Source organism: Rhizobium sp. ERR 942, assembly GCF_007828395.1.
Lineage (GTDB): Bacteria > Pseudomonadota > Alphaproteobacteria > Rhizobiales > Rhizobiaceae > Rhizobium > Rhizobium dioscoreae.
The window spans coordinates 54816-110406 of the sequence record NZ_VIUA01000003.1 but is presented as its reverse complement, the minus strand read 5'-3'; the positions used below and the strand labels follow the sequence as shown (position 1 = coordinate 110406).

Here is a 55591-nt window from a genome sequence, read left to right as displayed (position 1 = left end):
TGCGGTGACGCTCCCAGGAAATGGCGGACTTCGGCTTCTACGGCCTCATCCAGTGCCTCCTCCGCCACGACCCGTGACAGGAGCCCCGTGGCATGCGCCTGCCAGGCATCGATGATTTTGCCGGAGAGAAACAACGGGCGCGCATTCGCTTCGCCGATGCGCGCGACGACATAGGGACTGATCGTGGCCGGAATGATGCCGAGGCGCACCTCCGTCAGGCCGAAACGGGCCGTCGATGCCGATATCACCATGTCGCAGACGCTGAGGATGCCGATACCGCCGCCGAAAGCATTGCCCTGGACGCGGGCGATCAGCGGCTTCGGCAATTCGTTCAACGCCTTGAACAGCATGGCAAGTCGCCGCGCCTCGGCCATACGCCCATCCCGCGTAGCATCGAACTGGGCACGCATCCAACCGAGATCGCCGCCGGCACAGAAACTGGCGCCCTCGCCGGTCAGCACGACGACCCGGACTGCGCTGTCGTGAGCAAGGTCGTCCGTTGCCGCTGTCAAGTCATCGATCATCTCCGCCGAAAGGGCATTGTGCTTTTCCGGGCGCGCCAGCGTCACATGGGCAACACCGCGCTCGTCGGTGGCGATGCGGATCGTCTGCGATATCATGAGGCACTCCTGAGGCTGCGGGCAAAGGCGGCGGCGCGGGCAAGCTTGTCCTCGTCGAGACCGGTCTCGAAGCCCCGCGCCGATAGATAATCTTGAACAGAAACGGTATCGACATTGCCCTTGGCGCCGGGAGCGAAGGGACAACCGCCAAGGCCGCCGGCTGACGCATCGAATACCCGCAGGCCGCGCTCCAACGCGACGCCGATATTGTCGAGCGCACGGCCGGACGTGTCATGAAAATGGCCGGCAAGGACTGCCGCGGGGAGTTCTCCGAGCACTGCGCCAAGCATCCGGTCGACGGCCTCGGGCGTGCCTTTGCCGATCGTGTCGCCAAGGCTGATCTCATAGCAACCAAGCGCACGCAACTGCCACGCGACGCTGACAACATTTTGCGGCGGCACCGCGCCCTCATAAGGGCACTCGACGACGCAGCTGACATAGCCGCGCAACGGAACGCCGCGATCCCGACTGGCGGCCGCTACCGGCCGAAAGCGCTCGATGCTCTCGGCGATCGAGCAGTTGATGTTGCGCATGGAGAAGGTTTCCGAGGCGGACGCGAAGATCGCCACTTCATCGACGCCAGCCGCAAGGGCCGCCTCGAAGCCCTGCATGTTGGGCGCCAGCGCTGTGTAACGAACGCCTGGACGCCGCTCTATGCCGGCCATGACCGAAGCGGCATCCCCAAGCTGCGGCACCCATTTCGGGCTGACGAAGCTGGTGACTTCAATTCGCTCGAAACCGCAATCCGAAAGCAGATTGACCAGCTCGATCTTGTGTTCGGTATCAACCTGCCGCTTCTCGTTCTGCAGCCCGTCACGCGGTGCCATCTCGACGATGGTGACGTGGTTGGAAGGCTTGTCGCTCATGCCGCATCCTCCGGGCGAAGTGACAGAAGCACGGCGCTTTCGCTGGTCTGATCCCCCTCGCCGACATACAGATCTTCGACGATGCCGTCGCGTGCCGCCGTCAGCGTCAGCTCCATCTTCATGGCCTCCATGACGATCAGCGCCTGGCCCCTCGCCACCGCGTCGCCCTCGCGCACACGTACGATCTTGACGAGGCCCGGCATCGGCGCGATGACGCGATCGCCGCCGCCGGCCGCTTCTTCTCCACCGTCGAGCAGATCGAGTCGATGGAAATGATGCGTCTGTCCATCGAGGAATAAAGTCACGCCTGACGATGTCTCGAAGATATCGACATGGGACTGCCGGCCGTCGATCTCGACGTGGCGGGAAAAGCCTTCACCTGCGAGCAAGCGAATGAGACGGATGCGATCGTCAAAGGTGACGCTGAACAGCGACCGACCCTTTGCAGCCACGCGGCAATTCTGATGACCGCCGGCAAAATGCAGCGTGACGGGACGGCTTGCCTCGCCCCAGAGCTGCCAAGGACCGAGCGACAGCCAAGGATCATTTCCAGTGGCTTCTGCGAACCCACCTGCCTCCACAATGGCAGCAATGGCGAGGGCAGCATCGTCTGGCGGTTGCGCCGAGGTCAGCGCCTCCACGTCACGGTCGATCAATCCCGTATCCGGATGGCCGGCGGCGAAATCCGGCTGGCGGCTCAACCGGATAAGGAAATCGAGGTTGGTGGTGGTTCCGGCAACCTGTGTCTGCTCGAGACCGTGCGTGAGCTTGGCAAGCGCCGCCGCCCGATCGGGCGCATGCACGGTCAGCTTGGCGATCAGCGGGTCGTAATGCGGGGTGATGCTGTCGCCCTCGCGCACGCCGGCATCGATGCGGACATCGCCTTCGGGAAAGCGCAGGTGGGAAAGCGTGCCGGTTGCCGGCAGGAAGCCGCGCGATGGGTCTTCGGCATAGATGCGGGCTTCGAAGGCCCAGCCGTTTATGGTGAGCTCAGCTTGCGTTTTCGGCAGCGGCTCGCCGCTCGCAACGCGCAATTGCCATTCGACAAGATCGACGCCGGCGATTGCCTCTGTGACGGGATGCTCGACCTGCAGGCGGGTGTTCATCTCCATGAAGAAGAAGCGATCCGGCGACAGGCCGTCGGAGACATCGGCGATGAACTCAACGGTGCCGGCGCCGCGATAATCGATGGCGCGGGCGGCGCGAACCGCCGCTTCGCCCATGGCGCTGCGCATCTCCTCCGTCATGCCGGGCGCCGGTGCCTCCTCGATCACCTTCTGGTGCCGGCGCTGCAGGGAGCAATCGCGCTCGAAGAGGTGCACGGCATTGCCCTGGCTGTCACCGAACACCTGAATCTCGATATGGCGCGGCTTGACGAGATATTTTTCGATGAGCACGGCATCGTCGCCGAAAGCGGATTTCGCCTCGCGCTTCGCCGCCTCCAGCGAAGCCTCGAAATCCTCCGGACGGTCGACGCGGCGCATGCCCTTGCCGCCGCCGCCGGCCCTCGCCTTGATAAGAACGGGAAAGCCGATGCCGTCGGCCTGCTCGGCAAGAAAGCCGGGCTCTTGCCTATCGCCATGATAGCCGGGAACAACGGGCACGCCGGCCCGCTCCATCAGCGCCTTGGCCGCATCCTTGAGGCCCATGGCCCGGATGGAGGCTGGCGACGGGCCGATAAAGATCAGACCGGCAGCTTCGACGGCTTCGGCAAAATCTGCATTTTCCGAGAGAAAGCCGTACCCCGGATGAATGGCCTCAGCTTGGGTACGCTGAGCCGCAGCAATGATCTTTTCCTTCGAAAGATAACTCTCGCTCGCCGCCGCCGGGCCGATGTGAACGGCTTCATCGGCCAGCACCACATGCAGCGCATCCCGATCGGCGTCGGAATAGACGGCGACTGTGCGGATGCCCAGGCTCCTCGCCGTGCGGATGATGCGGCAGGCGATTTCGCCGCGATTGGCGATCAGTATCTTCGAAAACATCGGCAGACCCTATTGCGCGGCAATGACTTCGACTTCGAGCAGCCAGGCCGTATCGAAAATACCGGCGATCACGACAGTCATGGCCGGCGTAAGCGAGCCCAGATATTCGCTGCGGATCTCGCGGTTCTCGATCGTATGATGTCGATCGGCGAGAAAGGTGGTGACCTTGACGATATCGTCCTTCGTCATGCCGGCCGCCTTCAGCTGCGCATCGATGTTGTGCCAGACCTGGCGAGCCTGCGCCTTAAAACCCTCCGGCAAGGCATCGTCGACGTCGGTCGGTATCTGTCCGCTGATAAAAAGCAATCGTTCGAAATTCTCGAGCTTTACGGCTTGAGCATAACCACCGCGGGGCTGCGGCGCATTCTTGGCATTGATGGCATCGCGTTTCATCTCCGTCTCCTCACATCCTGAACAGACCGAAGCGTGTGTCTTCGATCGGTGCGTTGAGTGCTGCTGAAAGCGACAGAGCCAGCACGTCGCGGCTCTTGCGCGGATCGATGATGCCATCGTCCCATAGGCGGGCCGAGGCGTAGAGTGGGTGGCTCTGGGTTTCGAACATCTTGAGCGTCGGCGCCTTGAAGGCGGCCTCTTCTTCCGGCGTCCAAGGCTTGCCGGCACGCGCCAGCGCCTCGCCGCGTACGGTGGCGAGCACGCCTGCCGCCTGCTCTCCGCCCATGACGGATATGCGGCTGTTGGGCCAGGTCCAGAGAAAACGCGGCGAATAGGCCCGGCCGGCCATGCCATAATTGCCGGCACCAAAGGAGCCGCCGATCAGCATGGTGATCTTCGGGACTTTGGTCGTCGCCACAGCCGTCACCAGCTTGGCGCCATTCTTGGCGATGCCCTCCGTCTCGTATTTGCGGCCGACCATGAAGCCGGTGATATTCTGCAGGAAAACGAGCGGGATCTTGCGTTGCGAACAAAGCTCGACGAAATGCGCGCCCTTCAGCGCCGACTCCGAGAAGAGAACGCCGTTGTTGGCGATGATGCCGACTGGGATGCCGTGGATGTGGGCAAAGCCGCAGACCAGCGTCGTGCCGTAGCGCGCCTTGAACTCATCCAGCCGGGAGCCGTCTACCATGCGGGCGATGACCTCGCGCACGTCATAGGGCGTGCGCAGATCCGAGGGGACGATGCCGAGAATATCCTCGGGATCGTAGAGCGGCGCCTCGGGCGTGCGACGCTCGACACTCTCGGGCTTGCGGCGATTGAGATTGGCGACCGCTTGCCGGGCGAGTGCGAGCGCATGGGCATCGTCGCGCGCCAGATGATCGGCAACACCGGAAAGGCGCGTATGGACATCGCCGCCGCCTAGATCTTCGGCAGAGACAACCTCCCCCGTCGCCGCCTTGACGAGCGGCGGACCGGCGAGAAAGATCGTTCCCTGTTTCTCGACGATGATGGTTTCGTCCGACATGGCCGGCACATAGGCGCCGCCCGCCGTGCAGGAACCCATGACGACGGCGATCTGCGGAATGCCGGCCGCCGACATATTGGCTTGATTGTAGAAGATGCGCCCGAAATGATCGCGGTCGGGAAATACCTCGTCCTGGTTCGGCAAGTTGGCACCACCGGAATCGACGAGATAGATGCAGGGGAGATTGTTTTCCGCCGCAATCTCCTGCGCGCGCAGATGCTTCTTCACCGTGATCGGATAATAAGTGCCACCTTTGACGGTGGCATCATTGCAGACGATCATGCAATCGCGGCCGGAAACGCGGCCGATGCCGGCGATCAACCCGGCGCCCGGTGCCTCGCCGCCATAGAGACCGTGGGCTGCCGTCGTCCCGATCTCCAGAAACGGCGTGGCGGGATCGATCAGCCCGGCGACACGATCGCGCGGCAGCATCTTGCCGCGGCCGACATGGCGCTCACGCGCCTGCGCGCCGCCGCCTTCCGCCGCCTGCGACGCCGCAGCCTCAGCGACGCCGATCGCCTCCAGCATGGCGGCGCGATTGTCGCGGAAGCGATCCGTGTGCGTCGATATCTCTGATTTCAGGACGGTCATGCGCTTCACCGGTTGATGGGAATGGAATTTCGCAGTCAGGCCGTTTCGCCAAACAACTCGCGGCCGATCAGCATGCGCCGGATTTCGGATGTGCCGGCACCGATCTCATAGAGCTTGGCGTCGCGCAGCAGCCGTCCAGCGGGATAATCATTGGTATAGCCGTTACCGCCGAGCGCCTGGATGCATTCGAGCGCCAGCGCCGTCGCCTTTTCTGCGGAGTAGAGAATGCAGCCGGCGGCATCCTTGCGCGTCGTCTCGCCGCGATCGCAGGCGGCGGCCACGGCATAGACATAGGCGCGGCAGGCATTCATGGTGACATACATATCGGCCAGCTTGCCCTGCATCAGCTGGAACTCGCCGATCGACTGGCCGAACTGCTTGCGCTCATGCATGTAAGGCAGCACCACATCCATGCAGGCCGCCATGATGCCGACGGGGCCGCCGGAAAGGACGACGCGCTCGTAATCGAGACCCGACATCAGCACGCGCACGCCGCCATCGATGTGACCGAGAACATTCTCCTCCGGAACCTCGCAATCGAGGAAGATCAGCTCCGAGGTGTTCGAGCCGCGCATACCGAGCTTGTCGAGCTTCTGACCGACGGAGAAGCCGGGAAAGCCTTTTTCGACGAGGAAGGCGGTAATCCCGCGCGGACCGGCATCCGGAGAGGTTTTGGCGTAGACGACGAGGACATCGGCATCCGGGCCATTGGTGATCCACATCTTGCTGCCGTTCAGCACATAGCGGTGGCCGCGCTTTTCGGCATGCAGCTTCATGGAGACGACATCGGAGCCTGCACTCGGCTCCGACATGGCGAGAGCCCCCACATGCTCGCCGGATATCAACTTCGGCAGGTAGCGCTCCTTCTGTGCCGCCGTGCCGTTGCGGTAGATCTGGTTGACGCAGAGGTTGGAATGAGCGCCGTAGCTCAGACCCACGGAAGCCGAAGCACGGCTGATCTCTTCCATGGCAACCGTGTGGGCGAGATAGCCGAGGCCGGCGCCGCCATAGGCTTCGTCAACCGTGATCCCGAGTACGCCGAGATCGCCCATCTCCCGCCACAGATGCATCGGGAAGCTGTTGTTGCGATCGATCTCGTCTGCAAAGGGTGCAATGCGATTGCTGGCAAAGCGGCGTACCTGCTCGCGCAGCGCATCGATGTCCTCGCCCAGCGCGAAGTTCAATCCCCCAGAAAACATGCGGCTTCTCCTCCCGACCTTCCCGAACGTCCAATCTCTTTGAACGTATGTCTCGTTATGCCTGCTTCAAGCCGCCGGCCTCATGCCGCATCTGCGGGTACATGCTGCGCCTCCCGCGGCATCTCATAGGCTTTCAGTCTGTCCGCTATCCTCACCATGATCTTCCGGCGAGCCTCCTCCTTGACCGGGCCGAAGCCTCTTATCTCATCAAACAGCGAGAGAATGGCAAGGGCTTCTGCCTCGTTGTCGTGGCGCAGACTGGAAAGCACACGCCCGGCGATCTCTTCGTATTCGCCAATCAGGCGGCGTTCCATTTGCCGTTCCGCCATATAGCCGAAGGGATCGAAAGCGGTGCCTCGCAGCCGTTTCATTGGTGCAAGCATCCGCAGCAGCGGCAGGATCCAGGCGCCGAACTCGCGCTTCCTTGGCCGACCGTTCGGATCCTTGCCGCCGAGGATGGGTGGAGCAAGATTGAGGGCCAGCTTGAAATCTCCCTCCATCTCCTCACGCAATTGCGCTTCGAAAGCAGGATCGGTGAGCAGCCGGGCAACCTCATATTCATCCTTGTAGGCCAGGACCCGCGCATAAGTGACGGCGACGGCAAAGGGCAGCTTGTCCGAAAGCCGCTCTTTCGTCGCCAGAGCATTGGCGTGGGCGACGAAAGCACCATAGCGCTCGGCAAGGGCCGCATCCTGATAGGCGGTCAGATGCGCCTTGCGATGCCTGATGAGATCATCGAGACTCATGTCAGCCAGCGTCTTGCCCGCATCGGGTGCCGCCATTAGGGCATGCACGGCCTGCGGATCATGGGCGAGAAGCCGGCCCCAATGAAACGCGGAGAGGCTCGCCTTGACGGCGACGCCGTTGAGCTCGATCGCCTTTTCGATCGCCTCCAACGATAACGGCAGCAGACCGCGCTGCCAGGCAAAGCCGGTCAGCAGGATATTGGTCGAGATCGCATCGCCGGTGACCTCGGTCGCGACCTGACCGAAATCGAGGAAGACGGACTTATCGCTGACGGTCTTTGCAATCGTATTCTGGATCGAACCGGTCCTGAAGTCGAAATCGCGGTTGCGAACGAAATCGGCGACCGGCATGAGCCCGGTGTTGACGATGGCGGTCGTACGCGTCGTTGAGCAGAGCGTGACCGCATCCTTGGAGGCCCCGACCACTTCGTCCGCCGACAACAGCAAGTCCGCGCCGCCATTGACGATACGCGAGGACGTGACGTCTGCCTGGTTGAGACCGATACGCAGATGGCTCATGACGGCGCCGCCCTTCTGGGCGAGGCCTGCCATGTCAAGGATCATCGGCACCTTGCCATCCAGATGCGCGGCCATGCCAAGGATGGCCCCGATGGTCAGGATGCCCGTGCCGCCGACGCCGGCAATCGCGATGTTCCAGGGACGATCGGCGATGGCAGGAATTTCCGGCATCGGCACGTCGATGTCGGCGTGGCCCAGTGCCTTCCGCTTGCGGCGCTTGCCGCCATGAACCGTGACGAAGGACGGACAAAAGCCTTTGACGCAGGAGAAATCCTTGTTGCAGCTCGACTGGTTGATCTGGCGCTTGCGGCCGAATTCCGTTTCCAGCGGCTCGACGGAGATGCAGTTCGACTGTACCGAACAATCACCGCACCCCTCGCAGACAGCCTTGTTGATGAAGACGCGCTTGGCGGGATCTTCCATCAGGCCGCGGCTGCGGCGACGGCGCTTCTCGGCGGCGCAGGTCTGGACGTAGACGATCGCCGAGCAACCTGCCGTCTCGCGCAGCGCCAGCATCACCTGATCGATATGGTCGCGATGCAGGACCTTGACGCCGGGCGCCAGCTCCGAAGCGCGATAGGCATCGGGATTGTCCGACAGCAGATAGATCGGCCGGACACCCTCGTCATGCAACTGCTTGGTCACCAGTTGCGGCGTCAGATGGCCGTCGATCTGCTGCCCGCCGGTCATCGCTACGGCATCGTTGTAGAGCAGCTTGTAGGTGACGTTGACCTTGGCGGCGACGGACTGGCGGACGGCAAGAATGCCGGAGTGGAAATAGGTGCCGTCACCGAGATTGACGAACATATGCTTTTCGTCGGTGTAACGCGCAATCGCCGTCCACGGCACGCCTTCACCGCCCATCTGGGTGAAGGTCTCGGTGTTGCGGTCCATCCAGGTGGCCATGTAATGGCAGCCGATGCCGGCGATGGCGCGGCTGCCTTCGGGAACGCGGGTGGACGTATTGTGCGGACAGCCCGAGCAGAAGAAAGGCGTACGGTTCAGCGGCGCCACATGGCTGCGGCTGATCTGGCCGCGCTCGGCAAGATAGGCAAGCTTGGCGGCAATGCGATCATGCAGGCCCTGATCGAGATCGAGCTTGACGATGCGCCCGGCGATGGCTCTCGCAACCGCGCCGACGGTCAGCGCCGAAGACAGGCTGAGATAGGGTTTGTCATGCTCGTCGAACTTGCCGACGATGCGCGGGCGCACATCGGCGCGCCAGTTGAAGAGCTGCTGCTTGATCTGGTTTTCGATGATTTCGCGACGCTCCTCGACGACAAGAACTTCGTCCAGCCCTTCCGAGAAATGGCGCACGGCCTCCGGCTCCAACGGCCAGGGCATGCGCACCTTCAAGATACGCAGGCCGATATCGGCCATTTCCCGCGGGCCGATCTCCAGCTCGCGCAGCGCCTGCAGCACATCCTCATAGGCCTTGCCGGAGGAGATGATGCCGAAGCGGGCATTGGGAACATCATGCGTGATTTCGTCGACGCGATTGGCGCGGGCGAAAGCGATGGCCGCATAGGCCTTGTAATTCTGCAGGCGATCGTCCTGCACCAGCGGCGGATCGGGCCAGCGCAAGTTGAGGCCGCCGGGAGGCAGCTCGAAATCCGTCGGCAAGACGAACTGCCGCTTTTCTCCCGATAGATCGACGGCCGCCGTCGTCTCGACCGTATCGGCAATGAATTTCATGCCGACCCAGCAGCCGGAATAACGCGACATGGCGATGCCGAGCAGGCCGTATTCGAGGAATTCGTGGATCGAAGAAGGATAGATGACCGGCATGACCGCCGACATGAATTCATGGTCGGTCTGGTGCGGAATGGTCGAGGATTTGGCGGAATGATCGTCGCCGGCAAAACAGAGGACCCCACCATGCCTGGAGGTACCGGCAGCATTGCCATGCTTCAGCACGTCACCGGAGCGGTCAACGCCGGGGCCTTTGCCGTACCAGATGCCGAGCACGCCGTCCTTGCGGGCGCCGGGAGAAAGGCCGACCTGCTGCGAGCCCCAGACCGCCGTGGCTGCAAGGTCTTCATTGATTCCGGGCTGGAAGGTGACGTCATGCGCGTCGAGGTAAGTCCGGGCCTTCAGAAGCTGCTGGTCGTAGCCGCCGAGGGGCGAGCCGCGATAGCCTGAAATGAACGTTGCCGTATTGAGTCCTGCGGCGCGATCACGCCGCATCTGCGTCATGGGCAGCCGCACCAGCGCCTGCAGGCCGGTCATGAAAACGCGGCCATCCTCAGCGGTATATTTGTCGTCTAGCGAAACGCCGGTCGCAAGCATCTGCTCTCCTCCCGAGATCGCAGTTACCGATTGCCCATGTACCTTTCACCGGATGCCTCCTACCGCGTCCGACGAAAGCGACAACCGAACGGTAACATGCAGCGACGCTAATTTCTGAACGAAGGCTAGGCCTCGGCAGCATGATTTGCAAAGATTTAGACGGGCTGGCGGATATTTTCGTGCTTGCTCGGCGCTGGCCATCCGCCATCCATCATGAGCTTTCATCGCAGATATCAGCGGCAGGGTCTTTTACTCGCCCAAGCTGCCCAATAAGGTCGCGCCGACTCGAATCTGGGAGACCCATATGCTGACGATCTACGGTGTCTATCGCTCGCGCGCCTCGCGCAATTACTGGATGGCGGAGGAGCTCGGCATCGAGTTCAAATCCGTGCCTGTCATCCAGGCCAGCCGGCTTGCCAATCCGCTCGCTGCCGACGCGCCAATCAACACGATGTCGCCGGAGTTTCTGGCGGTCAATCCGATGGGCATGATCCCCTGCATCAAGGATGGCGATCTCGCGATGCATGAGTCGCTCGCCATCAACCTCTATCTCGCGCGCAAATATGGCGGCCCGCTGGCCGGCAAGACGGTAGAGGAAGAAGGACTGATGTCTATGTGGACGATGTGGGCGGCGACGGAAGTCGAACCCTATAGCGTCGCGCTCGTGCGCATCTATGACAATGCGCAGGAAAATAGCGATGCAGGCAAGGCCGGGATCGCAGTCGCCTGCCGCTCGCTGAAGAAACCGCTCGACGTGCTCGAAAAGCACCTGCAAAACCAGGACTATCTCGTCGGCAATCGCTTTACCGCCGCCGACCTCAACCTGGCCGAAGTGCTGCGCTATGCCCAAACCGAGCAGGACTTGTTCGACGCTCGCCCGAGGATGAAGGCCTGGATCGAGCGCTGCCAGGCGCGCGATGCCTACAAGGCCATGCAGGCGACCCGCGGCAAGGAGCCGGTCTGACATTATTGGAAGAGACGCATGCTCTCTTCCATTTCCTCACGGATCCAGGCCTTGAAGGCGGTGACCTTCTTCGGCTCCCGCACGCCTTCGGCGGTGACGAAATAATGGCCGAAACCGGTTTTGGCGCGGATGCCGAAGGGATCGACGAGGCATTTCTGCTGGAGGGCATAGGCCGCCAGCGTCTGCCAGGCGAGCATCACCCCTTGTCCCGCTATAGCCGCATCCAGACAGAGCGACGCATCGTTGAAGATGTGACGCTCTTCCATGCAATGGCCCGGGAGCCCGGCCTCGCGCAGCCACACCTCCCAGCCGAACATCGCATGTCCGTCGATGACGGCGGGGACTTTCAGTATATCGGCAGGCTCCCGAAGCGTTGCGGCAATCTGCGGCGTAACGACCGGGAACACCTCCTGGGCCAGCAGCAGCTCGGCCTTGACGCCGGGCCATTGCCCATTGCCGACCCGAATGCCGATATCGACATCGGACGTCGCCGGATTGATCAGCCGTGTCGTGGCATCGATGCGCAGGCGGATATCCGGATGGCGGCCGGCGAAGCGGTCCAGCCGATAGACTAGCCAGCGGGCCGCAAAAACCGGTGCCACCGAAATGGTGAGGATATTCTCATCCTTGTGCTGCGCAAGCGCAATTGCCGCCGAAAGCGCCTGAAATCCCTCACCCAGCCTTGCCAGCACCGCCAGTCCCGATGCCGTCACCGTCATCCCCTTAGGCGTCCGCTCGAACAGCGGCCGACCGAGTTGCGCCTCGGCCTTGATGACCTGCTGGCTGACCGCACCGACCGTCACGCCGAGTTCATCGGCCGCTGCCTGCAGCGAACCGAGGCGCCCGACCGCCTCCAGCGCGCGCAAGCCATTCAAATGAACGTTGTTGAGGTTTCTCATTATAGAATATCTATATCAGCATCCCCGCATTCTCAATTGCATCGAGCGCATATTCGCGCGATTATTGCACCATGAAATTGAAGACCGTCGCCGCTCGCTCGGCTGATGCCCTCATAGTTGCATCGATGCGAGCATCCAAGGAGGCATGCCATGTCGATCTTGAAGCTTTTCTTCAGTCATCTTCTCGAAGAGGATCGCAAATCGGACAGCGATCCGTTGCAGCATCCCATGCTTGCGGCCATGTCGCTGGAAGAATTGGCCGATCTGCCGCTGATGCCGGAAAACCTGGGGCGGCCTATGGACAAGCGAACCATTCAGCCGGAAGAATGCGCATAAGAGAGTTAATCATGGCACTCAAACGCGCATGACATCGAACCTAGGCATGGACGCCATAGCAGAACGATTGCAGCGGCTGGTGGCGCAAGCCAGGCTGCTCGAGGTCGAGCCTGGCCTTCATTATGGACTGCCGGCCTTCAAAGTCGGCGGCAAGGCGTTCGTGACCGTCAAGAACAACGAGACCATCGTGCTGTCGCTGCCGGTCGACCGCAAGGAACAACTGATGGAAATGGCGCCGGAGATCTATTTCCAGACGGATCACTATGTCGGCTGGCCATCACTACCGCTGCGCATCGCCGCGATCGGCGACGAGGAACTGGAGCTGCGCTTAGTCGAGGCGTGGCGATACCGCGCCCCGAAAAAACTTCTGGCAATGTTCGGCTGATCGATCAGCCCTGTTCGACGGCAAGCGCCTTCTGAACGGCCGGGCGCTCGAGCATACGCTGATAATGCGCGCTGACCTTGGGGAACTGCTTGATATCGACATTGTCTCCCGGCAGCCACTTCTCCATGGTGAAGAGATAGCCGTCTGCGACGGTATATTGCTCGCCCATCACCCAGGGACCCTTCAGCATCTTATCCTCGATCAAGGCGAAGCTTTCGGTCATGGTCTGCGGCACCTTGGCCTTCATTGTCTCGATGGCGGCGGCATCGTCGGTCCAGCGGTAGCCGCGTCCCTTGTGCGAATGGTTCACATGAACGGTGGAGACGATGTAACTGTTGAAGGACTGCATCTGCGCGAATTCGAAGGGGTCGTCGAGCGGTGCCAGCTTCGCGGCCGGCGCGATCTGGGCGAGATAGGCCATGATCGCGATATTCTCGGTGAGGACGCCACGCTCAGTCACCAGGGCCGGAACGCGACCTTTCGGATTGATGGCCAGATAATCCGGCTGGCGCTGATCGCCGTTGGCGAGGTTGAGGCGTCGGGGCTCGTAGGCAAGGCCGGATTCTTCCAGGGCGATGAGACTGGCGAGCGCGCAGCTTCCGGGCGCATAATAGAATGTCAGCATGTTCCGTTCCTCAATTGAATTCTGCAAGGAAGCTAAAGCGAACCCGGCCGATACGGAAGTGGCTGATGCTGATGGCGCCACAAAAGGTTTTGATCGATCAAGCCGATATCCCCATCCCCATTGGCTGGCTCAATGGGGATGGGCGGTTGATCTCAGGCGCAGCCCGGCACGTCTTCCAGCCTGTACCAGACGGGAATGCCGCGCTCGCGGGCAATGCGGACATCATTATCGGCGCCCTTGGAATCACCCGGCAACCTGAGAACACCCTCGCAAAGCTGCAGCAGGCGGCCGGCTGTCGGGTGGAAGATCTCTTCATAGAGATCGTCGCCGATGCTCTTGCCGCCGGCGGCATGCCAGACCGGCAGGGCGACCCATTCGCCGATCATGGGGAGATGACCTGCCTTGAACAGGGCATAGGACGGCTCCTCAAGGCGCTTGAGGTTTTCGGCCATCTTCTTCGGATCATCGCCGGTGCCGGAGCGATAAGGCCCCGCAATCAGGATCAACATGTCATGCCTCCATTCTGAATACCTGCTTCCTCAGGAATTTGCACGAATATGCGCATATTTTCTTGAATGTCGAATCGATTCTGATAAATTCATCACTATTCGTGATATATCGTGCAGAGATCAACATGCTGACCAGCCAGCGCAAAGCCCTCATCCTCGACAGATTGCGCCGGGACGGCCAAGTGATCGCCAAGGTTCTGGCCGACGAACTCGATCTGTCCGAAGACACGATCCGCCGGGATCTGCGGGAGATGGCAACGGAGAAGCTGCTGAAGCGCGTGCATGGCGGCGCATTGCCGCTGTCACCGGAGCTGCCCGATTTCACCGCGCGGCAGGCAGTCTCCTCCGACGAGAAACGCCGGCTTGGTGCCTATGCAGCCAAGATGATCCAACCGGGCCAGACCGTATTTCTGGACGGCGGCACGACCAATGCCGAGATCGCCCGGCAACTTCCGAAAGACCTTCCCGTCACCATCGTTACCCACAGCCCGACGATTGCTGGTGAGCTGGAGCATCATGCCCTGGTGGAGGTGATCCTGATCGGCGGCAAGCTCTACAAGCATTCGATGGTGGCGACGGGTGCTGCCGCCATGGCGGCCATCGCATCGATAAGGGCCGACATCTTCTTTCTGGGCGTCACCGCCATTCATCCCGCCCGCGGCTTTTCGACCGGCGATTTCGAGGAAGCGGCCATCAAGCGGCATATCGCGCAGTGTTCGGCCGAAACCTATGTGCTGGCGACAGCCGAAAAGCTCGACGCCGCCTCTCCATACCAGATCCTTCCATTGACAGGCGTCTCCGGCGTGATCGTGTCCTCCGATCTTCCGGAGCAGAGCCTGACGCCCTATCGAGATATGGACGTGCCGATCTTCCTGGCCTGACCGACGGCCGGAGATCGGCATGCCTTGTCGCCGCCGCCGATCAAGCCTACCTGAATAGACCCCAGAGGTTGTGATCGCCCATGAACGAACGACGCATTCATCAGCTCTTCGAAATCAGCGTCCTGTTGAAAGGCGCGCATGCCCTGATCGAATGCCTCGGCGGCCTTGTGCTCGCGCTCGTCAGCACCGAATCGATCCTTCGGCTGGCGAACCGGATCACCCAGCCCGAGCTGCTCAACGACCCGCATGATTTCATCGCGACCCATCTGCTCACATGGGCACAAGATTTTTCGGTCGGTACCAAGAATTTCTATGCCTATTACCTCTTGAGCCATGGGCTGGTGAAGGTGTTGCTGGTCATCGGCCTGCTCCGGGGCAAGATGTGGGCCTATCCAGCCTCGCTTGCCGCCCTGGGGCTTTTCATCGTCTACCAGCTTTATCGCTTCACCGACACGCACGGTATCGGGCTCATCATCCTCACCATTTTCGACCTCGTGGTCATGGTTCTCATCTGGCAGGAATACAAGGTCGTCCGGCACCACGTACCGACTCAGAAAACGAGCGGCTGAGGCGACGAGTAACTTATGCCCTCAACGCCTGTGCCGGCCTGATATCGCCGACATGGATGCCGTTCCAGTTCTTGAAGGATCGGCCGGCCATAGCCATCAGGCCGGCATGAACAGTGCCGTCCTTCTCGAAGAAGCGGGCCAATGTTGCGGCCACCATGACCTCTGCCGCGCGAGTGGTGCCATCGTCGCATTTGAGCGCGATAGCAAGGCCCTGCTCGGGGATCGCCGCGCAAAATACACCCTCGGCGCCGGTCTTGGCGAAGATGCGGCCGGGGGCAATCTGCATCAGCCTAGTGCAGGCGCGGTCGGTGCCGGCAACGTAGAAGGGTTCGGCCATGCATGCCTCGAACAGCCGGCGTGACGCCTTGGCGCGCAGCGGCTCCAGGCCGATGCCGGTCGCCATCTTGGCAAAGCCATGCGCCAGCCCCTTGAGCGGCACGGCATAGGTCGGGATCGAGCAGCCATCCGTGCCGCAATTGTCGTGCGTGAGAATAGCGCCGGTCAGGCTCTGCATCGTATCACGGACCTGCTGCTGCAGCGGATGGTCATAGCCGACATAGCCCTTGGGATCGATGTCCTGGTGGCAGCAGGCGCAGACGAAGCCGGCGTGCTTGCCGGAGCAATTGTTGTGCAGTGCCGTCGGCTTGTCGATGGTGCGGGCCTGATGAATTACTGTCTTCTGGTCGAATGACCAATGCGCGCCGCATTCGAGCGTACCGACATCGCGGCCGGCGCGAGCCAGCATGGCGGCAGCGAGTGCTGCATGCTCGTCCTCGCCATTGTGGGAGGAACAGGCGAGCGCCAATTCCTTGTTGCCGAAGCCATAGGCTTCTGCCGCGCCGCTTTCGACCAATGGCAACGCCTGCATCGCCTTGCAGGCGGAGCGCGGAAAGACGCCGCTTTCGATATCGCCGACCGAGAAGACCAACTTGCCATCGCCATCGACCGCAACGATGGAACCGCGATGACGGCTCTCAACCAGATTGCCACGGGTGACTTCGACGCAGACGGGATTGGACATGAGGGGACGCAGCCTTTGGTTTGCTAGACGGCCAGTGATAGCCGCTGCTCCCTGGATTGCCAATCGCCGATGCGGGTGGGCACAGCATCAAAAAGCGATTTCTCAGGCCGCGTCGCGGATCCTGTAGGCGCAACGCCGGGCGCCGAGCAGAATATGCTCCTCCCGTTCGACATCAGCGCCGAGCACCATGCGGAAAGTCTCCAGCTCCGATCGGCAGAAGCCGGCACAGGCAGATGCGGCGGCGCAGATGGGACAATGGTTCTCCACCAGCACCAGCGAACCGTCATCGTCCTGCCAGTGATCGGCCATATAGCCTTCCTGCGTGCGGATGGCAGCAAGGCTCGCGACTCGTGAGGGCAGATCGGCCGTCAAATCGATTTCGCTGCGATAGCGCCGAAGCGTCTCCGTCTCGCGCGCCGAGATGACCGCATCGACGGCCCCCTGTCCCAGTTGGCTGGCCATGGTGGCAAGCAGGGTGGCGGTCAGATCCGCATGCCCATCGGGAAACTGCCGATTGCCGGCCGCCGTCAGATGCCAGAACTGCCGTGGCCTGCCTCGGCCGGCGGCAGCCTCCGCCACGGGTTCGACCAACCCCTCTTCCGCCATCTTCGTCAGCTGCTGGCGTGCCGCCTCCGACGATATGCCGAGCGCATCGCCGACAGCGGCTGCCAGCTGCGGCCCGTCGGTTTTCAACAAGATCAGGATTCGATTGGCAGGTGACTGGCGCATTTTTCCAAGTTTTCTCTTGTTTTAATCCGGCAAGGATGTAATTTTCCAAATTATAACTTGGAAAATAATCAACCGCTAGGGAAAATACCGAGGATCGCCCGATGTCCAGCATCGAAACCACCGCTCCCCTCAAATCAGCCTCCATCTTCACGCTGTTCTCGCCAAGACTTCTGCCTGCAACACTGATGCTTGGCGGAGGCGTCACGCTTTATGCCGTCGAATCCTACATCACCGCCACGATTGCCCCCTCGATCGTCCGCGATATCGGCGGCCTCGAATTGTTCTCGTGGATGACGACGCTTTTCGTCGCCGCAGGCGTGCTCGGCTCGATCACGGTTGCGACCCGGCCGAAGGGAATAGGCTTGCGTGCCGTCTATGTTGCAGCGGCGCTCACCTTCGGCGTCGGCAGCCTCGCTTGCGCCATCGCACCGACCATGCCCGTGCTGCTGATCGGTCGCGCCGTTCAGGGATACGGCTCCGGCATGCTGTCCGGCCTCGCCTATGCCTTCATTCGTTTCATCTATCCGGAACCCCTGTGGCGCAGAGCCTCTACGCTCTACGCTGCCATCTGGGGTGTAGCGACCGTGCTCGGGCCGACGCTCGGCGGCCTCTTCGCCGCAGGGAGCGCCTGGCGAGAGGCCTTTCTCATCCTCGTCCCGGTGGCTGTCCTCATGGCGCTCTCAGGGCGCTGGCTGCTGCCCGATGTCGCGGACGATCGGATCGACACCAGAACGCCGCTGATCCAGATCATACTTCTGCTTGCCGCAGTTCTATTCGTGAGCATTGCCGGCACGATCGAACATGGATCCTACAAGATGGTGCTGATCGCAGCTTCGATCGTGCTCGTCGCAACGATGGTGCTAATAGAGCGCAAGAGCGAAGTGCGCCTCCTGCCCTATGGCGCCGTCATGCTCAGCAACCCCATCGCGCGGCTCTACCTGACGATATTTACGATGATGCTGGTGCTGACGAGCGACATCTATATCCCCTACTTCCTGCAGACGCTCCATGGCGTAACGCCGCTGGTCTCAGGCTATCTCGTGGCGCTGGTAGCGCTCGGCTGGACCATCGCGGCCTTCTTCAGCAACTCTTTCTCGGGTCGGCCAGCGGCCATCGCCATCGTCAGTGGCTGCATTCTGGAAACGGCCGCAACCGCATCGCTGATCCCGTTGCTGGCAACGAATACGCCCTTCGACACCATCGTCAGGTTAGCGCCGGCCGTGATCGCCATGTTTCTGATGGGATTCGGCGTCGGTCTCGGCTGGGCGCATCTTGTAACCAGGATCATTGGCATCGCCCGCAGGACCGAACAAGACAAGGCCTCGGCGGCGATCTCGATGACACAGTCGCTGGGCGGCGCATTCGGTGCCGCGCTCGCGGGCGTCATCGTCAATGGAGCAGGCCTGACCCATCCGGGTGGCATTGCCGGCGGCCTCTCTGCCGCAACATGGCTCTATGCGCTGATGGCCATACCCGGCTTTATCGCCGTCGTCCTGTCGCTGACGATCAAGCGAGCTGCAGCATGATCTTGCCGATGTGATCACTGGTTTCCATCAATCGATGTGCCTCGACCACATCGTCGAAAGAGAAGGTCCGATAGATAACGGGGGCAACCGTGCCCTCGTCCAGCAGCGGCCAGACTTGGGACAGCAGGTCGTCGCGGATGGCCCGCTTTTCCTCAGCCGTGCGCGGGCGCATGGTCGAACCGGTCACGGTCAGCCGCTTGACCATGATCGGCGCAAGGTTGGCCTTTTCCGCAACCGCGCCGCCAAGGAAAGCAATGATGGAAAGGCAGCCATCGCGGGCAAGCGAAGCGAGGTTCTTTTCCAAATAGGCGGCGCCGATCATGTCGAGGATAATATCGACGCCATGTTCCGTCTCGGCCTTGATGACCTCGGCGAAATCCTCTTCCTTATAATTGATCGCCCGCTTGGCGCCGAGCTTCTCGCAAGCCTCGCATTTTTCTTTCGATCCGGCGGTCGCATAAACGGTCGCGCCGAAAGCGCGGGCAAGCTGGATCGCCGTGGTGCCGATGCCGCTGGAGCCGCCGTGGATCAGCACGCTTTCGCCTTCGGTGAGGCCCGCCATTTGGAAGAGATTGGCCCAGACCGTGAAGAACGTCTCAGGCAATGCCGCTGCGCGCACCGCATCATAGCCGTTCGGAAATCGGAGCGCCTGGCCGGCAGGCAGGACGCAATATTCGGCATAGCCACCGCCATTGGCGAGGCCGCAAACCTTGTTGCCGATCGAAAACTCCGTCACTCCGGGCGCGACATCGACCACTTCGCCCGATATTTCGAGACCGAGGATCGGACTTGCCTCCTTCGGTGGGGGATAGGTGCCCTGCCGTTGCGCCACATCCGGCCGATTGACGCCGGCGGCCTCGACACGGACCAGGATCTCGCCCGGCTTCAAGACCGGCAGAGGCTTTCGGGCGATGGTCATGACCTCTGGTCCGCCAAAGGACGGCAAATCCACGAAACGCATTTCAGACGGCAAGGGCATGGCGCTATCTCCTCTCCCAGCAAAGCAGTGGAGATAGTTTAGCGCAAAGCGCTTGAAAAGGACCGAGTGCCGGAGGGCGTCAATTCGTCTCGGCCAAGCCGAGGAATGCCACGCCCATGGCGCTTTCCTTTGCCTTCGCCTTGATACCCGCAATGGAGGTGCTGACCCGGCTGATATTGTCGATCACCAGCCCCTCCGGCAGTTGCAGGATGCCGATCGAGCAGCGCATCAGCGGGAACTCGGTCTCGGCACCACTGCGGTCGTGGCCGCGAATGCGGCCCGCGGTACGATCCTCCGCCGAATAGAGCTCGCGGACATCGGCGTGGAAATCGGCAAGCAGCCGGTCCAGAACCTCGCGAAGCTCCTGCATATTCCAGCCGGTGACACCGATGAAGAAATCGTCGCCGCCGACATGACCGAGGAAATGGCGCTCCGCAAAGAAATAGCGGCGCATCAATGCAGCGAACAGCGAGATGGCATGGTCGCCGAGATGGAAGCCATAGGCATCGTTGAACGGCTTGAAATTATCGAAGTCGCAATAGCAGAAATGCCTGATTTCATCGCCATCGCGGCCGGCGTTCTGCATGAAATCATGGATCGCCCTGTTGCCGGGAAGGCCAGTCAGCGGGTTCTGGTCCTGGGCGATCTTCAGCTGCTTTTCGTTGATGACCTTGATGAGGGAGGCAGCGGAGACGATGCCGGCATAATGTGTGCCTTCGGTGACGATCAGGCAATCGCTGCTTTCCATGTTGGCGAAGATCGTCATCAGTGTGTCGGCATCAGAATCGAGCCCGACGATCGGCGCCATTTCGACGAAATGCGAGATCGACCGTTTATAGACCTTGTTCTTCAACAGGTCGCGGCCGAAAGGCTGATAGATATATTCCTTCAGCTGGTACTCGTGGATGATCCCGCGCGGCTCGTCATTGGCATTGACGACCGGGAAATAGGCCCGGCGCGGATTGCGGCGGAAGAGCTCGAAGACACTGTCGATGCTGTCGCTTTCGCGGATGGTCGGCAGCACTTCGATCTGCTTGCGGATGAGGATTTCATCAAGCGACTGGCTGTTGCGTGCCGTCTTGCCGAGATCCTGCAGATGCGGAAAGCTCTGCTTCAGCTCGTTGACCAGGACCGTCGGACGGGCAATGAACCAGCCCTGGACGAGGTCGACGCCGAATTCGCGGCAGGTCACGAACTCCGCCTCAGTCTCGATGCCCTCGGCGATCACGCGCGTCCCGAGGACATGGGCGATATTGACGAGGTTCCTCAGGATATGGCGCTTGCGGGCGCTGCGGTCGATATCGACGATGAAATGCCGGTCGATCTTGAGATAGTCGACCGGATAATCGGACAACAACTTCATCTCGCCACGGCCGACGCCGAAATCATCGATCGCGAGCTTGAAGCCGGCATTGCGCATCTTGGCAACCAGCGCCGAAAACTCCGGCACAATGGTATTGTCGAAACGTTCGGAGAATTCGAAGCAGACGGAGGACGGCGCGATGCCGGCCTTTCTCATGTGCTGCAACAGGCCGTCGACCAAGGCCGTGCCCTGCGCAATCAGCCGGACATCCAGATTGAGAAAAAGCGTCGTGGCGGCGATATTGGGCAGGGTGGCAAACTTCGCCAGCGCGCGGCTCGTGACCATCTGCTCCAGCCCGAGAAGCTGACCGGTGCGCTCGGCCTCATCGAGAATGTCGACCGGGCTTTCGAAACCGATGCGTTCCTGGCCGCGCATCAGGGATTCATAGCCGAAAACGGCGCCCGTACCGGCCTCCACGATCGGCTGGAATGCATTTTCGATAACGAGTTTGGCGAGAGTGACGATCTGGTCGCTGGCATATCGGCGCAATACGCCCGGTTCGACTGCGGCAGTCAGGGACATGCCCATCTCCACTTGCGGATTCTAATCTAATTTATTTAAGTAAAACTTTGGATTTACCGCGTTTTCGACCCAAGATTGCACCATAAAGCGTCAACGAAACCTTTCCCCTATGTGAAAGTTTCATGAATGGTAAAGCAATATTAACCATTCGCCGGGAGGCAGACCCGGCACACGGCAGCCGAGGGCTGCCGTGACGAGTGGGGTTCAGTGCTGATTGCTCGAGTGCCGCTCTGCCTCGTAATCGGCAAACATATCGGCGACGCAACGGCCGCTTTTTGCCGTCTCGCCGCCATCGTTGGCGGCACGTGGCACCTCGCAAATGTCACCGCGCTTGCGCGCCGCATCCCACATGCGAAGAGCTTCCCGCACGACTTCGCTGCTCGAGGCATAGGTGCCGGTGTCGACCGCTGCCCGGATGCCGGCAGCCTGAAGCGGAGAGATGGAAACCGTTACCATTGGCATGATATTCCTCCCTTGACGTTATCTAGCGGAAATTTGTCTGGAACTATGTTCCGCGGCTTCGACCAGTTTCTTCGAGCATGTCCCTCGACATGCGGACTTCCAGATGAAGATACTGCCGTTACATCAACGCAACGCCGTTCTGCCTGATATGGCAGAGGCACGAAGAATAACGCCGCTCACGCTTCTTGTCAAAAAGTAGCAGTGCGTTACCCCTTTTGGGAGATGCACTACCGCCTGAGCACGAGGCCGAAGACCACCAGCGTCCAGCCCTGGAAGATCAGATCGAAGGCCAGGAAAAGGCCGAGGATCCAAAGGCTGTTGACCGGCCAGCCGAGAGCGATGGCGATGCCTGCAACGGCAGTCGCAAGACCGCTGATGACGATCCAAACCCAGCCGCGCTCAGGTTTCAGCTTGCGGCCGACCCAGACGCGGAACGTGCCGGCTATGAGGAGCGCGATGGCAAGGAACAGCGTCAATGCCTCGGAAGCCAACAGCGGATTGGCGAAGGCAAGGATACCGGCAACCGTATAAAGCAGGCCGCTCAACACCCAGAACAGGATATGCTCCCAGCCCCTCACCTGAAAGGCATGGACCAAATGCACGATACCGCCGATCAACATCAGCATGCCGACATAATAGACCGAAGCCACCGTGGCGATGAACAGATTGCCTAGGGCGATGCCACCACAGATCAGCAGCAATATGCCAAGTCCGACAAACCAACCCCATTTGTCGCGCATCGCGGATGGGGGAACTTCATCAAGAATATCAACCATGACTGCACCTCCTCCTATGAGGAAGTATGGCACAGAAATGCTCTGCGGAAAGAGGTTGCGGATTTTTCGTCAGGGAATACCGGCCACCTGATTTTTTTATTGATTGATCAGTCAATCAAAAATACACTCATCTTCAATCTTGAGGATTGACGCAATGCCGAAAGTCGGAATGGAGCCGGTGCGCCGCAAGGCGCTGGTGGATGCTGCGATGCGCGTGATCGGCGATCACGGCTCGCTAACCGTAACCATGTCCGAAATCGCCAAGCAGGCGGGCGTTTCGCCTGCCCTTGCGCATCATTACTTCGGCAGCAAGGAACAGCTGCTGATCGAAACCGTCCGCGTGCATCTACAGCGACTGCGCGACAGCGTCGTGACGGCGCTCCGCGAGGCGAAAACGCCGCGCGAAAAGCTCTCCGCCGTCATCCGCGTCAGCTTCCAGGCCGATCAGTTCGCACCGGAAACGATCGCCGCCTGGCTCGCCTTCTATGCCGAGGCGCAACGCTCGGAAGAGACGCGGCGCTTTCTCGTCATCTACGCACGCCGCCTGCACTCAAATCTCGTTGCCAATCTCAAGGCTCTGTGCCCGGCCGGCGATGCCGGGCGGATCGCCGAGGGTGCGGCTGCCATGATCGACGGGCTCTATATCCGCCAGGGCCTCAGATCCGCGCCGATCAGCACTGAGGCGTCGATCGCGCTGACGGAAGATTATCTGACGACCCACCTCAACGCCTTGAAAGGCTGAAGACCATGCTGACCGTCTGGGGCCGCAAATCGTCATCCAATGTGCAGGCGCTGATGTGGTGCATCGGCGAACTCGGCCTTGCCTATGAGCGCATCGATGCCGGCTTTACCTATGGCGTCAACGACACGCCCGAATTCCTGGCGATGAACCCGAACGGCACCGTTCCGGTGCTGCGCGACGGCGACGACGAGCCGCTTTGGGAAACGGGCGCTATCCTACGCTATCTCGCGGCGCGATATGGCGAGGATGCCTTCTGGCCGAAGGACGAGCGGCGGCGCGCTCAGATCGACAAATGGGCGGAATGGGCCAAGATCAACATCGCCTTGAATTTCACAGGCCCGGTGTTCTGGCGCGCGGTGCGGACCGCCCCTGCCCTGCGTGATGAGAAGGCGATTGTCGCGGCTGTCGCAGCACTCGGTGCGAAGCTTGACATCGCCGAGTCGCAGTTCGGACGGCATCGCTTCCTTGCGGGCGATACTCTGACGCTGGCCGACATACAATTCGGGCATGTTCTCTATCGCTATTTCGACATCGACATCCAGCGCCCAGCCCATCCACGGCTGCAGCGCTACTATGAAAACCTCACCGAGCGACCTGCTTTCCAAGAGCATGTCATGGTGTCCTACGAAGAATTGAGGGTTCTATAATGCGCGCACAACCGAAAGCCTCGCATTTCATCGACGGGGAATATGTCGAGGACACCGACGGCACTCTTATCGAAAGCATCTATCCGGCGACCGGCGAAGTCATCGCCCGCCTGCACGCAGCGACGCCAACCATCGTCGAAAAGGCGATCGCTAGCGCCAAGCATGCGCAGCCGGAATGGGCTGCTATGAGCCCGACAGCGCGCGGCCGCATCCTGAAGCGGGCAGCCGAGATCATGCGCGAACGTAACCGCGAGCTTTCCGAGCTGGAGACGCTGGATACGGGCAAGCCGATCCAGGAAACCATTGTCGCAGACCCAACATCAGGCGCCGACAGCTTCGAATTCTTCGGCGGCGTCGCGGCGGCCGGCCTCAATGGCTCCTATATCCCGCTCGGCGGTGACTTCGCCTATACCAAGCGCGTGCCGCTCGGCGTGTGCGTCGGCATCGGCGCGTGGAACTACCCGCAGCAGATCGCCTGCTGGAAGGGTGCGCCGGCGCTGGTCGCCGGCAACGCCATGGTGTTCAAGCCTTCGGAAAACACGCCGCTCGGCGCGCTGAAGATCGCCGAAATCCTTATTGAGGCAGGCCTGCCGAAGGGGCTCTACAATGTCATCCAAGGCGACCGCGAAACCGGACCTCTGCTCATCAACCATCCCGAGGTGGCGAAGGTCTCACTGACCGGCTCGGTACCGACGGGCCGCAAGGTGGCGGCTTCTGCCGCCGGCAACCTCAAGCATGTCACCATGGAACTCGGTGGCAAGTCGCCGCTGATCGTCTTCGACGATGCCGATATCGACAGTGCCATCGGCGGCGCGATGCTCGGCAATTTCTATTCGACGGGTCAGGTCTGCTCGAACGGCACGCGCGTCTTCGTCAACAGCAAGATCAAGTCCGAATTCCTGAAGCGCCTGAAGGCCCGCACCGAGGCCATGCTCATCGGCGACCCGATGGATGAGGCAACACAGATCGGCCCAATGGTCTCCTGGGCGCAGCGTGAGAAGGTGCTGTCTTACATCGAAAAAGGCAAGGCCGAAGGCGCGACGCTGCTGACCGGCGGCGGCATCCCGAACAATGTCTCCGGCGAAGGCTATTACATTCAGCCGACCGTGTTTTCTGACGTCACCGACGACATGACGATCGCACGCGAGGAAATTTTCGGGCCAGTTATGTGCGTGCTCGATTTCGATGACGAGGCCGAGGTGATAGCCCGCGCCAATGCCACCGAATTCGGCCTTTCCGGCGGCGTCTTTACCGCCGACCTCACCCGCGCCCACCGCGTCGTCGACCAGCTCGAGGCCGGCACACTCTGGATCAACACCTACAATCTCTGCCCGGTCGAAATTCCCTTCGGCGGCTCCAAGCAATCCGGCTTCGGCCGCGAGAATTCACTGGCCGCATTGGAGCATTATTCGGAACTGAAGACCGTCTATGTCGGCATGGGGCCGGTACAGGCGCCTTATTGAACAAGCCCCTTCGCCCCGTGAAACGGGGAGAAGGTGGGTTGGCGGAATCGAACGGAGTGAGATTGCGACAAGCCGGATGAAGGGCCGCTTCAAGCATGCCGCATCTCATTGCCCCGCCCCTCACCCTAGCCCTCTCCCCGCTAATGCGGGGCGAGGGAACGACGGAGCCACCCATAGTCCTGCAGATCAAGAAGAACGTCCGCAAAGAGGGCAACAGTCATGCAAGCAGATTTCGTCATCGTTGGCTCAGGCTCAGCCGGCTCCGCCATGGCTTACCGCCTGTCGGAAGATGGCAAGCATTCGGTCATCGTTCTGGAATTCGGCGGCAGCGATTTCGGGCCTTTCATCCAGATGCCCGCAGCCCTTGCCTGGCCGATGAGCATGGACCGCTACAATTGGGGCTATCTTTCCGAGCCGGAACCGCAGCTCAACAACCGACGCATCACTGCCCCGCGCGGCAAGGTGATCGGCGGGTCTTCCTCGATCAACGGCATGGTCTATGTGCGCGGCCATGCGGAAGACTTCAACCGCTGGGACGAGCTGGGCGCGCAAGGCTGGGCCTATGCCGACGTGCTGCCCTATTTCAAGCGGATGGAGCATTCGCATGGGGGCGAAGAGGGATGGCGCGGCACGGACGGCCCGCTGCATGTGCGCCGGGGCGATGCCCGCAATCCGCTCTTTCACGCCTTCATCGAAGCCGGCAAGCAGGCGGGCTTCGAGGCGACGGAGGATTATAACGGCAGCAAGCAGGAAGGCTTCGGCCTGATGGAGCAGACGACGTGGATGGGCCGGCGCTGGTCTGCGGCGACAGCCTATCTCAAGCCTGCGCTGAAGCGGCCGAACGTGACGCTCATCCGCTGCTTCGCCCGCAAGATCGTCATCGAAAATGGCCGTGCGACGGGTGTCGAAGTCGAGCGGGACGGCAAGATCGAGATCATTAAGGCAAACCGCGAGGTGATCGTCTCCGCCTCCTCGTTCAATTCTCCGAAGCTGCTGATGCTATCCGGCATCGGGCCTGGGCAGCATCTGCGCGACATGGGCATCGAGGTGAAGGCCGACCGGCCGGGCGTCGGCGCCAACCTGCAGGACCATATGGAATTCTATTTCCAGCAGACCAGTCTGAAGCCGGTGTCGCTCTATTCCTGGCTGCCCTGGTACATGCAGGGGATTGCCGGTGCGCAGTGGCTGTTCTTCAAGAAGGGCCTCGGCACTTCCAACCAGTTCGAGGCCTGCGCCTTCCTGCGCTCCGCGCCCGGCGTCAAACAGCCCGACATCCAGTATCACTTCCTTCCCGTCGCCATCAGTTACGACGGCAAGGCAGCGGCCAAGAGCCACGGCTTCCAGGTGCATGTCGGCTACAATCTCTCGAAATCGCGGGGGAACGTGACGCTGCGCTCCTCCGACCCGAAGGCGGATCCCGTCATCCGCTTCAACTATATGAGCCATCCGGAAGACTGGGAGAAGTTCCGCCACTGCGTGCGCCTCACCCGCGAGATCTTCGGGCAGAAGGCCTTCGACGAATATCGTGGACCGGAAATCCAGCCCGGACCAAACGTTCAGTCCGACGACGAGATCGACGCCTTCCTGCGCGAACATCTGGAAAGCGCCTATCATCCCTGCGGCACCTGCAAAATGGGCTCAAAGGACGATCCCATGGCGGTGGTCGATCCCGACACCCGCGTCATCGGCGTCGACGGCCTGCGTGTCGCCGACAGCTCGATCTTCCCGCATGTGACCTATGGAAACCTGAACGGCCCTTCGATCATGATAGGCGAAAAGGCGGTCGATCACATTCTCGGCAAGCCGAGGCTGGCACGCTCGAACCAGGAGCCTTGGATCAATCCGCGGTGGGAGACGAGCGATCGGTGAGATTGCCGTCGGGGCGGTACCAATTCCATGGGATAACTTGCGGGATTTACGGAAAGTCCGTATAATTTCGTCAAGGAGATTTTTCATGAAGACGGTAACTGCCGCCGAAGCTTCCAAGAATTTTGGCGCATTTCAAGATGCAGCCATGCGCGATCCGGTTGTCATTACCAAGAACGGTCGCCCGCGAACGGTGCTGCTCGCTTATGAAGATTATCAGCGCCTGCTGCGACGAGATAGGCAGGTCCAACTGACAGCTGAGCTTTCAGAGGCCGATATTGCCGCCGTCGAAGCAGCCGAGATGGAAACCGGTCACGAGCATCTTGATGATGAACTAAAGCCGCATGCTGCCCGCTGAAGTCAAGGTCGGTTTCGTCTTTCGCTATTCCTATCTCTGGCACAGGGAGCGACTTGAGGGACGCGAAGAAGGCGTGAAGGATCGCCCCTGCCTCGTGTTGGCACTTGTTGTCGATGATGCGGATGGAACCAAGCGGGTTCGTGTCCTTCCTGTCACGCATACGCTGCCGGACAACGCCTCCATGGCCATCGAACTTCCAGCACCGGTAAAATTCCGGCTTGGTCTGGACGACATCCCTTCATGGATCATCCTTTCAGAAAGCAACTATTTTGCCTGGCCGGGACCGGATATTCGCCCGTCGGAAACGGAAAGCGGCTATCTCGGACCATTGCCACCCAGTCTTTTCAACGAGGTGAAACATCGTTTCGTGGCTTTGGCACGACAATCGGTGCATAGATCGGTTGCCAGAACAGAATAGTGCCCACCAATTCCCCGCCCTGAAGAGCGTCTCATGCCCCCTATCTATCGCAAGTCCAAGCTGCTCCGCCGTTCCCGCGTCATCTGGGGCTCGTTCAATCTCTGGCGACCGCGTTTGGTGTTCTGGACGGGCGCTCTGGCGATCGGTGTTATCAGCGTCGGCTTTGCCAAGCTCGCCGATGTGGCGCAGCGGGCTTTTACCGGTGTGACGCAATCGGGTGAGTGGATGTGGCTTCTGCCGCTGCTTTTGACGCCGCTCGGTTTCGTCCTGTCTGCGTATCTGGCTGCGACGCTGTTTCCCAATTCGCAAGGGAGCGGCATTCCGCAGGCGATTGCCGCGCGACACCTGCATCATGAAGAGGATCGAACAAAGCTGCTCTCGCTGAGGTTGGCTTTCGGCAAGATCGTGCTGACAATATTGGGATTGTTGAGCGGTGCCTCGATCGGCCGCGAGGGGCCGACGGTGCAGGTTGGCGCGTCCTTCATGCTGGCCGTTGCCCGCTTCGGCGGCATGGCGCAGGCCAAGGGGCTTATCCTTGCCGGCTCCGCCGCCGGCATCGCCGCCGCCTTCAACACGCCGCTTGCTGGTATCGTCTTTGCCATCGAGGAGATGAGCCGGACCTATGAATCCCGGGCCAACGGTCTGGTTCTGACCGCCGTCATTCTTTCCGGCCTTGCCGCACTCGGCCTCTCCGGCAGCTACAATTATTTCGGCACGGCCGACGCCGCGCCGACGATGTTTCGGGACTGGATCGTCATGCTGATCTGCGGTGTCGGCGGTGGTGCGCTCGGCGCCACCTTCAGCGGATTGGCGCTTTATGCCGGCATTCGCATCCGTCGCTGGGCACAACCACAGCCGCTGAAACGCATGCTGATCCTTGCCGGCCTCTGTGGCCTTGTCGTTGCCGCCGTCGGCGTGCTTTCCGGCGGCCAAACCTTCGGCACCGGTTACGAGCAAGCCCGCGGCGCGGTGGAAGGACACGCCCTGCCCCTGCTCTTCTTCGTCGAGAAGCTGCTGGCGAGCTTCCTGTCGATGATCTCCGGTATTCCTGGCGGCATCTTCGCCCCCTCACTTGCCGTTGGTGCCGGCTTCGGCAGCACGGTCGGCACCCTGGTCGGCGGCGGCGTGGCGCTTGCGGCAATCCTCGGCATGGCCGGCTATTTCGCCGGCGTGGTGCAGGCGCCGATGACGGCCTTCGTCATCATCCTGGAAATGACGGGCGATCACCAGGCCGTCATCCCGATCATGGCTGTATCGATGATCGGCTATGTGACCTCGCGGCTACTGTCGCGCGAGCCCTTGTATCATGGGCTGTCCCGCGTCTTCATCGCAGCAGCAATCCGCGCCCGGCGTGCCATGGAAAAGGAAGGTGGCGAGGAACACGCCACCCACTGAATGCCGAAGCTCTGCCGATGCCGGAGAAAGGCACATGGTAGGCCTTTCCCGGCCTTGACCTATCTAAGCCATCAACCTGGCGACTTCCGCGCCATCAGGCTGAGCGATGGCATCGGCTATGGTCGTCGAGAAGAGAACCTTGCGGGTCGCATCCGCCACCCGGGCAAAGACGTGGCGGATCTCGCAATTCTGCTCACCGTCGCAATCGTCGCAGCGACGATAGGCGGTGAGCGAGAGACAGGGTAGCGGCGCCAGCGGCCCGTCGATGACCCGCAGGATTTCGCCGAAGGTGATCTCGTCCGCCGGCTTGCGCAGGAGATAACCACCCTGCTTGCCGCGACGGCTGATGACAATGCCCTGATGCTTCAGGTCGAGAAGGATCTGTTCGAGGAATTTCTTCGGGATCTTTTGCTGGGCGGCGATGTCGGAAATCATCATCGGCTCACCCGCCTCGGATTGGGCCAAGGCAGACAGCGCCCGCAGCGCATATTTTGCTTTCTGAGTAATCATTTCGAACCGCTTCACACACACATGCGATACGTCCGGTCGAGCGAGTCGGCCGGTCCGCTCCAGAACTCCTCAGCCCTCGTCCCCGGGGCAATTTCGAAGCACTCACACCCTTGGCGCACGGCCAGGAAACGTTAGCAACCCAGACTTGTTGTCATTCTTCATTGCTATGCCCATAGTTTAGCGCAAAATCCACCGCAGCGCATCATTTTGGGCATCACTTCCGATTTCCATTTGACAAGCTATGTGTAACTCTACTATTTCTATAGACATTAAAGCAAGCACTTAAACATGGTCAGCCATATCGAGTGCTTCCGAAGGACCGCTTCCCGCGGCAAAACGCCTTGGTTAACAGCCGAGGCGGTCGCTTTTCCTTATCGGCGCTGCTTCATGGAGATATTTACTCTCCAGCCGCTCCCTTTCGAAATCTATTTTTCTGTCCGCTGCCGTTGCGAACTGCGATACTCCCGGCAACATCAGGACAGGATCCCCATGACTGCCATTACCCTTATTGAAGATGCCGCCACGCTCAACAGCCAGCTTGCATCGCTCGATCTTGCCGGCCGCCTGTCTCTTGTGGCCGGCCTCGGTGGCCGTGCCGTGTTTACGACGTCGCTCGGGATCGAGGATCAGGTGATCACGGCGGAGATCGGCAATCACCGCCTGCCGATCGAAGTGGCGACCCTGCAGACCGGCCGTCTCTTCCCGGAAACGCTCGCCCTGATCGACGAGACGGAAAGCCAATACGATATCAAGATCGTCCGCTACGAGCCGGAAGAGGCCGATATCGACGCCTATGCGGAAAAATACGGTCTGAACGGTTTCTACGAGAGCGTCGAAGCCAGGCATGCCTGTTGCGGCGTGCGCAAGTTGAAGCCGCTTGCGCGAGCACTTTCGGGCGCCAGCATCTGGATCACCGGCCTGCGTCGCGGCCAGTCCGCCAACCGCGCCGATACACCCTTCGCCGAATTCGACCCCGAGCGCAACCTGGTCAAGATCAACCCGCTCGCAGACTGGGATATCGACGCGATCCGCGCCTATGTCGCCGATAACAGCGTTCCGGTGAACCCGCTGCATGCACGCGGCTACCCCTCGATCGGCTGCGAGCCCTGCACCCGTGCCATCAAGCCGGGCGAGCCCGAGCGGGCCGGCCGCTGGTGGTGGGAAAACGATGAAAAGCGCGAATGCGGCCTGCATGTCCACGAAGAAGGCGCTGCCGCAACAGCACACTAATATGCCCGCCGGCTCCCGGCATCGATCCGAAGCGCGTTTCCTACGCCGCTGTTCAACCGGGAACCAACGCATCCATTCTTTCCGACCAAGTTTCGGTCGGGACATTTGAAAGTTCTGGAGTCATCAATGCCCGATAGCCGTCCGGATACGGAAATCTCCAATCCGCAAAGCGTAAAGCCGCCCCTCGATCCGCATCTGAAGGCGCTCGAAAACGAAGCGATTCATATCTTCCGTGAGGTTGCTGCCGAGTTCGAGCGTCCCGTCATGCTCTATTCGATCGGCAAGGATTCGTCGGTGCTGCTGCATCTGGCGCGCAAGGCCTTTTATCCCGGCCGCGTCCCCTTCCCGCTCCTGCATGTGAACACCGGCTGGAAATTCGCCGAGATGATCACCTTCCGCGACGAGATCGTGAAGAAGTACGATCTCGATCTCATCGAGCACATCAATCCGCGCGGCAAGGCTGAGAATATCACGCCCTTTACCTATGGCTCGGCCCGCTATACCGACATCATGAAAACGGAAGCGCTGCGCCACGCGCTCGATGCCGGCCAGTTCGACGCCGCTTTCGGCGGTGCTCGCCGCGACGAGGAAGCCTCGCGCGCCAAGGAGCGCATCTATTCTTTCCGCACGCCGGACCATCGCTGGGATCCGCGCAACCAGCGCCCGGAACTCTGGAACATCTATAACGGCCAGATCCGCAAGGGCGAAAGCGTTCGCGTCTTCCCGCTCTCCAACTGGACCGAAGTGGATATCTGGCGCTACATCCAGGCCGAGGAAATCCCGATCGTGCCGCTCTATTTCGCGGCCAAGCGCCCGATCGTCGAGCGCGACGGCATGATGATCATGGCAGCAGATCCAAGGCTCGAGCTGCTGCCGGGCGAAACCAAGCGCGAGGAAGTGATCCGCTTCCGCACCCTCGGCTGCTTCCCACTGACCGGGGCCATCCGTTCCACTGCGACGACACTGGAAGACATTATTGCAGAGCTGGAAATCGCCACGGTTTCCGAACGGCAGGGCCGCGCAATCGACCGCGACCAGTCCGGCTCCATGGAAAAGAAGAAGCGTGAAGGATATTTCTGAGATGACCGCAAACGCCAACGTCGTCACGATGCCCGTTGTTGGGCCCGCTGTTGGGTCTGCCGCCGAACCGGCCAAGGCTCTCCGCGATTCGCGCCCGCTTCGCCTGATCACCTGCGGCAGCGTCGATGACGGTAAGTCCACGCTGATCGGCCGTCTTCTCTGGGATACCAAGGCGGTCAAGGAAGACCAGGCCGCCACGCTGCAGCGAGACTCCACCGGCAAGCAGAACGATCTCGGCCTGCCTGACTTCGCGCTGCTGCTCGATGGCTTGCAGGCCGAGCGCGAACAGGGCATCACCATCGATGTCGCCTATCGCTATTTCTCGACCGACAAGCGCTCCTTCATCGTTGCCGACACGCCCGGCCACGAGCAGTACACCCGCAACATGGCAACCGGCGCCTCGACCGCCGATCTCGCCGTCCTGCTGGTCGATGCGCGCATGGGCATCCTCGAGCAGACCCGCCGCCATGCGACGATCGCCTCGCTGCTCGGCATCAAGCAGTTCGTGCTCGCCGTCAACAAGATCGACCTGACGAATTACGACCGCGCCGGCTTCGAGAAGATCTCCAATGACTTCCGCGAGTTTGCCTTGTCGCTCGGCGTCAAGCAGATCACCGCGATCCCAATGTCGGCGCTGAAGGGTGAAAACGTCGTCTATTCCGGCCAAGCCGCCATGCCGTGGTATACCGGCCCGACGCTGGTCGAAACGCTGGAACTGGCGACTGTTCGCTCGGCGCAGACGGTCGGCTTCCGCCTTTCGGTGCAGCGCGTCTCCCGCCCCGGCGAAAGCTTCCGCGGCTATCAGGGCACGGTTGCCGGCGGGTCGGTCAAGCCGGGGGACAGCGTCATGATCTTGCCGTCGGGCATGGTCGCCAATGTCTCGAAGATCGTCACCTTCGATCTGGTGCGCAATGCGGCAGTCGCAGGCGATGCCATTACCCTCGTTCTCGACCGCCAGGTGGACGTATCGCGCGGCGACATGATTGTCGCCATCGACAGCCAGCCGCAGACGGGCCTTTCCTTCGACGCGCAGATCGTAGCACTACAGCCGGAAGGCATCGAACCCGGCAAGCGCTATTGGTTGAAGAGCGGCAGCCGCCGCCAGCGCGTGCAGGTGCAGCCGATCGCCCAGCTTGAGCTCAAGACCGGCGCCTGGGCACCGGCGCAGGCGCTGTGGATGAACGCCATCGGCAAGGTCCGGCTGACCTTCGACGAGAGCGCCATCTTCGACCCCTATGAGCAGAACCGTTCGACCGGCTCCTTCATCCTGATCGATCCCGAAAGCAACAACACGGTCGCCGGCGGCATGATCACCGGCAAGCGCTCGGACGTTGGTGGCATCCACAAGGAAGGACAGCGTGTTCTCCTGTCGCTGCCGGCCGACCTCGCCGAGCAGATCATGGCAAGCGAACTCTTCGCGAGCCGCCGCGACGAAACGGACGTGCGCCGCGTCACCGCTGCGCAGGCCGCGGAAATCTGGGCGAACGCGGCAAGCGACATCTGATCGCTGCTGCACTTCAAAAAAGAAGGCGGCGGGCTTGGCACCGCCGCCTTTTCATTTGCCGCTTTGCGGCGACAGCACGACCACAGCTGGTTGGATTGAAAGCCAATCACCACCTTTAACAGCAAGTCTCGGAGCAGTCCTTTCGAGGCTGCCAATCAATGCAATATCTCGCCGAGCGCCGTCACCAGCCGGTCGCACTCCTCATCCGTGCCGATGCTGATGCGCAGGAAGTCGCCGATACGCTCGCCGGAAAACCGTCTTACCAGAATGTTCCTGCTTCGCAGCTCTGCCGCCAGTTCCGCACCTGGCCGGCTCGGGTGGCGCGCGAACAGAAAATTGGTGGATGACGGCAGGACGTGAAAGCCTAGCTCCCCGAGCGCGGCAGCCAATCGCTCGCGGCTGGCGATGATCATGGCGCGATGGCGTTCGAACCAGTCGCGATCTTTCCAGGCCGCTACCGCACCTGCCTGCGCGAGCCGGTCGAGAGGAAAGGAATTGAAGCTGTCTTTGACCCTTTCCAAAGCGTCGATTAGCGGCCGTTGTCCGACGGCGAAACCGACACGCAAGCCGGCAAGCCCGCGCGACTTCGAGAGGGTCTGGATTACCACGAGGTTTGGATATGTGCGGACGAGTGGAACCGCGCTCTCGCCGCCGAAATCGACATAGGCTTCGTCGATAACAACGACCTGATCGGGATGATCCCGGAGAAGGGTTTCGATATCAGCCAGAGGCAGGCCGATCCCCGTGGGTGCATTGGGATTGGGCAGGATGATCGCGCCGCAGGGCTGGCGATAATCGTCAATGCGGACGCGCATTTCGGTATCGACCGGAATCTGCCGGAACTCGATCCCATAGAGGCGGCAATAGGTGGGATAGAAGCTATAGGTAATATCGGGAAAAAGCAGGGGCTCTTCATGGTTGAGTAGCGCCTGGAACGTATGAGCCAAAACCTCGTCAGATCCATTGCCGACGAAGACCTCGTCCTTGTCGAGCCCGGAGCTTTCGGCAATTGCGATGCGCAGCTCCTGCGCCGTCGGATCCGGATAGAGCCGAAGCGTATCGGATGTAGCCTTAGAGATCGCCTCCAGGGCAAGCGGCGAAGGACCGTAAGGGCTCTCATTGGTATTGAGCTTGGTTATTGCGCCGGTGGTCGGCTGCTCGCCGGCGACATAGGGGGTCAAGGAATGAACAATCGGGCTCCAGAAGCGGCTCATTGGGATTTCCAAATTTTGGCAGTTGGGAACCGCGGATTGCTGCGGCAGGTCTGCATATGAAGCCAACATCGTCGCAAAATCGAACTCCCGCGACAACTGTCTCTCAGGCGATTCTGGAAATTATCATTATGACCAACAGAGGGTATTCGAGCCGGCCCCAAAGCTTCTGTCCTAAGCGGCAGTGGTCGCCGGCAAGACATCGCAGCTTTTCGCGAACAGCCGCTCGCTCAGAAAATCGACGAAAACGCGGACCTTGGGCGACATATGGCGGTTGGATGGCCAGAGCAGATGGAAATGGCCGGGTTCGTCGATGAAATCGTCAAGAACGGTTCTGAGCTTTCCTTCCGCAAGCGTGCTGCGCACGAGGAAATCCGGCATGCAGCCGATGCCGAGGCCGGCGACGGTCGCGCCGCGCACCGCTTCCATATTGTTGCAGGAGAAAGCCGTTCGCATGCGCAGATCCGCCTCGCTCTCGGGCATTTTCAATGGCCAATCCTGCAGCTTGCCGCTATTCGGGAAACGAAACCTGACGGCCAGATGCTCGTTGAGATCACGCGGGCAACCGGGAATGCCGAAGCGTTCGAGATAGCTGGGCGCAGCGCAGAGCAACATCTGAAACGGGCGCAAGGTGCGCGATATCAGCCGCGAATCCGGCAGATCGCCGCTGCGGATCGCGACATCGACCCCCTCCTCGATCATATCGACGATACGGTCGTTGAAATCGATGTCGAGCTCGACCTCGGGATAACGAGCAACGAATTCCGGCACGACGGGCAAGAGGAAGTGATAGCTGACGATGGGCACGCTGACCCGCAGCCGCCCGCGCGGCACGGCGACCGCCTGCGCAAGCGAGGCTTGCGCATCGTCGAGATCGTCAAGCACGCGCCGGCAACGCTCGTGAAAGAGCCGCCCTTCCTCGGTCAACCGAATGCTGCGCGTGGAACGCTGCAGCAACCGGACGCCAAGCTGATGCTCCAGATTGCTGACCGCCTTGCCGACAGCGGAGGCCGAAAGGCCGAGCACGCGTCCGGCAGCGGCAAAGCTGCCGAGATCTGCGGTGCGAACGAAGGCTGTCAATCCGCTTAAACGATCCATGGGCGCGCTCCATTCGAGAGTTTTGTTCCGGTATATATGGAAAAATAGAGCAATTATCATCTGATTGCAGCGAATATATCTTGCTCAGGTCATTTGAAGCGCAGGCGCAGGCCTTTGGCCAACATCACTCCCAAGATTGCCTGCCGCTTCCTTCCTTGCTCGAACCCAACGGTAATCCGATGACCTCTCCCCAGACAAAGGTCGCAAGTCCGACCGAGAAATTCTTCGTCCTTGTCGCCGTCTGCTGCGCTGCAGCGGCGATGCCGCTAACATTCACCGGCCCAGCCGTCGCCCTGCCGGCCATCAGCCGCATGCTCGGCGGCAGCCCGATCGCGCTCAACTGGGTCACCAACGCCTTCATGCTGACCTTCGGCAGCTGCCTGATGGCCTCGGGCGCGCTGGCAGACAGTTTTGGCCGCCGGCGCATCTTTCTGACCGGCGTCGGTTGCTTCGCGCTGTTCTCGGCCGGATTGGCGCTGGCCAACAACATCGTCTGGTTCGATATACTGAGGGCACTGCAGGGCCTCGGCGCCGCGGCCGCCTTTTCCGGTGGCATGGCCTCGCTGGCTCAGGAGTTCGACGGGGCGGCAAGGATGCGTGCCTTCAGCATCGTCGGCTCCAGCTTCGGCGTCGGTCTCGCCTTCGGGCCGATCGCATCCGGCCTGATGATCGATGCCTTCGGCTGGCCCTCCATCTTCATCCTCGTGGTTGCGCTGGCATTGCTCGCACTTGGCCTCGGCGCCTGTTTCCTGCGCGAATCCAAAGATCCCGATGCGGCGGGGCTAGATTGGCCGGGCGCCCTGAGCTTTACACTTGCCTTGACGCTCTTCACCTATGGCGTTCTGCGCGCGCCGGAAACCGGCTGGAGTGATCCGCTCGTCATCGCCCTGCTGGCCGGCGCCGCAGTGCTCTTTCTTGCCTTCGCTATCATCGAGCGCGTCGTGAAGCGACCCATGCTGGATCTCAGCCTGTTTCGCTATCCGCGTTTCGTCGGCGTACAGCTTCTGGCGGCAGCACCCGCCTATGCTTTCGTCGTATTGCTGATCCTGCTGCCCGTGCGTTTCGTCGGCATCGAAGGCATGAGCGAGATCGCCGCCGGGCGGATGATGGTCGCGCTTTCGGCGCCGCTGCTCATCCTGCCGATCGTCGCCGGGCTCCTCACCCGCTGGTTCAGCCCCGCAACGATCTGCGGCGCCGGTCTCATCATCTCGGCGACGGGCCTTTTCTGGCTTAGCCATTTTGCCGCCGGCTCGGCCCCATCCGCTCTCATCGGTCCGCTGCTGACGATCGGGGTCGGCATCAGCTTGCCCTGGGGCCTGATGGACGGGCTTGCCGTCAGCGTCGTCCCCAAGGAGCGAGCCGGCATGGCGACCGGCATCTTCAGCACCACCCGCGTCGCCGGCGAAGGGGTGGCGCTTGCCGTCGTCAGCGCCATCCTCTCCGCCTTCATTCAATCGAATCTCGGCGTATCCGCTGGCGAGCACGCCGCTATGGCTGCCCAGCAGCTCGTAACAGGCAATCTGACCGCCGCGGCATCGACTGTGCCGGCAATCGGGCATGACACGCTTATTCTGGGTTATGGCAACGCCTTCGGCGCGCTCCTCTGGCTTCTGACTGCCATCACTGTCCTGACGGCGATCGTCGTCTTTTCCTTCCTCGGCCGTTCATCATCAACCGTTGCCGCAGACGATGAAGAGCAATTGGACGAGGATGAAGATGCGCTTCGCGTATCGAAAGCTTAAGCGCATTGATGACTGGCCGGAAAGGTAACGCGGCCAGTCCACTCACTGACGGCGGCACAGCAAGAAGGCGAATCGAAGGCCAAACACGGCCGAAAACCTTACCGCGCCGCAACAGAATATTTCGAAACCACATAAAATGTGCGCGCTAGATTCGTGCGCCAACGATCTTCGCAGCGGCGTCAGGCTGGCGTTTATATTCGCCGCTGCTATATCATATCCCCATGATATCAGACCGGTTTTTGAAGATTATTGCCTGGACCTATATTGCGGCGCTTATCGGCGTAACGCTTGCTCATCTCAATTGGCAGGCCACATTCGGCAATCCGTTTGACATCTTTCGCGCCCTTGCGCTCTGCGTAGCAGGCATGCTTGCCCGCCTCGCCTACCCGCAGTCTCCCTCCTTCACTTGTCTCCTGATGATCGGCAGCGTGCTGGCGCTTTCCCTTTCGCATCTGTTGGCAAGCGGCAATTACGGTTCGCCGCTCGACATCATCGTCGGCATGACCAGCGGGCTCTGGGGCATCATGATCGGCTCTATATTAAGCAAACTCATCGTCTCAGCCTCGAAGCGACCAGCCTCATACTAACCGACCGGAAGAGCTGGCGATGGCCTGAATAGATCCCTTGGCTGCCGCGAGAGGGCGATGACGTGGTGTAGCCACCAAATGGGCAACTGCATTTGGCCGAGCACGCCGCAATAAATATTAAAATAATATTCGAATAAGATAAGAAACCGCATTCTATCTTAAAATGACTATTGCGTAGCCAATATTATGCAGAACTTATCATTTTGTTTACGCCTGTTGCTTTCTTGCAACTCGAACTTAAATTTCACGAAAAAGTCATCCCGAGAAAAATATATCATATAACTTTGCAGGAATTCGTCTTTAATAGCGACCAGAAGCGGGTGGGGCCCGTTTCTCCCGAGTCGGGGTTTTTAAACAGGGATAGGGTTAAGGCACGTCGATTTTTCGGCGCGATTGCCTATGCCCAATCTATATTGGATTGGAGTTTTTATGAACATCAAGAGCCTTCTTCTCGGCTCCGCTGCTGCCCTGGCAGTAGTTTCTGGCGCTCAGGCAGCCGACGCTATCGTTGCTGCCGAGCCGGAACCGCTGGAATACGTTCGCATCTGCGACGCATATGGCGCTGGCTACTTCTTCATCCCGGGCACCGAAACCTGCCTCAAGATCGGCGGTTATGTCCGTACCGAAGGCAAGTGGTACGACGCCTACAACCCGAACAGCCACAATGGCACGCTCTGGCACACGCGCGCTCATCTGAGCCTCGACACTGCGACCGACACCGAATATGGCCCGCTGAAGACCAACACGGTCATCCGTTGGGACTGGCAGGATGGCGGCTCGACCACCACGAAGCTGCTGTTCGCAAACATCAGCCTCGGTGGCTTCCTGGTCGGTAAGGCTGACTCCCAGTACAACTCGTACATCGGTTACGCTGGCAATGTCATCAACGACGACGTGGTCAATGACGGCCCGTACGAACTCAACCAGTTGACCTACAACTATGACGCTGGCAACGGCTTCACGGCTGTGATCTCGGTTGAAGACTCGAACTCCGGTTCGGGCGCTACGGGCGCAAACGGCGAAAACAGCACCAACCACTACGCTCCGGATGTTGTTGCCGGTGCTGGTTACAAGGCTGGTAACTTCGGCTTTAAGATCGTCGGCGGTTATGACTCCATCGTCGAAGAAGGCGCCATCAAGGCTCGCGTCGATGCCGACTTCGGCGTCTTCAAGGCCTTCTTGATGGGCGGCTGGAACACCGATGGTGACAAGCTGAACAAGTATGCAAACGCCAACGGCGCTGGCTCTGCCAAGGGCATCGGCTGGGGCGACTGGGCTGTCTGGGGCGGCTTCACCGTTCCGATCAACGAAAAGCTGCAGGCGAACGCTCAGGTTGCCTACACCGACTCGAAGATTTTCGCAGCCACCGCGAACGTCCGTTGGAACCCGGTCAAGAACCTGCAGATCACGCCGGAAGTATCCTACACCAACTGGGACTCCATCAATCAGGACCAGTGGGCTGGCGTTCTCCGCTTCCAGCGTAGCTTCTAAGACCACTTTACTGAGATCTGATCTGACTTGACCCCTGATCGGATGGGGATCGGCCTTACTTCCAGCGAAGTCGGGCCGATCCTTCCGAGACAGGGGTAAGTCAATTTTTCTGAAGGCTGGCTCTGCAGCATGCCGTCTGAAATCTCAATCTTCCTCATCGACACCAGGCATTTTTTATCGTAGAGACAGCCCATGTCTTTCGCTCACGCATATTCCGCGCGATTTTATTCGTACCGCTGCTCTCAGCGGAGACGGGCCTGTGCGTAGTTAGAAAAGACACGACAGCAAAGACCCGAACAGCCGCTAGTTCTACCTGGCGGCTTTTTTGTCGCCACGGTATGACCCCAAAAGGAACCGATACCGTGTTGAATTCCACTGACGACTTGCGCATTGTCGAGATCACGGCGCTGACGCCGCCCTCTCGAATTATCGATGAAATCCCCCGCGACGAGGCGGTGACAGCGACTGTCACCGGGGCACGCAACGCCGTCCACAACATCCTGCGCGACGAAGACGACCGACTGATCGTTGTGATCGGCCCCTGCTCCATTCACGACCCGGTCGCAGCGCTTGATTACGCGGCACGGCTGAAGGAACAGCGCGACCGTTTCTCAGACGATCTCGAAATCATCATGCGCGTCTATTTCGAGAAGCCGCGCACGACGGTTGGCTGGAAGGGCCTAATCAACGACCCACATCTCGACGGCAGCTACCGCATCGAGGAAGGACTGCGCATCGCCCGCAAGCTGCTGTTCGACGTCAACGAGATCGGTCTGCCGGCAGGCTGCGAATATCTCGATACGATCACACCGCAATATATTTCCGATCTGGTGAGCTGGGGCGCGATCGGCGCGAGGACGACCGAAAGCCAGGTGCATCGGCAGCTCGCATCCGGCCTCTCCTGCCCTGTCGGCTTCAAGAACGGCACGAATGGCGACGTGCGCATCGCGCTCGACGCGATCGTCGCGGCATCGCAGCCGCATCACTTCCCGGCCGTGACCAAGGAAGGTCTTGCCGCGATCGCCTCGACCCGCGGCAACGAGGATTGTCACATCATCCTGCGAGGCGGCAGAGAGCCCAATTATGACGCCGAGAGCGTGCAGTCGACGGCAGAACAGTCCCTCAAGGTCGGGCTCGAGCCGCGCATCATCATCGACGCCAGCCATGCCAACAGCAGCAAGAACCCGGAAAACCAACCGCTCGTCGTCACATCGGTCGCGGAGCAGGTCGCAGGCGGGGATCGGCGGATCAAAGGCATGATGATGGAGAGCAATCTCGTCGCCGGCCGCCAGGATCTCGTGCCGGGCAAGCCTTTGGTTTACGGCCAAAGCATCACGGATGGCTGCATCGACTGGCCGACCTCGGTGCGCACGCTGGAAGATTTGGCGAAGGCCGTCCGGGCACGGCGCCAGGCTCGCTAACGCGGCCTCCCATTCGGGAGACGGGTTCCGATCAAATGCGTCGGTAGTGCGCGAGGCTCAGATAGTTTTTTCTAGGCCCGCGCACATGCCACATCTCCGCCCAATCATCCGACGTGCGAAAGAACAGACGGCCTCGATAAAGATCGGGACCGCAGTGATGGGTGACACGCTGCGAGGCGCCCTCACCGATGCGAATGAATTCCGAAAGATTGGGGAAACGCACGACGAGATCGTCGTCGGCATCGTCAAGCCGATAGGTGCGGCTGCTTCTCAGCGTTGCATGGTCGCTTCGCGTATCGCCATGTTCCTCGAACTGGACAGGCGTAACGAACGCCTGCCCTTCGAATGTGACCAGGGAGCGATTGAAGCGATCGATGATCCGCCGCTTCACCTCCCATGAGCCAAGGAAGGAGTCCAGCCGGCCAGCGCCGGCCGATCCTTTCATCAGGACGCCGCACGCTGCGCTGCGTCGGCCTGCCGGCGCGGCAGTTTCCAGCCCGGCCGGATGAAGTGGCAGGTATAGCCGTTCGGATAGCGCTCCAGATAATCCTGGTGCTCCGGCTCTGCCTCCCAGAAATCGCCGACGGGGGCGACCTCAGTGACGACCTTGCCGGGCCAAAGGCCGGAAGCGTCGACATCGGCGATCGTATCCAACGCGACCTGCTTCTGCTCTTCGCTGGTGTAGAAGATCGCCGAGCGGTAGCTCAAACCGACATCGTTGCCCTGCCGGTTGCGCGTGGTCGGATCATGGATCTGGAAGAAGAATTCCAGCAGATCGCGATAGCTGATCTTCTGCGGATCGAAAATGATTTCGATCGCCTCGGCATGGGTGCCGTGATTGCGGTAGGTGGCGTTGCGGACATCGCCGCCGCTATAGCCGACGCGCGTCGAGATGACGCCGTTGTACCGGCGGATGAGATCCTGCATGCCCCAGAAGCAACCGCCGGCGAGAACTGCACGTTCCGTTGTCATCTTACATCCTCCACTTGATCGATATAGGCACCATAGCCCTCTGCCTCCATGCGGTCACGCGGCACGAAGCGAAGCGAGGCGGAATTGATGCAATAGCGCAAGCCGCCGCGATCGATCGGACCATCCGGGAAAACATGGCCCAGATGGCTGTCGCCATTGGCCGAGCGCACTTCGACGCGCACCATGCCATGCGACATGTCGGTCAATTCGCTGACATTGGCGGGTTCGATCGGCTTGGTGAAGCTCGGCCAGCCGCAGCCGGAATCGAATTTGTCGGCGGAAGCAAAAAGCGGCTCGCCCGAGACGATATCGACATAGATGCCCGGCTGCTTGTTATAGAGATATTCACCGGAGCCGGGACGTTCCGTGCCGCTCTGCTGCGTCACTCGATACTGCTCAGGGGTAAGCTTGGCGATGGCCTCTGCCGTCTTGCTGTATTTGCCCATTGTTGTTCTCCTTGCCCCTCGGCACGCCCTCCGAGCTTGGCCTGGTCCTGGGGACACGGAGAGGGCCGGATGAAGCTCGAGCAGCGCTGAGGGAGTGTTTGCAGGGCCAATATAGGTATCACGCGATCGATTTGCCATATCGATCACGACTGCGTGACGCCCAGCCCTTCCTGCAGCTTAGCCATTCGCCTCGCTTGAGGCCGCATAAATCGCGGCGAGCGCCTCGATACCGGCTTGATCGTCACCATCGAAGCGGCCGGGCAGCGGGCTGTCGAGATCGATGACGCCGAAGACCTTCCCATCGCGAAAGAGCGGCACGACCAGCTCCGACCGCGAGGCCGCATCGCAGGCGATATGCCCGGGAAAGGCATGCACATCCTCGACGAGGACCGACTGCGCCCTTTCGACCGCTGTTCCGCAGACGCCGCGACCGACGGCAATGCGGACACAAGCGGGCTTGCCTTGAAACGGCACCAACACAAGCTCGTCTTCCCTGTGAAGGAAATAAAAGCCCGCCCAATTAAGCTCCGGCAGCATCTGGAAGATCAGCGCCGAGGTATTGGCCGCGTTAGCAATCCCATCGCGCTCACCATCAAGCAAGGCCTTCAACTGATCCGCAAGCTCTCGATAGAATTCGGGCTTGCTGTCGTGTGAGATCGGTTTTTCTACGAACATGTGTTGCTCTTTCGAGTGTCTGTCGCGAAGAGACTATCAGTCCTTCTCATCGGGCGGGCAAGGCCAGCTGGACGGCGCCTTCAGCCAGGACGGCAATATGGTCGTGTTGTCCCCACAAGCCAGATTGATCTGCGCCTGCTGCAGACCGCTTGCCTTCGAAAGATCAAGACCCTCGATGCGCGTCAGATACATGAAGGCGCCACTGAAGGAAGTCGACCCGTCCATCACCGCGCCATTCAACGTGGCGCGCGAGAGATTGGCGAAGGAGAAATTCGCGCCCGTCAGCACGGCCTTGTCGAAATCGGCACGGCCGAGCTCCGCCTTCTGAAAATCGGCGTTCTTCAGCTGCGCGCCGGCAAATTCGGCGCGCTGCAATTCGGCATTGGCAAAGGACGCGCCGTTGGCGGAGGCACTGCTGAAATCGGAGCGATATGCCTCGATCTTTGCGAAGTTGGCACCATCGGCCTTGGCATTCTTCAGCCAGGCACGCACCAGAGTCGCTTTCTCGAGATTGGCCGAGGTCAGATTGGTGTCGCTGAGATCGGTGCTGTCGAAATGCGCGCCGGCCAGATTGGCACCGTGAAGGTCGCTGCTCTGCAGCATGATATTGGTCTTGCTGCAGCCGCTCCAGTCAAGCCCAGGTCCGGCGACATTGCCGCAATCGGCGGCACGCAGGGCATTGCTGCTGGAACCCAGAAGAAATGCGGCGCTCAACGCCAGCACACTGAAGCCGGTAGCGATTCCCAATCTCTTTCCAACGGCCTTACTGCGCAAAGCGCTGTTAGTCTGCCGTCGCCCCATGATCGTCTCCCCAGCCAATCTGGCCACCCCGTCAACAAGACCCATTCCGTTACTCCGCTCCAGCACCTGCCAGCCGAACTCTCGCCTGAGTCGGATGCACGTCCCTCTTCCTTGTATATGGTGCTTCGGGCGACAAAAAGAGCTGGTTTTGTAAAAGCGTACCTGAGGCGCGGTTTGGATGTGAGCTTATGAAAGGGGGAATAGGCGACAGGCACCAGAAGGATTGCGGCAAAGCCTCATACGCCCGTCCTTGAAGAGCGAGACGGTCTGATCGAAACGCCGCCATCAGGCATTGGCGAAACCTCGCCCGGCCCTGTAAGGCGAGCAGACAGCACTCTTAAATGGGAGATTTTTCGGGAACAAGATCAGTATTTTAAGCTGGTCGGAGTGGAGTGATTCGAACACTCGACCCCCACGTCCCGAACGTGGTGCGCTACCAGACTGCGCTACACTCCGTGACCAGCGGCGCTTCTATAGACCAGCCATTTTTGATGCACAAGCACCAAATTCAAAAAAAGCATCTGATTTTTGACGAAAAAATTACAGCCGCATCTGCCTAGAAAACCGGCAGGAAACAGTGGCTGAAAATGCCGGCGTGCAAAAGACGCAACAGATCAAGTAAAATCCCGTTTGTACACGCTGATGGGAATTTTCTTTTGCCGGCTTTGGCGCTAAAGCCCTAAGCGGGACAGGTGGAAATGCCGTGGGACAGCGGCCTTTCCGCAACCTTATGCGTGACAGAAGCTCAAGGACGACACGATGAATATCCGCATGATGACCGCGGCTGGACTGTTGCTGGCGCTGGCCGGTTGCAGCACCACGACGACAACAACGACAGCAGCCCTGCCGCTGCTTGCGAAGAACCCGGTACAGGATCGCTGGCAGGGCCAGTCCGCAGGCCGCTTCTTCGCGGCTTACGGCCCGCCGATCTCAGATCGCGATGAAGGCGGTAATCGCGTCTACACCTGGCGTGGCGGCTACAAGAACGTCACCATCGTCAACAAGGACGGCAAGAAAGCCGGCAAGCGCTCCCTCAGCTGCAAGGCCGACATCGTTACCAACCAGAGCTACGAAATCCGCTCGGTTAAAATCCTCGGCGACCAGCCCGGCGTCAGCGGACCATCCTATTGCGCCGAACTTCTGGCGCCGGCGGAAAGGGCCGAAAAAGCAAGCTGAGGCTAAAGCTTCATCACGAGACAATGCCAGCAGGCGGCACGCAAGGGTCGCCTGTTGCGTTTTAAGCTTCAGCCGTTTGCAGCGGCGAGTGCGGCACAGCTTTTCGGCTTCGGCGCGTCGGCAGCGGGTACGAAGGTCTTGTCGACGGCATAGAGCTTGGCAAAGTTCGTTTCGGCAACAAGCTTGACGCCTTGCGGAACAGCGCCGCCGAAACGATCCTCGACATCCGCGTTGACGAGCAGGACAAAATCGAAGCGCCGCCGCCAATCGTTGAGATAGGGTGCGACACCGCCGGTAACCCTGATCTCGTCGGGGCAATCCAGCAGGCTTATGGAAAACAGATTGCCTTCCGGCACTGCGATGTCGCTCCAGGGCGGCAACACGGTCAGCGGCTGTTTGCCTTTGGCGGTGAAGACCGTCGGCACGAAGGCATGGGCATAAGGGACGACGAGCGTCGGCAGGTGCCGGAACGTATCCTGGTTCCAGGCGAAATAACGATGATCCGCAGGACCGTGCTCGTTTTGCTGCCGCACGACCGGCAAGACGGCCGCTCCCTGGGGCACGGCCGCAAGTACTGTTCTAACGGCCGCGGCATCGGCATCCCCCTGCCACCAGTTGAAGCCGATCCACGTGGTTCGACCTAACACGACGGTCGAGAGCATCAGCATGACAAGAAAGGCCTGGTGGCGTGGCAGGCGCGGCAACGGGCAGATCATCACCATGGCTGCCAGCGCCGTCATGATCGGAAAACGCCAGCTGATCCAGCCGGTGCCGAGCACGTGACGTGGCGCAACGCAGGCCAGCAGCAGCAGGCCGGCAGTTGCGATCGCCATGCCGGCATGGACTGACAGGCAGCGCGTGCGAGCCGCATAGGTGCAAACAAGAATCAGCGGAATCAGGAGCAGCATGTCGGCCAGCAGCGCATAACTCCACAGTGCCGACATGAGGTTGGCCAGGATCAGAACGAATAAATCGTTCCAGGATGCATCCAGCCCACCGCCACCATCCGGCAGGACAGGCTGGTAGAGGAATAGACAGATCGCCGGCAAGGTGCAGGCCAGCATCGAGATCAATAGCCTGCAGCACAGATGCAGGAATGCGCTAGGCGATCTCAAGACCGCCATCGTCGGCGAGAATTCGAGTCCGCAGACGAGCGCCATATAGAAGCCCAGCGAAAAAATATGCATCACTGTCAGCAGCAGGCCGGCAAACAGGCGCCAAACGAACAGCATAACCGGATTGCGAGACTGCAGAGCATGGTCGGCAGTCGCGAAAAGCAGCGCCATGCCAAGCCCGATCTGGAAATTGATAAAGCCGCCGATCAGCGTCGCGCACCAGGCGAAATACAATATGGCGATCTGCCAGTAATAACCGCCGCCATGCAGCCGCCTGTGCAGGGCGATCGCGCCAAGCGGCGGCAGCACAATCGCGAAGAAGAGGAAGCCGCGCGCCAGCAGGGAAACGCCGATCAGCGGCCCCAGCCAATAAGCAGCGAGATCGATACCGACATTGGTGAAGGTCCTGTTCCAATCGAGCGCATAGATTTCGTGAAAGGGCGGCGTGTCGATGCCGCCGGCGAGCAGCCACGTGCGGGCATAATGGTTGGGATAGTCGAGGATCGGCGGGAACTTGAAGACGGTGACGAAAATCGCGACAAGAACTAAAAAGACGGCGATTGCAAGACCCGGCTTCTGCCTGACGATGGCGGCGTCTGTATCGGCTGTTTTGCACACAGCCGCGGAAACAGCCCCGCCTTCCGATAACGGCAAACTCGCGAGTGGTTGCGGCATCAGCGGACTACCCTTACCTGTTCCGCCTTGTCAGCTATTTCGCCTGTGCCGCTCAGGGCACGATCAAGCGCGTGCCGTTTGCCCGCCGCGTCCAGATCGGAAAAGTCACTGGGAATCTCGAGCGGGCGGCCGCCCTGCAGCAGGCTTTCGATCATGAACATCGGCCGCCGTTTGCTTTCCTGCACCAGGCGGCCGATATATTCGCCGATGATCCCGATGCAGATGAGCTGGATGGCGCTGAAGGCGGTGATGGCGGCCATGATGCTGGACCAGCCGACGATCGTTTCGCCCGCAAACCAGCGGATAAGCGTATAAAGAAGCAGCAAGGCGGCGAAGCCGGCGCTCGCAAGGCCAAGCCAGGTGCTGACGCGCAAGGGTACGGTGGAAAAGCTGGTGATGGCATCGAGCGCGAAATTGATCATCCTGCGCAGCGGATATTTGGTCCTGCCGGCAAAGCGCGCATCGCGCTCATAGGGCAGCGCCACCTGCTTGCCGCCGATCCAGCTCACCATGCCACGGATGAAGCGGTCGCGCTCCGGCATGGCCAGCAGGATATCGACAACGCGGCGCCGCATCAGCCTGAAATCGCCGACATCGCGTGGGATCGCCACCGAGGCGAGCCGCGACAGCAGCCGGTAGAAGAGCGAGGCGGAGGTGAGCTTGAACCAGCTCTCCCCCTGCCGGCGCACACGCTGGCCATAGACGACATCCGCGCCGCGATCCATGATCGGCATCATCAGCAGCAACAGTTCCGGCGGATCCTGCAGATCGGCATCGATCAGCAGCACCCGCTCGCCGCGCGAGGCGGCAAGGCCGGCGGTCGCCGCAAGCTGATGACCGTGATTGCGCATCAGGCGCACGCCGAGCACCTGCGGCGTCTCTGCAGCAAGCGAGGCAATCACCTCCCAGGTGCCGTCGGTCGACCCGTCATCCACCAAGATAATCTCGAAGGCCTCACCGGCAATCCCCCGCGCCGTCGCCACCGCCCGCTGGCAAAACTCGCCAAGCCCCTCCTCTTCATTGTGGCAGGGGGCAACGATGGAAAGCAGCAATTCGTGAGGAGCGTGGTTCATGATCGCCTGTATCGAGATGATGGCGACTACAGTGGAGGAAAATGGTCAAACAATATTTAAGTAGGGGAATAATGACGGTGTTCGTCGAAAGGAAGCACGCCGCAGGGTGCAGCCGAAGATCGATAATATGATTGCGATTTGGAGAAAGAGCGTAGGCTAGAAGAAGACCGCGATTTTCGGTCGGCGGTTCTCATATGAATTATCAAGTCTCGGGGCAAACTACTCTCTTGGCGTCAACCATGTGAGTATGCGGCCACGATATACCTAACGTGAATTCGATGCGGCTGACATTGGACGCCTCGTGCTTATGACTTCCATCGGCACCGACCTTTGCACCCCAAACTTCCAACCCTCCGGCAGCCTTTCCCTGCGTCTCATTGGTTGCCGAAATCGCAATGTCAAACTTAATAGTGTCGATTTCCATTTCGTCGGGATCGTGAGTTTTGGGATGATGTAGCCGTGCCTTCCCGCCGCCTTGCGTTCCTCGATGGTTTCCTGCACAGCATCCATCAGATCGTTTAGCGCCGTCTTCACAAAAGACTTTAGATCCATCTTAATTTACATCTCAGCTGCGCGCACAAGAGAGTCCATCTGAGTGTTAAGGTGATCTACGCTCCGGCTAATCTCCCCGATATGCTTGGCTATGAACTCCATAGCGACCGCCATACGAACATCTGCCGGTGCGTCTTCCGGCGCTTTCTTAAAAATGAACGGGTCAGGTTTTTGCGTCTCGGATTCGGCCATAGAATCACCCTTTTAGCTTACCTCTCCGATCATGCAGCAACCGATCACACTCGACAACAGGTCCAGCCAAAGATCAACGCGACGGTCGCACGGTGGAAGAGATCGGCCACTTTAGAGGCCAAGGCGCCGATTTTCACCGGCAGGATTAGTTGGACGACTCAGGATCAAATTCTGGAATCTCTTGCCCAGTCGCCATTGCACCAATGCGCTTGGGAGCAACGTCAACCCAGCGGGCGATTGTTTCCGCCCTCACGACGTCGCCATGAGGGCCGTTGTATTCCTTTTCTAAGGCCGCCTTTATCGCTGCAAAATCTACCTTGGCAGCGCCCGGCAGCGAGGCGACAAATCGCTCAAGGGTTTCAACCTGAATACTTAGCTGCAAGAGCCAGGCTTCATGAGCGCGTTCCCACATTTCAGACCTCCGAATCACGGTTGTATTGGCTGCAAGTGTCTCGCCTCAATCGTGCCATTGTCAAATGATGCTGCCATAACCCGGGCCGGCGCTCGTCTAGTGAAGAAGCTCAGCCTGCGCCAATCACAGCTTTCCATGCGGCGAAAACAATCTTGGCCACGAGCGAGGTCACCGCTGAGAGCGCGAGGGAGAACAACACAATAGCATGTGTCCTTATATTAATGTATTGAGCGTGCCTCCGACGACCCTCCGAAAGAGCTTCAAAGTATTCCTCTCGCCCGTCTGCCACGATCTGCACTACGAGATTTTCGAATGTCTTGCGGGGGAGTAAAAACCGAAAAAACGCCAATAGCTTTCCGCAAGGTGCGTCCGCGATCACCGAAGCTCGGGTCAATTGTCTTAATAGTTTTAGGAGATATGCGGAAATCGAGAAAAGTGCAGTTGTAACCAGGGCTCCAGAAGCCATGGTGACATACACGAACGTGCTCGTCGGAGTGGTTTGACCGCTCGATTTATCAAAGTAAATGATGACAGTTGCGGTTATGACAAAAGCGAAACCTGCTACCAACATCCATCCCAAGTATCGCAGCCAGCGCTTCGTTTTCGCAATGAGGTGTGCTTGTGCGTGATCAAAAGCTCTTACCCGACCATTCATTAAATGGCACTCCCCACTGGCAAAGCAAAAACTTCGGCGGACGCTTTCGAGGCGTTAAATGCGCGCTGCCCCTCGCCGGTAATGAAGTATCGACGCCGCGGCATCCCCGACATTGACGGGTCCTTCTCGGCCTCGGATCGTATCCACTTCTTTTCTTCCATACGCTGCAAGTGAACATAGATCGTCGCTCGCTTGAGCAACGCAGAAGCCTTGACCATCTCAAGCCCGTATAGACCTGGCTTTTTCATGAGTAACTCCAAGATTGCTTGCTGGACTGTTGACATAAACACCGGCTTTTCGCTTTCGTTGTCGCTTCATCTACGGCTGCGATACGGGCACAAGGTCGAGTCTTACTGCCTGTAAGATTGAGTCTTACATTATGTAAGACTCATCCGCAAGGCCCCGCCCAGAATCTGGTTGACTCTCGCGATTTTGAGAACAAATGTGAACATAAGACTTTTTCAGAGGAGCAACCATGGCCGCTGAAGCCCACCAGTCGTTAGCAGATGAAAACCTTGCGCAGGCTGGGCTCGACGCTCACGCAGGGGACGCGCTGGCCGCGCTCCGGAGTGTGATAGCTGATGCTGCTTCTTTCATGACCAACTTGAAATCGCTTCCTTGCTCATAGGCAAAGGCCTGGTGCGCGGCTGGCGCCGAAGTTTCAGCGAGAAGCATAATCATGAAGCATCGTCGCGGCATCGAGCTAGCCCCACCCTTCCCTCCCGCCGACTACCGGGAACATGACGGCCAACAATACGATAGCCTGAAATCACTCCGTGAATGGGAAGTGCTCGGCGCGAAGTGTGGAAAATGCGGCCGTGTCTCGTGGCTGGACAAGCGGGCCGTCGACCGGGAGATAGGGAATCAATACCTCATAAACTTACGGGGTAAGCTGCGGTGCGAGTGCGGCAACAAGGAAGGCAACCGAGTGCTGATAGGGACGCTGGGACGCTGATACGGAAATATGCTGCGGAAAACTGTTACGGTTAGCATTTTCTAATGAGCCGTAACAATATGATTTTGTTGCACAAATTATGCGTGGCTGGGGCGCCAGGATTCGAACCTGGGAATGCCGGTACCAAAAACCGGTGCCTTACCGCTTGGCGACGCCCCAACAGAGAAATAGCTGTCATGCCAGCCAAATCGGCGTCTGATTAGCAAAGGTCGCATCGCGCTACAATGACTAAGTGATGTGCGGATGCATATTTCTGTGCGCTTTTTCGGCCGCTATGATAGGTCTTGCTGCACTGCATCCGAAATGAGGAGGCTTGATGAGCCAGTTTCGCGCCCGCCTTCCGGCCATGCCCACCGTGCTTCTCGACGACGCTGTCTGCCGCATCACGCGCTGGGATTTCGAGCCTGGCGCCGATACCGGCCATCATGTGCACGGCCTTGGCTATGTTGTGGTGCCGATGACCGATTGCCAGTTTCTGCTGGAGGAGCCCGGCGGTATCAAGCGTGTCGATATCGCCAGGGGCGCTGCCTACCGGCGCGAGGCGGGCGTGGAGCGCAATGTCGTCAATGCCGGCACCGAGCCGATGTCATTCATCGAAATCGAATACAAGCAATCATGAGCACGCCCGACTTCGACCTCGCCTTCGAACCCGCCTATGGCCGCGCCATCCCCGTCGTGCCTGGCATCGAGCGGATGACGGTCAACAATCCCAGCGCCTTCACGTTCCACGGCACCAACAGCTACATCGTCGGCGGCTCTTCCGTCGCCATCATCGACCCGGGCCCGGAGACTGAAGAGCATTTCGCCGCCCTGATGGCGGCGCTGAAGGGGCGCGAGGTCACGCATATCTTCGTCAGCCATACTCATCGCGATCACTCTCCGCTGGCGAAGCGGCTGAAGGAGGCGACGGGGGCGCTGACTGTCGGCGAAGGGCCGCATCGGGCCGCACGCCCGCTGCATCAGGGCGAGGTCAATCCCTTTGCCGAAAGCTCCGACATGGAGTTTCAGCCCGATATCGTGCTCGCCGATGGTCAAAACGTCTCTGGAGACGGTTGGACGATGACGGCGCTGCTGACGCCTGGCCATACGGCCAACCACGCTTGCTTCGCGCTCGAGGGCACGGGCATCGTCTTTTCCGCCGATCATGTCATGGCCTGGGCGACCTCGATCGTCGCGCCTCCTGACGGATCGATGGCGGATTACATGGCCTCGCTGGAGCGGCTTCTCGCCCGCGACGACCGGCTGTTCCTGCCCGGACATGGCGGGCCGGTGAAGGAGCCGGCCTCCTTCATGCGCGGCCTCAGAACCCACCGGCGCATGCGCGAGCGCGCCGTATTGGAACGCATCAAGGCCGGCGACCGGCTGATCCCGGACATGGTGAAAGCCATCTATCGCGATACCGACCCGCGCCTGCATGGCGCAGCAGCACTTTCGGTGCTGGCGCATCTGGAAGACTTGGTGGAGAAGGGTCAGGTGGAAACCGATGGGCCGCCGGCGCTGTTGGGAACATATCGACCGGCTTGAGCCGTCTCAGCTTCCGGCGATGCCGAGCAGTTCGGCATCCAGCGCCTTCAGGTAGCCATCGGCCAGATCGGCGCTGACCCCGAGATCATCCTGGCCGTAGCGGGAGGCAACACGGATATCGACCAGGGTCGTTTCCGCCTCCTCGCGAATACGGATCAGTATGTCGCATGGCAGGCCAAAAATGCGGGTTCGCACCTCGCCCTGCAGAATGACGTCGGTATTCTGGCGGATGAGTTCCGCCACTCCGTCACGGAAGGGACGTGGCGTCGGCACAGGAACGATAGCGGGCACATCGCCGGCGGCGCTGTCATCCTGGGCTGGATTGACGGTCTGCGGGCGTCCACGCCGCTTCGGCCTCACATTGCCATTCGGATCGGCCACATCGGCGCCTTCGGCCTTGACGATGGTGATGTGATAATCATGCGCAACCTTGCGCACCGCCTCCAACACACGGTCGGCGGCGCCCTCGTAGCGGCGGCTGATCAAAGCGGGATAGGCATCGAACTGCGCCTCGCGTTCCTGCTGCGTCACCAGATGGCGCGGCGGCAGCCACAACTGCCGCGCATCCGGCGTCGCCAGCCATTCCGGCGGATCGTTGAGATCGGTCGAAATCTCGTAGATATGCGGCCGGGTCCAATAGCGCTCGGCACCGAAGCCGAAAATGGCAAGCGGCAGGGCGGCATAGACGAGCGCCTTGACGGCGGAGACGCCGCCGATGGCGGCACTCTGCCAGAGCTGCGCAAGGCCCACCACCGCGAGCAGCACCGCCAGGATGGCGCAGCCGGCAGAAATCAGGAGCAGCAGAACGAAGTAAGGCGTTTCCAGCGGGCCGAAACGGTGGCCGATCAGCGTCACTCCGCAGAGAACCAATGCAAATGAAGCGATCAAACGCGCGGCACGGGCGGCATGTGAAACAGGACGGTCGAAACGAATGGTCATCAAAGGCTCGTCGGCGCGTCGGATCGGAAGCCGGATGCACCGAATCCCGGAAAGCGACTTATGTTTAGATCAAGAAATGCCGAAAATAAATCGAATGTCACGGCGTCGGTGTCCAATGTTTTGTCCAAGCTCAAACCAGTAACGCCTAGACCAAAAACGTGAGCACTTGCTTAAATTCCTAAAAAAGGCCATTCTTTAGCGTTTTATCGAGGCTGTGAAAGGACTTGATGAGATGGAACCGATGCTTTCTCAAGACGTCACTGCCAAATCAGTGCCGGGAGCGGCGATTGCCGGAACCGATACGATCGACCCGTTCCTGCCGCTGGAGCTGCTTGAACTGGAGCTTTCGCTTGAGGGTTTTTCCGGCGGCGAACCTGGCTTCTGCGAAGCCGTGCGCAAGGCCGCTTCGGCAGTGCAGGGCGACTTTCTATTTGATCTGCCGGCTGAAGGGCTGATACCCGATTGCCGCAGATTGGCGGTGCTGCGAATTCCCGAAGGGAATGCAACGATGCGCACCCTCTTTGCCGCTCTGGACGAAGACGGTGCGGAAATCCGCCTGCTGCAGCCGGATGAGGACACCGCGCACCTGCTGCGCTTCGCCGATGCCTTTGTCGATCTCTTGCAGCGGATGCCGACAAAGCCAAAGGAAGCGGCCTAAGCAACCCGGCTGCGGCGGTAATACGCCTTTCGCGCCACCACGCGCGACGCTATAGTCTGTGCCTGTAAATCCGCACTCAGGATAACATGTCATGCGTATCGCAGCTTCCGCACTATCTCTTCTCGCCATTATGCTTGCACTCTCCTCCTGCCAGACGGCCGAAGAAATCCGGGCGGCGGATGCGTCAAGATGCAGCGGCTATGGCTTTAAGCCAGGCACCCAGAACTTTGCCAATTGCCTGATGAATCAGGATCTTAGCCGGCGCGCGGATCAGCGGGCTTTCATGGAAAGCAATGACGACTTCTTCTGGGGTCCGACCATCGTCGTCGGCGGTCCGGGATATTACTACCATCGCGGCTACTGGCGCCACTGACCTGCATATTTCAGAATTAGAGAATCAGGCTCGCCCTTTGATCGCGGCTTGCGCCGCCGCAAGCCGCGCGATCGGCACGCGGAACGGCGAACAGGATACGTAATCCAATCCGATATCCTCGCAGAAATGGATAGACGCGGGATCGCCGCCATGCTCGCCGCAGATGCCGAGCTTCATGTCGTTGCGCGTGCGGCGGCCGCGCTCCGACGCGATGCGGATGAGTTCGCCGACCCCGTCGAAATCGAGCGATATGAAGGGGTCATGCTCGATGATGCCCTTGCGCTGATAGGTCGGGATGAAGGCGGCAGCGTCATCGCGTGACATGCCGAATGTCGTCTGCGTCAGGTCGTTCGTGCCGAAGGAGAAAAATTCGGCAGCCTCCGCGATGATATGGGCACGCAAGGCCGCGCGCGGCAGCTCGATCATCGTGCCGACGAGATAGTCGATCTTCATTTTCGCTTCGGTCATCACGGCGCGCGCCACCTCATCGATGCGGGCCTTGACGTAATCGAGCTCCGAGCGCAGACCGACGAGCGGCACCATGATTTCGGGCACAACGGCAGCCCCCGTCTCGCGTGCAGCGAGGACCGCCGCCTCGAAGATGGCGCGGGCCTGCATTTCGACGATCTCCGGATAGGAAATCGCCAGGCGACAACCGCGATGGCCAAGCATGGGATTGAACTCGTGCAGCGCATCCACCCGCTGGCGCAGCGCGGCCGGCTCCATGCTCATGATGCCGGCAACCTCGGCAATCTCCTCATCCGTTTTCGGCAGGAATTCGTGCAGTGGCGGATCAAGCAGGCGGATCGTCACCGGCAGGCCATGCATAATGGTGAAAAGGCCGGTGAAATCAA

General features: G+C 60.3%; 56 protein-coding genes and 2 tRNA genes (2 of these 58 only partly in view). 25 read left to right on the top strand and 33 right to left on the bottom strand.

The features are described from left to right. The 7 genes from FBZ97_RS13140 to FBZ97_RS13110 form a co-directional block, all read right to left on the bottom strand. Positions 1–620, bottom strand: the 5' portion of a protein-coding gene (locus FBZ97_RS13140; RefSeq protein ID WP_145320785.1) for a crotonase/enoyl-CoA hydratase family protein. 169 nt of this gene lie to the left of the window's left edge; only the first 620 of its 789 coding nucleotides appear in the window; the start codon lies at positions 618–620; its stop codon lies off the left edge, out of view. After that, positions 617–1486 carry a hydroxymethylglutaryl-CoA lyase gene (locus FBZ97_RS13135; protein ID WP_145320787.1) on the bottom strand — a complete coding sequence of 290 codons (870 nt, stop codon included), beginning with the start codon at positions 1484–1486 and terminating at the stop codon, positions 617–619. Before FBZ97_RS13135 ends, FBZ97_RS13140 begins: the two co-directional genes overlap by 4 nt. Next, a complete protein-coding gene (locus FBZ97_RS13130) occupies positions 1483–3471 on the bottom strand; it encodes an acetyl/propionyl/methylcrotonyl-CoA carboxylase subunit alpha (protein ID WP_145320789.1) in 1989 nt (662 codons plus the stop codon). The genes FBZ97_RS13135 and FBZ97_RS13130 overlap by 4 nt, the downstream gene beginning before the upstream one ends. A 9-nt stretch (positions 3472–3480) precedes the next feature. Further along, positions 3481–3864: a RidA family protein gene (locus FBZ97_RS13125; RefSeq protein WP_113331893.1), complete on the bottom strand. Its 384-nt coding sequence runs from the start codon at positions 3862–3864 to the stop codon at positions 3481–3483. A 10-nt stretch (positions 3865–3874) separates the two neighbouring features. Next, positions 3875–5482 (bottom strand): carboxyl transferase domain-containing protein, encoded by a 1608-nt coding sequence (locus tag FBZ97_RS13120; RefSeq protein WP_145320791.1) that lies wholly within the window; start codon positions 5480–5482, stop codon positions 3875–3877. A 35-nt stretch (positions 5483–5517) separates the two neighbouring features. Further along, entirely contained in the window at positions 5518–6681 is a 1164-nt protein-coding gene (locus FBZ97_RS13115; RefSeq protein WP_069613842.1) for an isovaleryl-CoA dehydrogenase, read from the bottom strand. An 80-nt stretch (positions 6682–6761) separates the two neighbouring features. Next, complete coding sequence (locus FBZ97_RS13110; protein ID WP_145320793.1) at positions 6762–10235, bottom strand: indolepyruvate ferredoxin oxidoreductase family protein; 3474 nt, start codon at positions 10233–10235, stop codon at positions 6762–6764. Between the two features lie 304 nt (positions 10236–10539). On the opposite strand from FBZ97_RS13110, the gene FBZ97_RS13105 reads away from it, so the two are divergent. Continuing rightward, positions 10540–11199: a glutathione S-transferase family protein gene (locus tag FBZ97_RS13105; protein ID WP_145320795.1), complete on the top strand. Its 660-nt coding sequence runs from the start codon at positions 10540–10542 to the stop codon at positions 11197–11199. A 2-nt stretch (positions 11200–11201) separates the two neighbouring features. On the opposite strand, the gene FBZ97_RS13100 is transcribed toward FBZ97_RS13105, so the two are convergent. After that, positions 11202–12098, bottom strand: a complete 897-nt coding sequence (locus FBZ97_RS13100; RefSeq protein ID WP_145320797.1) for a LysR substrate-binding domain-containing protein — start codon at positions 12096–12098, stop codon at positions 11202–11204. 150 nt (positions 12099–12248) lie between these two features. Here FBZ97_RS13100 and FBZ97_RS13095 point away from each other — a divergent pair, with 150 nt between their 5' ends. Together FBZ97_RS13095 and FBZ97_RS13090 are read left to right on the top strand one after the other, a co-directional pair. After that, complete coding sequence (locus FBZ97_RS13095; RefSeq protein ID WP_145320799.1) at positions 12249–12434, top strand: hypothetical protein; 186 nt, start codon at positions 12249–12251, stop codon at positions 12432–12434. Positions 12435–12462: 28 nt separating this feature from the next. Next, positions 12463–12819 (top strand): MmcQ/YjbR family DNA-binding protein, encoded by a 357-nt coding sequence (locus FBZ97_RS13090; protein WP_112724047.1) that lies wholly within the window; start codon positions 12463–12465, stop codon positions 12817–12819. A gap of 4 nt (positions 12820–12823) precedes the next feature. On the opposite strand, the gene FBZ97_RS13085 is transcribed toward FBZ97_RS13090, so the two are convergent. Then, entirely contained in the window at positions 12824–13444 is a 621-nt protein-coding gene (locus tag FBZ97_RS13085; protein ID WP_145320801.1) for a glutathione S-transferase N-terminal domain-containing protein, read from the bottom strand. A gap of 152 nt (positions 13445–13596) precedes the next feature. Continuing rightward, positions 13597–13953 carry an ADP-ribose pyrophosphatase gene (locus tag FBZ97_RS13080; RefSeq protein ID WP_015339137.1) on the bottom strand — a complete coding sequence of 119 codons (357 nt, stop codon included), beginning with the start codon at positions 13951–13953 and terminating at the stop codon, positions 13597–13599. Between the two features lie 125 nt (positions 13954–14078). On the opposite strand from FBZ97_RS13080, the gene FBZ97_RS13075 reads away from it, so the two are divergent. Together FBZ97_RS13075 and FBZ97_RS13070 are read left to right on the top strand one after the other, a co-directional pair. Further along, on the top strand, positions 14079–14834 hold the full coding sequence (locus FBZ97_RS13075; protein WP_145320803.1) for a DeoR/GlpR family DNA-binding transcription regulator: 756 nt from the start codon (positions 14079–14081) through the stop codon (positions 14832–14834). Between the two features lie 80 nt (positions 14835–14914). Beyond that, positions 14915–15403 (top strand): DUF2127 domain-containing protein, encoded by a 489-nt coding sequence (locus FBZ97_RS13070; protein WP_145320805.1) that lies wholly within the window; start codon positions 14915–14917, stop codon positions 15401–15403. Between the two features lie 13 nt (positions 15404–15416). On the opposite strand, the gene FBZ97_RS13065 is transcribed toward FBZ97_RS13070, so the two are convergent. After that, entirely contained in the window at positions 15417–16424 is a 1008-nt protein-coding gene (locus FBZ97_RS13065) for an asparaginase (RefSeq protein WP_145320807.1), read from the bottom strand. Positions 16425–16526: 102 nt separating this feature from the next. Beyond that, positions 16527–17153, bottom strand: a complete 627-nt coding sequence (locus FBZ97_RS13060) for a metalloregulator ArsR/SmtB family transcription factor (RefSeq protein WP_145320809.1) — start codon at positions 17151–17153, stop codon at positions 16527–16529. A 101-nt stretch (positions 17154–17254) separates the two neighbouring features. On the opposite strand from FBZ97_RS13060, the gene FBZ97_RS13055 reads away from it, so the two are divergent. Then, complete coding sequence (locus tag FBZ97_RS13055) at positions 17255–18679, top strand: MFS transporter (RefSeq protein ID WP_145320814.1); 1425 nt, start codon at positions 17255–17257, stop codon at positions 18677–18679. Here FBZ97_RS13055 and FBZ97_RS13050 read toward each other — a convergent pair. The 4 genes from FBZ97_RS13050 to FBZ97_RS13035 form a co-directional block, all read right to left on the bottom strand. Then, positions 18660–19658 (bottom strand): NAD(P)H-quinone oxidoreductase, encoded by a 999-nt coding sequence (locus FBZ97_RS13050; protein WP_145320816.1) that lies wholly within the window; start codon positions 19656–19658, stop codon positions 18660–18662. The two genes, FBZ97_RS13055 and FBZ97_RS13050, sit on opposite strands and share 20 nt — an antisense overlap. A 79-nt stretch (positions 19659–19737) precedes the next feature. Continuing rightward, on the bottom strand, positions 19738–21543 hold the full coding sequence (locus FBZ97_RS13045; RefSeq protein ID WP_145320818.1) for an EAL domain-containing protein: 1806 nt from the start codon (positions 21541–21543) through the stop codon (positions 19738–19740). A gap of 204 nt (positions 21544–21747) precedes the next feature. Continuing rightward, positions 21748–22005 (bottom strand): type II toxin-antitoxin system ParD family antitoxin, encoded by a 258-nt coding sequence (locus tag FBZ97_RS13040; protein WP_069613829.1) that lies wholly within the window; start codon positions 22003–22005, stop codon positions 21748–21750. Positions 22006–22232: 227 nt separating this feature from the next. Then, on the bottom strand, positions 22233–22781 hold the full coding sequence (locus FBZ97_RS13035; RefSeq protein ID WP_113331909.1) for an HdeD family acid-resistance protein: 549 nt from the start codon (positions 22779–22781) through the stop codon (positions 22233–22235). A 154-nt stretch (positions 22782–22935) separates the two neighbouring features. On the opposite strand from FBZ97_RS13035, the gene betI reads away from it, so the two are divergent. The 7 genes from betI (at position 22936) to FBZ97_RS13000 (ending at position 29670) form a co-directional block, all read left to right on the top strand. Further along, complete coding sequence (gene betI, locus FBZ97_RS13030; RefSeq protein ID WP_069613827.1) at positions 22936–23523, top strand: transcriptional regulator BetI; 588 nt, start codon at positions 22936–22938, stop codon at positions 23521–23523. Between the two features lie 5 nt (positions 23524–23528). Then, entirely contained in the window at positions 23529–24170 is a 642-nt protein-coding gene (locus FBZ97_RS13025) for a glutathione S-transferase family protein (RefSeq protein ID WP_145320820.1), read from the top strand. Beyond that, on the top strand, positions 24170–25633 hold the full coding sequence (betB, locus tag FBZ97_RS13020) for a betaine-aldehyde dehydrogenase (protein ID WP_145320822.1): 1464 nt from the start codon (positions 24170–24172) through the stop codon (positions 25631–25633). Before FBZ97_RS13025 ends, betB begins: the two co-directional genes overlap by 1 nt. Before the next feature lie 219 nt (positions 25634–25852). Beyond that, complete coding sequence (gene betA, locus FBZ97_RS13015) at positions 25853–27502, top strand: choline dehydrogenase (RefSeq protein ID WP_145320824.1); 1650 nt, start codon at positions 25853–25855, stop codon at positions 27500–27502. Positions 27503–27587: 85 nt separating this feature from the next. Then, positions 27588–27857 carry a type II toxin-antitoxin system Phd/YefM family antitoxin gene (locus FBZ97_RS13010; RefSeq protein WP_113353951.1) on the top strand — a complete coding sequence of 90 codons (270 nt, stop codon included), beginning with the start codon at positions 27588–27590 and terminating at the stop codon, positions 27855–27857. Further along, positions 27844–28275 (top strand): plasmid maintenance toxin (PemK-like), encoded by a 432-nt coding sequence (locus tag FBZ97_RS13005; RefSeq protein ID WP_113331914.1) that lies wholly within the window; start codon positions 27844–27846, stop codon positions 28273–28275. The genes FBZ97_RS13010 and FBZ97_RS13005 overlap by 14 nt, the downstream gene beginning before the upstream one ends. A 33-nt stretch (positions 28276–28308) precedes the next feature. Further along, on the top strand, positions 28309–29670 hold the full coding sequence (locus FBZ97_RS13000) for a chloride channel protein (RefSeq protein ID WP_145320826.1): 1362 nt from the start codon (positions 28309–28311) through the stop codon (positions 29668–29670). Between the two features lie 63 nt (positions 29671–29733). Here the strand turns inward: FBZ97_RS13000 and FBZ97_RS12995 are convergent, their stop codons facing one another. Beyond that, the gene (locus tag FBZ97_RS12995; RefSeq protein ID WP_069613821.1) at positions 29734–30180 is read right to left on the bottom strand and encodes an Rrf2 family transcriptional regulator; all 447 of its coding nucleotides are present in this window, start codon (positions 30178–30180) and stop codon (positions 29734–29736) included. A gap of 489 nt (positions 30181–30669) precedes the next feature. On the opposite strand from FBZ97_RS12995, the gene FBZ97_RS12990 reads away from it, so the two are divergent. The 3 genes from FBZ97_RS12990 (at position 30670) to cysN (ending at position 33994) form a co-directional block, all read left to right on the top strand. After that, positions 30670–31410: a phosphoadenylyl-sulfate reductase gene (locus FBZ97_RS12990; protein ID WP_145320828.1), complete on the top strand. Its 741-nt coding sequence runs from the start codon at positions 30670–30672 to the stop codon at positions 31408–31410. A gap of 126 nt (positions 31411–31536) precedes the next feature. Then, complete coding sequence (gene cysD, locus FBZ97_RS12985; RefSeq protein WP_145320830.1) at positions 31537–32490, top strand: sulfate adenylyltransferase subunit CysD; 954 nt, start codon at positions 31537–31539, stop codon at positions 32488–32490. A gap of 1 nt (position 32491) precedes the next feature. After that, complete coding sequence (gene cysN / locus FBZ97_RS12980; protein WP_113331918.1) at positions 32492–33994, top strand: sulfate adenylyltransferase subunit CysN; 1503 nt, start codon at positions 32492–32494, stop codon at positions 33992–33994. 155 nt (positions 33995–34149) lie between these two features. On the opposite strand, the gene hisC is transcribed toward cysN, so the two are convergent. Both hisC and FBZ97_RS12970 read right to left on the bottom strand, forming a co-directional pair. Next, positions 34150–35208: a histidinol-phosphate transaminase gene (gene hisC / locus FBZ97_RS12975; RefSeq protein ID WP_145320832.1), complete on the bottom strand. Its 1059-nt coding sequence runs from the start codon at positions 35206–35208 to the stop codon at positions 34150–34152. 171 nt (positions 35209–35379) lie between these two features. After that, positions 35380–36303 carry a LysR family transcriptional regulator gene (locus FBZ97_RS12970; RefSeq protein ID WP_113331923.1) on the bottom strand — a complete coding sequence of 308 codons (924 nt, stop codon included), beginning with the start codon at positions 36301–36303 and terminating at the stop codon, positions 35380–35382. Between the two features lie 179 nt (positions 36304–36482). On the opposite strand from FBZ97_RS12970, the gene FBZ97_RS12965 reads away from it, so the two are divergent. The 4 genes from FBZ97_RS12965 to FBZ97_RS12950 all read left to right on the top strand — a co-directional run bounded on the left by FBZ97_RS12965 (position 36483) and on the right by FBZ97_RS12950 (position 41544). Further along, positions 36483–38045 carry an MFS transporter gene (locus tag FBZ97_RS12965; protein WP_145320834.1) on the top strand — a complete coding sequence of 521 codons (1563 nt, stop codon included), beginning with the start codon at positions 36483–36485 and terminating at the stop codon, positions 38043–38045. Between the two features lie 239 nt (positions 38046–38284). Continuing rightward, a complete protein-coding gene (locus tag FBZ97_RS12960; protein WP_113353945.1) occupies positions 38285–38632 on the top strand; it encodes a hypothetical protein in 348 nt (115 codons plus the stop codon). A 429-nt stretch (positions 38633–39061) separates the two neighbouring features. Further along, positions 39062–40123 carry a porin gene (locus FBZ97_RS12955; RefSeq protein WP_113331924.1) on the top strand — a complete coding sequence of 354 codons (1062 nt, stop codon included), beginning with the start codon at positions 39062–39064 and terminating at the stop codon, positions 40121–40123. A 362-nt stretch (positions 40124–40485) separates the two neighbouring features. After that, a complete protein-coding gene (locus FBZ97_RS12950; protein WP_145320836.1) occupies positions 40486–41544 on the top strand; it encodes a 3-deoxy-7-phosphoheptulonate synthase in 1059 nt (352 codons plus the stop codon). A 31-nt stretch (positions 41545–41575) separates the two neighbouring features. On the opposite strand, the gene FBZ97_RS12945 is transcribed toward FBZ97_RS12950, so the two are convergent. The 6 genes from FBZ97_RS12945 to FBZ97_RS12920 form a co-directional block, all read right to left on the bottom strand. After that, on the bottom strand, positions 41576–41989 hold the full coding sequence (locus FBZ97_RS12945) for a DUF6314 family protein (protein ID WP_113331927.1): 414 nt from the start codon (positions 41987–41989) through the stop codon (positions 41576–41578). Then, positions 41989–42516: a peptide-methionine (S)-S-oxide reductase MsrA gene (gene msrA, locus FBZ97_RS12940; RefSeq protein ID WP_145320838.1), complete on the bottom strand. Its 528-nt coding sequence runs from the start codon at positions 42514–42516 to the stop codon at positions 41989–41991. Before msrA ends, FBZ97_RS12945 begins: the two co-directional genes overlap by 1 nt. Next, the gene (gene msrB / locus FBZ97_RS12935) at positions 42513–42962 is read right to left on the bottom strand and encodes a peptide-methionine (R)-S-oxide reductase MsrB (protein WP_069613810.1); all 450 of its coding nucleotides are present in this window, start codon (positions 42960–42962) and stop codon (positions 42513–42515) included. The genes msrA and msrB overlap by 4 nt, the downstream gene beginning before the upstream one ends. Before the next feature lie 177 nt (positions 42963–43139). Further along, positions 43140–43637: a GAF domain-containing protein gene (locus FBZ97_RS12930; protein WP_145320839.1), complete on the bottom strand. Its 498-nt coding sequence runs from the start codon at positions 43635–43637 to the stop codon at positions 43140–43142. A 36-nt stretch (positions 43638–43673) separates the two neighbouring features. Next, positions 43674–44384: a pentapeptide repeat-containing protein gene (locus tag FBZ97_RS12925; RefSeq protein WP_113353943.1), complete on the bottom strand. Its 711-nt coding sequence runs from the start codon at positions 44382–44384 to the stop codon at positions 43674–43676. Between the two features lie 433 nt (positions 44385–44817). Beyond that, positions 44818–44894, bottom strand: a tRNA-Pro gene (locus FBZ97_RS12920). A gap of 303 nt (positions 44895–45197) precedes the next feature. Between FBZ97_RS12920 and FBZ97_RS12915 the strand changes: the two genes are divergently transcribed. Then, the gene (locus FBZ97_RS12915) at positions 45198–45614 is read left to right on the top strand and encodes a hypothetical protein (RefSeq protein WP_145320841.1); all 417 of its coding nucleotides are present in this window, start codon (positions 45198–45200) and stop codon (positions 45612–45614) included. 68 nt (positions 45615–45682) lie between these two features. On the opposite strand, the gene FBZ97_RS12910 is transcribed toward FBZ97_RS12915, so the two are convergent. From FBZ97_RS12910 to FBZ97_RS12885, 6 genes are all read right to left on the bottom strand, one after another. After that, positions 45683–47404 carry a hypothetical protein gene (locus tag FBZ97_RS12910; RefSeq protein ID WP_246661761.1) on the bottom strand — a complete coding sequence of 574 codons (1722 nt, stop codon included), beginning with the start codon at positions 47402–47404 and terminating at the stop codon, positions 45683–45685. Beyond that, positions 47404–48477 carry a glycosyltransferase family 2 protein gene (locus FBZ97_RS12905; RefSeq protein WP_145320843.1) on the bottom strand — a complete coding sequence of 358 codons (1074 nt, stop codon included), beginning with the start codon at positions 48475–48477 and terminating at the stop codon, positions 47404–47406. The genes FBZ97_RS12910 and FBZ97_RS12905 overlap by 1 nt, the downstream gene beginning before the upstream one ends. A gap of 889 nt (positions 48478–49366) precedes the next feature. Further along, a complete protein-coding gene (locus FBZ97_RS12900; protein ID WP_145320845.1) occupies positions 49367–49633 on the bottom strand; it encodes a hypothetical protein in 267 nt (88 codons plus the stop codon). A 109-nt stretch (positions 49634–49742) separates the two neighbouring features. After that, a complete protein-coding gene (locus FBZ97_RS12895; protein WP_145320847.1) occupies positions 49743–50288 on the bottom strand; it encodes a hypothetical protein in 546 nt (181 codons plus the stop codon). After that, entirely contained in the window at positions 50288–50572 is a 285-nt protein-coding gene (locus FBZ97_RS12890) for a helix-turn-helix transcriptional regulator (protein ID WP_145320849.1), read from the bottom strand. The genes FBZ97_RS12895 and FBZ97_RS12890 overlap by 1 nt, the downstream gene beginning before the upstream one ends. Positions 50573–51327: 755 nt before the next feature. Then, positions 51328–51402: transfer RNA gene (locus FBZ97_RS12885), tRNA-Gln, on the bottom strand. A gap of 157 nt (positions 51403–51559) precedes the next feature. Between FBZ97_RS12885 and FBZ97_RS12880 the strand changes: the two genes are divergently transcribed. Beyond that, a complete protein-coding gene (locus FBZ97_RS12880) occupies positions 51560–51862 on the top strand; it encodes a cupin domain-containing protein (protein WP_145320851.1) in 303 nt (100 codons plus the stop codon). Beyond that, positions 51859–52767, top strand: coding sequence for an MBL fold metallo-hydrolase (locus tag FBZ97_RS12875; protein WP_145320853.1), 909 nt, complete (start codon positions 51859–51861; stop codon positions 52765–52767). Before FBZ97_RS12880 ends, FBZ97_RS12875 begins: the two co-directional genes overlap by 4 nt. A gap of 6 nt (positions 52768–52773) precedes the next feature. Here the strand turns inward: FBZ97_RS12875 and FBZ97_RS12870 are convergent, their stop codons facing one another. Next, complete coding sequence (locus FBZ97_RS12870; protein WP_145320855.1) at positions 52774–53706, bottom strand: DUF1499 domain-containing protein; 933 nt, start codon at positions 53704–53706, stop codon at positions 52774–52776. A 241-nt stretch (positions 53707–53947) separates the two neighbouring features. On the opposite strand from FBZ97_RS12870, the gene FBZ97_RS12865 reads away from it, so the two are divergent. Together FBZ97_RS12865 and FBZ97_RS12860 are read left to right on the top strand one after the other, a co-directional pair. After that, positions 53948–54364: a hypothetical protein gene (locus FBZ97_RS12865; protein WP_113331985.1), complete on the top strand. Its 417-nt coding sequence runs from the start codon at positions 53948–53950 to the stop codon at positions 54362–54364. 91 nt (positions 54365–54455) lie between these two features. After that, positions 54456–54737 carry a hypothetical protein gene (locus tag FBZ97_RS12860; protein WP_113353938.1) on the top strand — a complete coding sequence of 94 codons (282 nt, stop codon included), beginning with the start codon at positions 54456–54458 and terminating at the stop codon, positions 54735–54737. Between the two features lie 24 nt (positions 54738–54761). Here the strand turns inward: FBZ97_RS12860 and ppdK are convergent, their stop codons facing one another. Next, on the bottom strand, positions 54762–55591 hold the 3' portion of the coding sequence (ppdK, locus tag FBZ97_RS12855; RefSeq protein ID WP_145320857.1) for a pyruvate, phosphate dikinase. Its footprint extends 1837 nt past the window's final position; only the last 830 of its 2667 coding nucleotides appear in the window; its start codon lies off the right edge, out of view; its stop codon occupies positions 54762–54764.

What these genes read in the sequence shown, in the direction of transcription:
- FBZ97_RS13065 (WP_145320807.1), bottom strand. Translation starts at nt 16,424, where the DNA reads ATGTCCAATCCCGTCTGCGTCGAAGTCACCCGTGGCAATCTGGTTGAG.
- FBZ97_RS12860 (WP_113353938.1), top strand. Translation starts at nt 54,456, where the DNA reads ATGCGTATCGCAGCTTCCGCACTATCTCTTCTCGCCATTATGCTTGCA.
- FBZ97_RS13055 (WP_145320814.1), top strand. Translation starts at nt 17,255, where the DNA reads ATGTCCAGCATCGAAACCACCGCTCCCCTCAAATCAGCCTCCATCTTC.
- FBZ97_RS12865 (WP_113331985.1), top strand. Translation starts at nt 53,948, where the DNA reads ATGCTTTCTCAAGACGTCACTGCCAAATCAGTGCCGGGAGCGGCGATT.
- FBZ97_RS13130 (WP_145320789.1), bottom strand. Translation starts at nt 3,471, where the DNA reads ATGTTTTCGAAGATACTGATCGCCAATCGCGGCGAAATCGCCTGCCGC.
- FBZ97_RS12910 (WP_246661761.1), bottom strand. Translation starts at nt 47,404, where the DNA reads ATGCCGCAACCACTCGCGAGTTTGCCGTTATCGGAAGGCGGGGCTGTT.
- FBZ97_RS13060 (WP_145320809.1), bottom strand. Translation starts at nt 17,153, where the DNA reads ATGCGCCAGTCACCTGCCAATCGAATCCTGATCTTGTTGAAAACCGAC.
- FBZ97_RS12870 (WP_145320855.1), bottom strand. Translation starts at nt 53,706, where the DNA reads ATGACCATTCGTTTCGACCGTCCTGTTTCACATGCCGCCCGTGCCGCG.
- FBZ97_RS13115 (WP_069613842.1), bottom strand. Translation starts at nt 6,681, where the DNA reads ATGTTTTCTGGGGGATTGAACTTCGCGCTGGGCGAGGACATCGATGCG.
- FBZ97_RS13090 (WP_112724047.1), top strand. Translation starts at nt 12,463, where the DNA reads ATGACATCGAACCTAGGCATGGACGCCATAGCAGAACGATTGCAGCGG.
- FBZ97_RS13040 (WP_069613829.1), bottom strand. Translation starts at nt 22,005, where the DNA reads ATGCCAATGGTAACGGTTTCCATCTCTCCGCTTCAGGCTGCCGGCATC.
- FBZ97_RS13005 (WP_113331914.1), top strand. Translation starts at nt 27,844, where the DNA reads ATGCTGCCCGCTGAAGTCAAGGTCGGTTTCGTCTTTCGCTATTCCTAT.
- FBZ97_RS12900 (WP_145320845.1), bottom strand. Translation starts at nt 49,633, where the DNA reads ATGTGGGAACGCGCTCATGAAGCCTGGCTCTTGCAGCTAAGTATTCAG.
- FBZ97_RS12965 (WP_145320834.1), top strand. Translation starts at nt 36,483, where the DNA reads ATGACCTCTCCCCAGACAAAGGTCGCAAGTCCGACCGAGAAATTCTTC.
- FBZ97_RS12995 (WP_069613821.1), bottom strand. Translation starts at nt 30,180, where the DNA reads ATGATTACTCAGAAAGCAAAATATGCGCTGCGGGCGCTGTCTGCCTTG.
- FBZ97_RS13045 (WP_145320818.1), bottom strand. Translation starts at nt 21,543, where the DNA reads ATGTCCCTGACTGCCGCAGTCGAACCGGGCGTATTGCGCCGATATGCC.
- hisC (WP_145320832.1), bottom strand. Translation starts at nt 35,208, where the DNA reads ATGAGCCGCTTCTGGAGCCCGATTGTTCATTCCTTGACCCCCTATGTC.
- FBZ97_RS13050 (WP_145320816.1), bottom strand. Translation starts at nt 19,658, where the DNA reads ATGCCCTTGCCGTCTGAAATGCGTTTCGTGGATTTGCCGTCCTTTGGC.
- FBZ97_RS12880 (WP_145320851.1), top strand. Translation starts at nt 51,560, where the DNA reads ATGAGCCAGTTTCGCGCCCGCCTTCCGGCCATGCCCACCGTGCTTCTC.
- FBZ97_RS13095 (WP_145320799.1), top strand. Translation starts at nt 12,249, where the DNA reads ATGTCGATCTTGAAGCTTTTCTTCAGTCATCTTCTCGAAGAGGATCGC.
- cysN (WP_113331918.1), top strand. Translation starts at nt 32,492, where the DNA reads ATGACCGCAAACGCCAACGTCGTCACGATGCCCGTTGTTGGGCCCGCT.
- betB (WP_145320822.1), top strand. Translation starts at nt 24,170, where the DNA reads ATGCGCGCACAACCGAAAGCCTCGCATTTCATCGACGGGGAATATGTC.
- FBZ97_RS13035 (WP_113331909.1), bottom strand. Translation starts at nt 22,781, where the DNA reads ATGGTTGATATTCTTGATGAAGTTCCCCCATCCGCGATGCGCGACAAA.
- FBZ97_RS13010 (WP_113353951.1), top strand. Translation starts at nt 27,588, where the DNA reads ATGAAGACGGTAACTGCCGCCGAAGCTTCCAAGAATTTTGGCGCATTT.
- FBZ97_RS13105 (WP_145320795.1), top strand. Translation starts at nt 10,540, where the DNA reads ATGCTGACGATCTACGGTGTCTATCGCTCGCGCGCCTCGCGCAATTAC.
- FBZ97_RS12955 (WP_113331924.1), top strand. Translation starts at nt 39,062, where the DNA reads ATGAACATCAAGAGCCTTCTTCTCGGCTCCGCTGCTGCCCTGGCAGTA.
- FBZ97_RS13070 (WP_145320805.1), top strand. Translation starts at nt 14,915, where the DNA reads ATGAACGAACGACGCATTCATCAGCTCTTCGAAATCAGCGTCCTGTTG.
- msrB (WP_069613810.1), bottom strand. Translation starts at nt 42,962, where the DNA reads ATGGGCAAATACAGCAAGACGGCAGAGGCCATCGCCAAGCTTACCCCT.
- FBZ97_RS13100 (WP_145320797.1), bottom strand. Translation starts at nt 12,098, where the DNA reads ATGAGAAACCTCAACAACGTTCATTTGAATGGCTTGCGCGCGCTGGAG.
- cysD (WP_145320830.1), top strand. Translation starts at nt 31,537, where the DNA reads ATGCCCGATAGCCGTCCGGATACGGAAATCTCCAATCCGCAAAGCGTA.
- FBZ97_RS12970 (WP_113331923.1), bottom strand. Translation starts at nt 36,303, where the DNA reads ATGGATCGTTTAAGCGGATTGACAGCCTTCGTTCGCACCGCAGATCTC.
- FBZ97_RS13075 (WP_145320803.1), top strand. Translation starts at nt 14,079, where the DNA reads ATGCTGACCAGCCAGCGCAAAGCCCTCATCCTCGACAGATTGCGCCGG.
- FBZ97_RS12990 (WP_145320828.1), top strand. Translation starts at nt 30,670, where the DNA reads ATGACTGCCATTACCCTTATTGAAGATGCCGCCACGCTCAACAGCCAG.
- FBZ97_RS12915 (WP_145320841.1), top strand. Translation starts at nt 45,198, where the DNA reads ATGAATATCCGCATGATGACCGCGGCTGGACTGTTGCTGGCGCTGGCC.
- FBZ97_RS13120 (WP_145320791.1), bottom strand. Translation starts at nt 5,482, where the DNA reads ATGACCGTCCTGAAATCAGAGATATCGACGCACACGGATCGCTTCCGC.
- FBZ97_RS13135 (WP_145320787.1), bottom strand. Translation starts at nt 1,486, where the DNA reads ATGAGCGACAAGCCTTCCAACCACGTCACCATCGTCGAGATGGCACCG.
- betI (WP_069613827.1), top strand. Translation starts at nt 22,936, where the DNA reads ATGCCGAAAGTCGGAATGGAGCCGGTGCGCCGCAAGGCGCTGGTGGAT.
- FBZ97_RS12945 (WP_113331927.1), bottom strand. Translation starts at nt 41,989, where the DNA reads ATGAAAGGATCGGCCGGCGCTGGCCGGCTGGACTCCTTCCTTGGCTCA.
- FBZ97_RS13085 (WP_145320801.1), bottom strand. Translation starts at nt 13,444, where the DNA reads ATGCTGACATTCTATTATGCGCCCGGAAGCTGCGCGCTCGCCAGTCTC.
- FBZ97_RS13125 (WP_113331893.1), bottom strand. Translation starts at nt 3,864, where the DNA reads ATGAAACGCGATGCCATCAATGCCAAGAATGCGCCGCAGCCCCGCGGT.
- FBZ97_RS13000 (WP_145320826.1), top strand. Translation starts at nt 28,309, where the DNA reads ATGCCCCCTATCTATCGCAAGTCCAAGCTGCTCCGCCGTTCCCGCGTC.
- FBZ97_RS12895 (WP_145320847.1), bottom strand. Translation starts at nt 50,288, where the DNA reads ATGAATGGTCGGGTAAGAGCTTTTGATCACGCACAAGCACACCTCATT.
- FBZ97_RS13080 (WP_015339137.1), bottom strand. Translation starts at nt 13,953, where the DNA reads ATGTTGATCCTGATTGCGGGGCCTTATCGCTCCGGCACCGGCGATGAT.
- FBZ97_RS12890 (WP_145320849.1), bottom strand. Translation starts at nt 50,572, where the DNA reads ATGTCAACAGTCCAGCAAGCAATCTTGGAGTTACTCATGAAAAAGCCA.
- FBZ97_RS12905 (WP_145320843.1), bottom strand. Translation starts at nt 48,477, where the DNA reads ATGAACCACGCTCCTCACGAATTGCTGCTTTCCATCGTTGCCCCCTGC.
- msrA (WP_145320838.1), bottom strand. Translation starts at nt 42,516, where the DNA reads ATGACAACGGAACGTGCAGTTCTCGCCGGCGGTTGCTTCTGGGGCATG.
- FBZ97_RS13025 (WP_145320820.1), top strand. Translation starts at nt 23,529, where the DNA reads ATGCTGACCGTCTGGGGCCGCAAATCGTCATCCAATGTGCAGGCGCTG.
- FBZ97_RS13110 (WP_145320793.1), bottom strand. Translation starts at nt 10,235, where the DNA reads ATGCTTGCGACCGGCGTTTCGCTAGACGACAAATATACCGCTGAGGAT.
- FBZ97_RS12930 (WP_145320839.1), bottom strand. Translation starts at nt 43,637, where the DNA reads ATGTTCGTAGAAAAACCGATCTCACACGACAGCAAGCCCGAATTCTAT.
- betA (WP_145320824.1), top strand. Translation starts at nt 25,853, where the DNA reads ATGCAAGCAGATTTCGTCATCGTTGGCTCAGGCTCAGCCGGCTCCGCC.
- FBZ97_RS12875 (WP_145320853.1), top strand. Translation starts at nt 51,859, where the DNA reads ATGAGCACGCCCGACTTCGACCTCGCCTTCGAACCCGCCTATGGCCGC.